38 protein-coding genes, 1 tRNA gene and 1 pseudogene (1 of these 40 running past the window's edge) are annotated in these 41,511 nt (G+C 57.8%); 14 read left to right on the top strand and 26 right to left on the bottom strand.

The annotated features are described in order from the left end of the window. Positions 1 to 30 precede the first annotated feature (30 nt). The 3 genes and pseudogenes from HMPREF2751_RS10635 to HMPREF2751_RS06370 form a co-directional block, all read right to left on the bottom strand. Positions 31 to 186 (bottom strand): annotated as a pseudogene (locus HMPREF2751_RS10635) (DedA family protein); the annotation flags it as partial. Positions 187 to 269: 83 nt separating this feature from the next. Beyond that, positions 270 to 887 (bottom strand): trimeric intracellular cation channel family protein, encoded by a 618-nt coding sequence (locus tag HMPREF2751_RS06375; RefSeq protein WP_016421558.1) that lies wholly within the window; start codon positions 885 to 887, stop codon positions 270 to 272. Between the two features lie 99 nt (positions 888 to 986). Further along, complete coding sequence (locus HMPREF2751_RS06370; RefSeq protein ID WP_049171725.1) at positions 987 to 1,835, bottom strand: nitrilase-related carbon-nitrogen hydrolase; 849 nt, start codon at positions 1,833 to 1,835, stop codon at positions 987 to 989. Between the two features lie 143 nt (positions 1,836 to 1,978). Here HMPREF2751_RS06370 and HMPREF2751_RS06365 point away from each other — a divergent pair, with 143 nt between their 5' ends. Beyond that, a complete protein-coding gene (locus HMPREF2751_RS06365; protein WP_049189443.1) occupies positions 1,979 to 2,296 on the top strand; it encodes a hypothetical protein in 318 nt (105 codons plus the stop codon). Further along, a complete protein-coding gene (locus HMPREF2751_RS06360) occupies positions 2,284 to 3,846 on the top strand; it encodes an alpha/beta hydrolase (protein WP_070595705.1) in 1,563 nt (520 codons plus the stop codon). The genes HMPREF2751_RS06365 and HMPREF2751_RS06360 overlap by 13 nt, the downstream gene beginning before the upstream one ends. A 107-nt stretch (positions 3,847 to 3,953) precedes the next feature. On the opposite strand, the gene HMPREF2751_RS06355 is transcribed toward HMPREF2751_RS06360, so the two are convergent. The 4 genes from HMPREF2751_RS06355 to dnaK are packed head-to-tail and all read right to left on the bottom strand — an operon-like array spanning position 3,954 to position 8,051. Further along, positions 3,954 to 4,364, bottom strand: a complete 411-nt coding sequence (locus HMPREF2751_RS06355; protein ID WP_070595704.1) for a heat shock protein transcriptional repressor HspR — start codon at positions 4,362 to 4,364, stop codon at positions 3,954 to 3,956. Further along, positions 4,364 to 5,560, bottom strand: coding sequence for a molecular chaperone DnaJ (gene dnaJ, locus HMPREF2751_RS06350; protein ID WP_070595703.1), 1,197 nt, complete (start codon positions 5,558 to 5,560; stop codon positions 4,364 to 4,366). Before dnaJ ends, HMPREF2751_RS06355 begins: the two co-directional genes overlap by 1 nt. A 59-nt stretch (positions 5,561 to 5,619) precedes the next feature. Beyond that, positions 5,620 to 6,207 carry a nucleotide exchange factor GrpE gene (gene grpE / locus HMPREF2751_RS06345; protein ID WP_038626795.1) on the bottom strand — a complete coding sequence of 196 codons (588 nt, stop codon included), beginning with the start codon at positions 6,205 to 6,207 and terminating at the stop codon, positions 5,620 to 5,622. Between the two features lie 2 nt (positions 6,208 to 6,209). Next, complete coding sequence (dnaK, locus tag HMPREF2751_RS06340) at positions 6,210 to 8,051, bottom strand: molecular chaperone DnaK (protein WP_048734453.1); 1,842 nt, start codon at positions 8,049 to 8,051, stop codon at positions 6,210 to 6,212. A gap of 518 nt (positions 8,052 to 8,569) precedes the next feature. Here dnaK and HMPREF2751_RS06335 point away from each other — a divergent pair. Next, the gene (locus HMPREF2751_RS06335; protein WP_049171733.1) at positions 8,570 to 9,301 is read left to right on the top strand and encodes a YcnI family protein; all 732 of its coding nucleotides are present in this window, start codon (positions 8,570 to 8,572) and stop codon (positions 9,299 to 9,301) included. Between the two features lie 277 nt (positions 9,302 to 9,578). Here HMPREF2751_RS06335 and HMPREF2751_RS06330 read toward each other — a convergent pair whose 3' ends face one another. Further along, positions 9,579 to 10,343: a cyclase family protein gene (locus HMPREF2751_RS06330; protein ID WP_049171735.1), complete on the bottom strand. Its 765-nt coding sequence runs from the start codon at positions 10,341 to 10,343 to the stop codon at positions 9,579 to 9,581. 246 nt (positions 10,344 to 10,589) lie between these two features. On the opposite strand from HMPREF2751_RS06330, the gene HMPREF2751_RS06325 reads away from it, so the two are divergent. Then, the gene (locus HMPREF2751_RS06325; protein WP_070595702.1) at positions 10,590 to 11,366 is read left to right on the top strand and encodes an enoyl-CoA hydratase; all 777 of its coding nucleotides are present in this window, start codon (positions 10,590 to 10,592) and stop codon (positions 11,364 to 11,366) included. 132 nt (positions 11,367 to 11,498) lie between these two features. Here HMPREF2751_RS06325 and HMPREF2751_RS06320 read toward each other — a convergent pair whose 3' ends face one another. Next, the gene (locus HMPREF2751_RS06320; protein ID WP_224784014.1) at positions 11,499 to 12,104 is read right to left on the bottom strand and encodes a YdcF family protein; all 606 of its coding nucleotides are present in this window, start codon (positions 12,102 to 12,104) and stop codon (positions 11,499 to 11,501) included. Positions 12,105 to 12,893: 789 nt separating this feature from the next. Here HMPREF2751_RS06320 and HMPREF2751_RS06315 point away from each other — a divergent pair. From HMPREF2751_RS06315 to HMPREF2751_RS06305, 3 genes are all read left to right on the top strand, one after another. Further along, a complete protein-coding gene (locus HMPREF2751_RS06315) occupies positions 12,894 to 16,280 on the top strand; it encodes a (Fe-S)-binding protein (RefSeq protein ID WP_070595701.1) in 3,387 nt (1,128 codons plus the stop codon). 249 nt (positions 16,281 to 16,529) lie between these two features. Further along, positions 16,530 to 17,636: a histidine kinase gene (locus HMPREF2751_RS06310; RefSeq protein WP_246815107.1), complete on the top strand. Its 1,107-nt coding sequence runs from the start codon at positions 16,530 to 16,532 to the stop codon at positions 17,634 to 17,636. Positions 17,637 to 17,769: 133 nt separating this feature from the next. After that, positions 17,770 to 18,423, top strand: a complete 654-nt coding sequence (locus HMPREF2751_RS06305) for a response regulator transcription factor (protein WP_070595700.1) — start codon at positions 17,770 to 17,772, stop codon at positions 18,421 to 18,423. A gap of 108 nt (positions 18,424 to 18,531) precedes the next feature. Here the strand turns inward: HMPREF2751_RS06305 and HMPREF2751_RS06300 are convergent, their stop codons facing one another. From HMPREF2751_RS06300 to HMPREF2751_RS06290, 3 genes are read right to left on the bottom strand one after another with little or no spacing between them, the layout of a single operon-like run. Then, positions 18,532 to 19,131 carry a hypothetical protein gene (locus tag HMPREF2751_RS06300; RefSeq protein ID WP_038626812.1) on the bottom strand — a complete coding sequence of 200 codons (600 nt, stop codon included), beginning with the start codon at positions 19,129 to 19,131 and terminating at the stop codon, positions 18,532 to 18,534. Positions 19,132 to 19,139: 8 nt separating this feature from the next. After that, positions 19,140 to 19,814, bottom strand: a complete 675-nt coding sequence (locus tag HMPREF2751_RS06295; RefSeq protein WP_070595699.1) for a hypothetical protein — start codon at positions 19,812 to 19,814, stop codon at positions 19,140 to 19,142. Between the two features lie 45 nt (positions 19,815 to 19,859). Beyond that, positions 19,860 to 20,453 (bottom strand): hypothetical protein, encoded by a 594-nt coding sequence (locus HMPREF2751_RS06290; RefSeq protein ID WP_016421574.1) that lies wholly within the window; start codon positions 20,451 to 20,453, stop codon positions 19,860 to 19,862. Positions 20,454 to 20,971: 518 nt separating this feature from the next. On the opposite strand from HMPREF2751_RS06290, the gene HMPREF2751_RS06285 reads away from it, so the two are divergent. Beyond that, positions 20,972 to 21,163: a hypothetical protein gene (locus HMPREF2751_RS06285; RefSeq protein ID WP_049191052.1), complete on the top strand. Its 192-nt coding sequence runs from the start codon at positions 20,972 to 20,974 to the stop codon at positions 21,161 to 21,163. Positions 21,164 to 21,213: 50 nt separating this feature from the next. Here the strand turns inward: HMPREF2751_RS06285 and HMPREF2751_RS06280 are convergent, their stop codons facing one another. Together HMPREF2751_RS06280 and HMPREF2751_RS06275 are read right to left on the bottom strand one after the other, a co-directional pair. Then, a complete protein-coding gene (locus HMPREF2751_RS06280) occupies positions 21,214 to 21,981 on the bottom strand; it encodes an FMN reductase (RefSeq protein ID WP_049171746.1) in 768 nt (255 codons plus the stop codon). Then, on the bottom strand, positions 21,981 to 23,102 hold the full coding sequence (locus HMPREF2751_RS06275) for a CE1758 family FMN-dependent luciferase-like monooxygenase (protein ID WP_070595698.1): 1,122 nt from the start codon (positions 23,100 to 23,102) through the stop codon (positions 21,981 to 21,983). The genes HMPREF2751_RS06280 and HMPREF2751_RS06275 overlap by 1 nt, the downstream gene beginning before the upstream one ends. A gap of 303 nt (positions 23,103 to 23,405) precedes the next feature. Here HMPREF2751_RS06275 and HMPREF2751_RS06270 point away from each other — a divergent pair, with 303 nt between their 5' ends. From HMPREF2751_RS06270 to HMPREF2751_RS06260, 3 genes are all read left to right on the top strand, one after another. Further along, a complete protein-coding gene (locus HMPREF2751_RS06270; protein WP_070595697.1) occupies positions 23,406 to 23,942 on the top strand; it encodes a YceI family protein in 537 nt (178 codons plus the stop codon). 148 nt (positions 23,943 to 24,090) lie between these two features. Continuing rightward, positions 24,091 to 25,461, top strand: a complete 1,371-nt coding sequence (locus HMPREF2751_RS06265) for a pyridoxal phosphate-dependent aminotransferase (RefSeq protein ID WP_370449407.1) — start codon at positions 24,091 to 24,093, stop codon at positions 25,459 to 25,461. Between the two features lie 544 nt (positions 25,462 to 26,005). Next, the gene (locus HMPREF2751_RS06260; protein ID WP_070595696.1) at positions 26,006 to 27,436 is read left to right on the top strand and encodes a YibE/F family protein; all 1,431 of its coding nucleotides are present in this window, start codon (positions 26,006 to 26,008) and stop codon (positions 27,434 to 27,436) included. Here the strand turns inward: HMPREF2751_RS06260 and HMPREF2751_RS06255 are convergent. Together HMPREF2751_RS06255 and dcd are read right to left on the bottom strand one after the other, a co-directional pair. Next, positions 27,433 to 28,815 carry a UDP-glucose dehydrogenase family protein gene (locus tag HMPREF2751_RS06255; RefSeq protein ID WP_070595695.1) on the bottom strand — a complete coding sequence of 461 codons (1,383 nt, stop codon included), beginning with the start codon at positions 28,813 to 28,815 and terminating at the stop codon, positions 27,433 to 27,435. The two genes, HMPREF2751_RS06260 and HMPREF2751_RS06255, sit on opposite strands and share 4 nt — an antisense overlap. Positions 28,816 to 29,016: 201 nt before the next feature. Beyond that, positions 29,017 to 29,598: a dCTP deaminase gene (gene dcd / locus HMPREF2751_RS06250; protein ID WP_038626826.1), complete on the bottom strand. Its 582-nt coding sequence runs from the start codon at positions 29,596 to 29,598 to the stop codon at positions 29,017 to 29,019. A gap of 207 nt (positions 29,599 to 29,805) precedes the next feature. On the opposite strand from dcd, the gene HMPREF2751_RS06245 reads away from it, so the two are divergent. Continuing rightward, positions 29,806 to 29,879, top strand: a tRNA-Gly gene (locus HMPREF2751_RS06245). A gap of 149 nt (positions 29,880 to 30,028) precedes the next feature. Here the strand turns inward: HMPREF2751_RS06245 and HMPREF2751_RS06240 are convergent. From HMPREF2751_RS06240 to HMPREF2751_RS06195, 10 genes are all read right to left on the bottom strand, one after another. Further along, complete coding sequence (locus tag HMPREF2751_RS06240) at positions 30,029 to 31,420, bottom strand: ABC transporter ATP-binding protein (protein WP_070595694.1); 1,392 nt, start codon at positions 31,418 to 31,420, stop codon at positions 30,029 to 30,031. Next, positions 31,417 to 32,103, bottom strand: a complete 687-nt coding sequence (locus HMPREF2751_RS06235; protein ID WP_070437217.1) for an energy-coupling factor transporter transmembrane component T family protein — start codon at positions 32,101 to 32,103, stop codon at positions 31,417 to 31,419. Before HMPREF2751_RS06235 ends, HMPREF2751_RS06240 begins: the two co-directional genes overlap by 4 nt. Further along, complete coding sequence (locus HMPREF2751_RS06230; RefSeq protein ID WP_256375137.1) at positions 32,096 to 32,569, bottom strand: MptD family putative ECF transporter S component; 474 nt, start codon at positions 32,567 to 32,569, stop codon at positions 32,096 to 32,098. Before HMPREF2751_RS06230 ends, HMPREF2751_RS06235 begins: the two co-directional genes overlap by 8 nt. A 158-nt stretch (positions 32,570 to 32,727) precedes the next feature. Further along, positions 32,728 to 34,476, bottom strand: coding sequence for an ABC transporter ATP-binding protein (locus HMPREF2751_RS06225; RefSeq protein ID WP_070595693.1), 1,749 nt, complete (start codon positions 34,474 to 34,476; stop codon positions 32,728 to 32,730). Then, a complete protein-coding gene (locus HMPREF2751_RS06220) occupies positions 34,473 to 36,260 on the bottom strand; it encodes an ABC transporter ATP-binding protein (RefSeq protein WP_070595712.1) in 1,788 nt (595 codons plus the stop codon). Before HMPREF2751_RS06220 ends, HMPREF2751_RS06225 begins: the two co-directional genes overlap by 4 nt. 84 nt (positions 36,261 to 36,344) lie before the next feature. Beyond that, entirely contained in the window at positions 36,345 to 36,812 is a 468-nt protein-coding gene (locus HMPREF2751_RS10925) for a recombinase zinc ribbon domain-containing protein (protein WP_224433374.1), read from the bottom strand. A gap of 15 nt (positions 36,813 to 36,827) precedes the next feature. Continuing rightward, positions 36,828 to 37,217 (bottom strand): recombinase family protein, encoded by a 390-nt coding sequence (locus HMPREF2751_RS10915; RefSeq protein ID WP_070429408.1) that lies wholly within the window; start codon positions 37,215 to 37,217, stop codon positions 36,828 to 36,830. Positions 37,218 to 37,308: 91 nt separating this feature from the next. Next, a complete protein-coding gene (locus tag HMPREF2751_RS06205; protein ID WP_070595692.1) occupies positions 37,309 to 37,974 on the bottom strand; it encodes a response regulator transcription factor in 666 nt (221 codons plus the stop codon). After that, complete coding sequence (locus tag HMPREF2751_RS06200) at positions 37,971 to 39,140, bottom strand: sensor histidine kinase (protein ID WP_049171757.1); 1,170 nt, start codon at positions 39,138 to 39,140, stop codon at positions 37,971 to 37,973. Before HMPREF2751_RS06200 ends, HMPREF2751_RS06205 begins: the two co-directional genes overlap by 4 nt. 56 nt (positions 39,141 to 39,196) lie before the next feature. Then, the gene (locus HMPREF2751_RS06195; protein ID WP_083295732.1) at positions 39,197 to 40,528 is read right to left on the bottom strand and encodes an MFS transporter; all 1,332 of its coding nucleotides are present in this window, start codon (positions 40,526 to 40,528) and stop codon (positions 39,197 to 39,199) included. 185 nt (positions 40,529 to 40,713) lie between these two features. Here HMPREF2751_RS06195 and HMPREF2751_RS06190 point away from each other — a divergent pair, with 185 nt between their 5' ends. Both HMPREF2751_RS06190 and HMPREF2751_RS06185 read left to right on the top strand, forming a co-directional pair. Beyond that, on the top strand, positions 40,714 to 41,193 hold the full coding sequence (locus HMPREF2751_RS06190) for a universal stress protein (RefSeq protein WP_005510532.1): 480 nt from the start codon (positions 40,714 to 40,716) through the stop codon (positions 41,191 to 41,193). A gap of 195 nt (positions 41,194 to 41,388) precedes the next feature. Further along, a protein-coding gene (locus HMPREF2751_RS06185; protein WP_005510537.1) for a DUF2613 domain-containing protein crosses the window boundary here: on the top strand, positions 41,389 to 41,511 show its 5' portion. 72 nt of this gene lie beyond the right edge of the window; the window shows 123 of its 195 coding nt (coding positions 1–123); it begins with the start codon at positions 41,389 to 41,391; its stop codon lies beyond the right edge, outside the window.

Here is a 41,511-nt window from a genome sequence, read left to right as displayed (position 1 = left end):
CGGAAAAGACACACTTTTCTTTACTTAACCCGCAGTGACCAACAGCGAGTCACCGGGCAGAAAAGGAAAGAGCACACCGGACTCAATGAAGATGATGAGTCCAAGCCCCGCAAGCACCCAAGGGCCAAACCCCTGGAGTAGAGCTTCGGGGTCTCCGATACCGGAGAGGAATCCAGAAAAATCCATAACGGCAATCTTTTCAGCAACAACTATCGATTCTGCTGAGCTAATTAGAGTATTTTGCTGAGAGTTTTTCTGGGTACTGTGTTTTAATCGCGCCCCTGATAGTCAAATACCGGCAGCGACCAGCCACGCCAAAGCGCCGCTAGTCGAATGAACAGTGCGGACAGCACCGCACAGATGATGTTGATGTTCTCGTGCAGGCCAACCATGTCGAGCACGTAGTAAAGCGTCGCCGCGACGACTGCGATGGAGGCATAGAGCTCCTTTTGAAACACCAGCGGGACGCGGTCACACATCAGGTCGCGGAGCACACCTCCAAACGCACCGGTAAGAACGGCGCCGACAATAGCGATGATGACGCCGTGCCCCATTTCCATGGCCACGCGGGCACCAATGATGGAAAACGCCGACAAACCGATTGCGTCAGCGACCAAGAACACGACCCGGAAGTGCTTCATCAGGAAGTCGGCCAACAGCACCGTGATCAGTGCTGCACCGACAATAACCAGCAAATATTGTGGGCTTGCAACCCACACCAACGGATAGTGACCGAGAATGACATCGCGCAGGGTACCGCCGCCGATAGCAGTCATGCACGCAATTGTTGAAACTCCAAAGAGATCCATGCGCATTCGACCGGCCGCTAGTGCGCCGGTGACGCCTTCGGCCGTAATTCCGATGACCCAGAGGATGTGGAGCAGCATGATAAGAAATATAAAGGACTTCGCCCGAATCGGTAGAACTATAGGCTAATATCCCGCAATCTTCGCCCCCTCGACTCGGCCCGCTTCATTGCTTCCCGGCTAGCCCTGATCGCGAATTTCCAGCACCGGAATCGAGCGACGAATCCGCTCCACCTCCGCTATATCCACATCGGCCACAAGCAACTGCGGGCCGTAGCCCGCCGAGGCAATAACTCCGCCGTCCGCATTGACCAACATGGAATGCCCCGCGCCGGTCGGCCCCTCATCCTTCCCCGCGGCCTTCGCCCCACCAGGCCGGGCCGCATCGACTGCCGCAATCACACAAGTGCTATCCAGTGCGCGTGCCGACACCAGCGTCTGCCACTGCCTTACCTTGCCCGGGCCATCATTCCACGATGCAGGCAGCGCGATGACCTCTGCGCCCAGGTTGGCCAGTTGAATGAATTGCTCCGGGAACCTGATGTCAAAGCATGTCGCAAGACCGAGGGCGACCGACGATCCGTCGGCAAGCGGGACATCACAGACCACGTGCGCGTTGCCCGGCGCGACAGTATCCGATTCGCGAAACCCAAAAGCGTCGAAGAGGTGGAGTTTGTCGTAGAACTCGACACCGGGGCCGTCCTCATCACGCCAAGCCAGAAGCAGCGAATTGAAGACGCGGTGCATCGTCTTACCGTCGCGCTCCACTTCATCTGCCGGCCGGAACATGCCGACCACCACGCTGATTCCGGCATCGTGAGCGGCCTGCGAGACCTCCGCTACGAACCTATCGCTGCTGGACTCCGCCACGACATCCAGGCGACCGGAATTGAACGCCTTCATCGTGGCTTCGGGGAAAACCACCAAATCGGCGTTGTCCTGTGCTGCCCGCGCGATAGTCACCTTCACCGCGTTCAGATTCTCTTCAACCGACGCTGACAATTCCAACTGAGCCAGTGCAATACGCATGCCTAAATGTTACCGACTACCCCGGATTGACCGCCCTGAAGTTATCCACAGCGCGGCTTCCTGCGTTGCTTCCGCTCAGAGTTATCCACAGTTCGCTGAAGATGGTCTTCCGCTGCCTTACTCCACCCAGCAGAATCAAAAACATGGCCGAACACATCACAGTCAACCCAGCTCAACTATCCGCCTTAAGTCGTTCCTACCAGCAGATTTCCACTCGTATTGATGCTCTTTCCACCATCGTCGCAGCTGCCCCAGGAAGCGCCGGGCTCACCTCTGCCCTGCCCGGTTCACGGATTGTCCCCGCGGTCTCCACTACTTGTGGGAAGTGGTCGGAATCATTGCTTGCCGCGTGCACAAACATCGACGTTATTGCGCAGGCTGCCGATGCCCTCGCTGTCAGCGCTCTCGCGCACGAGCATGACCAGTCCGCCGCCTTGGAAAAGCTGTCATGGTCACGGTAGGCGAAGCGCTGCTGTGGCGTGTGGATTCGCTGGAGACGCTTGCCCGGGCACTGCGTTCCGGGGCGCGCGCCCTCGCCGATTCCGCCGACAGTTCCCAGGCCGCACTCAACGCGCTTTCAGAGGATGACTTCGCCGGCGACAACCGCAGCGCCGCTGAGGCTTCTGTCACCCACAGCTCCACGCGTCTGCGCCGGAGCAGCGTCGCGCTCGAACGTCTCGCCGCCTGCTGCAGCGATACCGCCGCCATGCTTAACGACGTCATCCGCGAACTTACCGACGCGGTAAACCAGGCAACCAACCTGGGGTTTCAGGTGAATCTGGTTTCTGGTGCGGTGACTCCGCCGGAGGGCATGCTGTCTACGATTGCGCGCAGCCTCGTTCATCCCAAAATTCCTTCCGGGCCTTTCACCATGGCCGAATGGCGTGCAACCTCGCAGCTTCGGATTCAGTCGGCCTTGGCTGAACTCAACCGACTCGATGAGAAGGCGGCGGGCGCAATCTCAGCTCTTTCACCACTGGTGGCAAGCGGAGCTAGTGGCTCGGGTAGATTGCAGCCATCGCAGGCTGGTCGTGGTACTGGCACCACTAGCGACAAAGAGATTGACGGTGGTTGGGACTTGGAAGTTGGGAGCGGATGGGCTGGGGCGTATTCGAGTAGCCCGCTATCAGAGATAGATGCCGCCATGTCCGCTCGCGCCAGGGCTTTGGGGCTGCCTCCTGGACAACTATTGGAGTCCTCGCCTGGACATTCTGCGATTGCGTTCGGTGACGTTGAGCGAGCATCGACTGTGATCACTCTCGTCCCCGGTACCAGCTCTAGCGCGGAGGACGCTAGCAAGCAGTTCGAGCGTGTAGCCGCGACCTTCCACGCCGCCGGTGGAGATCCGGAGGATGTGGCGGTGGTGTTGTTTTCCTATGACGCGCCACCCAACCTCCGTGAGGCCATACGCACCGAGTATCACAATTTTGCTGCAGAGCGGCTGCAGCACTTGCAAGCCGGTTTGATTGAGCGTTCCGGTGGTGTCGATAGCGGTGACACTGCAATTGCCGGTGGCGCTACCGCCCATGCCCAGTTTCCTACTCAGCGGCACGTTGTCGCCGGCTATAGCTATGGGGCGACGGTGGTCTCGCAGGCATCCCTTGGTAGTGGCCTCTATGCGGATAGGGTGCTGCTCATAGCTCCGCCAGGTGTTGGCCCTGGACTGGAGCGTGCAAACGACATGAAACTGCTCAAGCCGGACGGTACAGCCCGACCCGAATATGAAAATAGCCACCGTGTGGCGGTGGCGACGTCCCCGATGGACCCCATTCGTATTCCTGCCGAACTGGGGATTCATGGGAAAAACCCGGCGGATAAAGACTTCGGCGCGTACACACTCAACCTGAGTGAGCGTGGCCTGTCCATGCGAGACTTGGCCGAATTCATGGTCACTCCCGTGCAGGATATTCCTCAAAAGTATCGGCACGTTCAGGGCAACCCACACATCGAACACTACTTTGACGATGAAGTTTTCACTCGCGAGACCAACCGGTGGCTAACTGATAGCTGACCGGCGTCTCAGATCAACAGTTGCTTATCCGCGGCCCAAATTAACAAGCCAAGAGAAAACGGACTAACCAGCCGACGCTGCTTAGTCCGTTCAATCACCCGTGTGGGTTATCCTTCCCTGCCACGGCCACCTCTGCGCCCGCGCCGCGGGCGCGGCTCCCACATCACCACGGCCGTAGAGCGTGGGACGTGAACCAGTTCGCCACGCGAGCGGCGAGCCTGTGCCTTTGCCTGGTAGAGCTGCTCTCTCAGTTCTGCATTTTCCTGCTCAAGCGAATCCACCCGCTCAGTCAGGTCGATGATGGCCTTAATACCGGCCAAGTTGACGCCGTCTTCCTGACTCAGACGCTGAATCTCACGCAGCAGCGCCACATCGCGTTTGGTGTAGCGCCGACCTCCGCCGGAGGTGCGCTGCGGAGTTACTAACCCGAGTCGGTCATAATTACGCAGCGTCTGCGCATGCATGCCGGCGAGATTCGCGGCTACGGATATGACATAGACCTCAGTGTTGTCGGACATTATTTCGCACCTGCCCAACCCTCACGAGGATTGAACCCGCTAGCACGCTCCGCTTCGACGTAGGAGCGCAATGCCGAAGTGGCATTGTCATCCAAATTGGTCGGTACCTTCACGCGCACGGTCACTAGCAAATCCCCCGGAGTGCCATTGCGCTTTGGGATACCCCGACCGCGCACACGCAGTGTTCGGCCATCGGCTGTGCCAGCCGGCACACGCACACGAATCTTGTCACCCAACGTCGGCACAGTAATGGTGCCGCCGAGTGCGAGTTCGCCGAAGCTCACCGGCACCGTGACCTCAAGGTCATTGCCGCTGCGGGTGAAGACTTCATCCGGGCGAACATGAACGGTGACAAAGAGGTCACCGGCCGGACGCCCCCGCAGTCCCGCTTCACCTTGGCCAGCAAGACGAACCTTCTGGCCGTCCACCACACCTGCGGGGACGCGAACGGTGATGGTACGACGGCGGGTGGTCACACCGGTGCCGTTACACTGCGAGCAGGGATTCTCAATGCGAGTGCCCTGGCCACCACAATCCGCACACGGGCTGGAGAAGCCGAAGGCCCCCTTTTGCTCCTTGACATACCCCGAACCGTGACAGGTGGTACACGTCACCGGCGAGGTTCCCGGCGCTGCACCCGAACCATTGCAGTTCGTGCATGGCGACGGGTTGGTGAGCTGCAGCGGGATAGTGACACCTTGGGCGGCCTCGCGGAAATCGAGCGTAATCTCTGTCTCCACATCCGCACCACGGCGGGCCTTCTGCCGCCCGGCAGCACCAGCGCCACCATTGCGGTTTACGAAGCCGCCCAGGAAATCACCTAGGCCACCTGCACCACCAGCATTGCCACCGAATCCGGCACCTCCGCCGAAGAGATCCGACACGTCGAAGTCGAATCCACGTCCACCGGCAGCACCGGCTCCGCCAGCACCTGCGGCACCGGGGAATCGGAAACCACCTGCGAGCGCTGCACGCAGCTCATCGTATTCGCGGCGCTTGTCCTCGTCACCGACCACCGAGTATGCCTCGGAGATTCGCTTGAACTTATCTTCAGCAACCTTGTTGCCCGGGTTCTTATCCGGGTGGTTCTCCCGGGCTAACTTGCGGTAGGCCTTTTTAATCTCGTCGAGTGACGCAGACTTAGAGACGCCCAAGTCAGCGTAATAGTCCTTATCTGCCCATTCCCGTTGAGTCATGGTGCATCTCCTCCTTTCAAAAAACTAATTCAAAGAAATCTGCGTCACTTGTGTCTCCGCTACTGCGGATCGCCGATGATTACCATCGCCGTACGGATGACACGGTCATTAATGCGGTAGCCCTTGCGCAGCACATTGGCTAGAACCTTGTCATCCCCTTCGGAGAGATCCTGGACAGCCTCGTGGATGTCCGGGTCGAATTCCTCTCCTGCAGCACCAAACTCCTCAACACCCTGTGCGGTCAGCACGCCGCGGAACTTATCCGCGAAAGCCTTCAGCGGGGTGCCGTCTGCCAAGTCGCCGTGCTCTTCAGCCCGGTCGAGGTCATCAGCCAAAACCAGCAGTTCTCCAGCCAGCTTTGCCTTTGCCTGTACGCGCTCGGCCTCACGGTCTCGGTCAACTCGACGACGGTAGTTTGCGAACTCCGCCGACAGGCGCTGCAGGTCCTCCGTACGCTCATCCAACTCACGCTGGATGGCTGCAACTGGGTCTGCAGCTTCCTCCGCGGCGGTGTCGCCGGCGGCATTTTCGGTCGCCGGCTCCACGTCGTCGTCAAGCTTGGCCTGCTCGAAGACCTCGTTGACCTGATCGGCCAGGTTGGCCGGCTCCTCCGGGGTGGGCTGGTTTCCCTGATCCTGGTCAGTCATTCTTACTTGTCCTTCTCATCCTCGTCGACGACCTCAGCGTCAACGACGTTGTCGTCAGCGTCAGCGGCCTCAGCGCCCTCGGCTGCGGTTGCACCCTCAGCTGCCTGAGCCTCGTAGATAGCCTTACCCATCTCCTGGCTCTCAGTGGACAGCTTCTCGACGGCGGACTTGATGGCCTCGATGTCGGAGCCCTTCAGAGCCTCGTCGACTTCCTTGGCCGCCTCTTCAACGCGGTCGCGGATGTCCTGGGAGACCTTGTCCTCGTTCTCCGATGCGAACTTGCGGGTCTGGTAAGCCATGGACTCAGCCGAGTTGCGGACTTCCTGCTCCTCGCGGCGCTTCTTGTCCTCGTCAGCATGCTTCTCAGCGTCCTTGATCATCTGGTCGATCTCCTCCTTGGAGAGGCCGGAGCCGTCCTGGATGGTAATCGTGTTTTCCTTACCAGTGCCCTTGTCCTTAGCGGTGACGTGGACAATGCCGTTGGCGTCGATGTCGAAGGTGACCTCAATCTGCGGGACACCACGCGGCGCCGGAGCGATTCCGCCCAGCTCGAAAGAGCCCAGCAGCTTGTTGGCAGCAGCCATCTCACGCTCACCCTGGAAGACCTGAATCTGAACGCTCGGCTGGTTGTCTTCAGCAGTGGTGAAGGTCTCCGAACGCTTGGTCGGGATAGTGGTGTTGCGTTCGATCAGCTTGGTCATGACACCGCCCTTGGTCTCAATACCCAGCGACAGCGGGGTGACGTCGAGCAGCAGCACGTCCTTGACCTCACCGCGCAGAACGCCGGCCTGCAGAGCAGCACCAACTGCGACAACCTCGTCCGGGTTAACGCCCTTGTTCGGCTCACGACCACCGGTCAGTTCCTTGACCAGCTCGGAGACTGCCGGCATACGGGTGGAACCACCGACCAGCACGACGTGGTCAATGTCGGAAACCGAAACATCAGCGTCAGCAATGACCTGCTGGAACGGCTTACGAGTGCGGTCAAGCAAATCAGAGGTGATGCGCTGGAACTCAGTACGGGACAGGGTCTCGTCCAGGAACAGCGGGTTCTTGTCAGCATCAACGGTGATGTACGGCAGGTTGATAGATGCCTGCTGCGAGGAGGACAGCTCAATCTTGGCCTTCTCAGCAGCCTCACGCAGACGCTGCAGAGCCATCTTGTCCTTGGTCAGGTCAATGCCGTTGCTGGACTGGAACTTCTCAACCAACCAGTCAACGATGCGCTGATCCCAGTCATCGCCACCGAGCTTGTTGTCACCAGCAGTTGCGCGAACCTCAACAACACCGTCGCCGATCTCCAGCAGGGAGACGTCGAAGGTACCGCCACCGAGGTCGAAGACCAGAATGGTCTGCTCCTTGTCGGACTTCTCCAGACCGTAAGCAAGTGCAGCAGCAGTCGGCTCATTGACAATGCGCAGGACGTTCAGGCCAGCAATCTGACCCGCTTCCTTGGTTGCCTGACGCTCAGCGTCGTTGAAGTAAGCCGGAACGGTAATAACCGCATCAGTGACGTCGTCACCCAGGTAAGACTCAGCGTCGCGCTTCAGCTTCATCAGCGTACGAGCGGAAATCTCCTGCGGAGTGTACTTCTTGTCATCAATCTCGATGCTCCAGTCAGTACCCATGTGGCGCTTGACCGAACGAATAGTGCGATCAACGTTAGTGACAGCCTGGTTCTTAGCGGACTGGCCAACCAGGACCTCACCATTCTTTGCAAATGCAACCACCGACGGAGTGGTGCGCGAACCCTCAGCGTTCGCAATCACCTGAGCCTCGCCGCCCTCGAGGACGGAGACACAGGAGTTCGTCGTACCCAAGTCAATACCAACAGCGCGTCCCATGATGAACACCTTTCTAGAAGAGTAAAAGAATTGCCCTTAAGTCTTACGCGCTCAAGTCTGCATTGCCGTAGAAAATCTGTCAAGCAAACTTGAGTGTGTCCGACTCAATGTTTGTCATGCTATGCAACGGACTATGGGACAAAGTTATTCCAACCCGACTCAACTTTTCTAAAAAAACCGTCATCACCGCAGGTCACCGCGATAAAAGATTTTTACAAGACTATGCTCTAAAGCCACTCACGGTAGCCGACAGCGCAATTTTCTATACAGAATCCTGCCTCTGGACTCCAGGGGGACAAAGAATTTCCTAGCACTAGCCCTGGGAACTTTCCTGCACAGCGAACCGACTAATCCCCTGACGTGTTTTGCAGCCACCGGCTCATCAACAGGCCATGCCCTTGTTACCCCATGGCCTGACACCGAATCAGCTCTGGCGGCTCCACTAATACATGTCTAAATTCTCCCCATTTACGGGGCGATTGAGCCAAGAATTCATCCCACTTATTTAGGAGTTTTTCGTGCCTCAGAATGCACAGCGACACCATTTCCCCTTTTTCCGTGGGCTCGCAGTAGCGTCGGCAAGCGCCGCACTAACCCTCGCCTTCCCTGCCATTGCATCCGCACATGTGCATGCAACCCCGTCGTCTGCCCCGATTGGCGGCTACGCGGATCTGGCTTTCGGGGTCGGCCATGGCTGCGACGGTTCGCCGACGACGAAGGTCGAGTTCACCATCCCGGAGGAGTTCGAAAAGGTTACGCCGAACGTGAACGCGAACTGGGATGTCACCAAGGAGTCGACCGGCTCTGGCAAGAATGAAAAGGTGCAGAAGGTCATCTACACCGCAAAGACTCCACTGCCGTCGGACCTGAAGGATTCTCTGACGCTCAGCGTGAAGGTGGCTGATGACGCAAAGCCGTCGACAGTTGAGGTGCCGACGCTGCAAACCTGTGAAAAGGGTTCGATGAACTGGGCTGAAAAGGACCACGATAGTGACTACCCGGTTCCAACTGTGGAGCTGATTGAGAAGTCGGAAGACAATGAACATAGCCACGGCCACGACCACAGCCACAACCATGGCACCAGCGAGACAAACCACGGCGATAGCCGCTCAGACGACGTGGAGCATTCCGCAGCTGCTACCAGCGAGGATTCGAGCAGCACGCTTGGCGGCTGGGGCCTGGGGCTCGGCCTCGTGGGCGCGCTGACCGGTATTGCCGCATTGGTAGTTTCACTGCGTAAGCGAGGTTAAGACCACAGGCGGATTGCCACTCGGGAATCCGCCTTCACCGCGGCACTGCCGCCCATGCCTTCACAGAGCTCACCCCATGCGAGCACATAGAGCCGGCCGATCTTGACAATGCACGCCGGAGGATAATCCGTGCTGTCGGCTCGTCGTTTCGGTCGACGCAGTGAACGGACAATGCAAAGCTCTCAAACAATGACGGCTGAATCACGCATCTAGGCTCGGATTGAGTTAGGCGAAGCTTTATGGCGTATTCGAAAACCGTTCGAAGGCAGTGGGAGGATTACACTGGCAAAACAGCAAAAACTCGAGCTGGGAACCCCGTCCCATCCTTTGGCTTCGGCCAGGAGGCAACCACGAGAGCCCCCGTTTCCGGCACCTGGTCGAGCCCAGCCAGAAGTTCAATCTGCCATCGGTCACGCCCTAATAGATAGAGTTCCGTCGGCAAGCTGCCACCATGAGCCACGATGCCGGGGTCCGTATCAGTGGTCTCGTGCCCAATCGCCACAACGCCACGGTTGTCTATCAACCATTCGACAACCTCAACGTTCCATCCTGGGTAGTGAGTCACGCCCTCTTCATCCGCATTGGCCATTGCCTCAGCGTCAGGCCACCGCTTTGACCAGTCACTGCGAAATGCGACAAATGCACCGCCCGGAATCAAACCATTGCGTTCCTCCCACGCCTCGACATCAGCAATCGAAGGGGAGAAATCATTATCCCGAGCGACTTCAGCAGTGAAATCTAGGACGACCAAAGGCAGGATCATCTGCTCGACGCCAATATTGTCAAGAGTTCTCGTCTCTTGGACGAAATGCACAGGCGGATCCACATGCGTACCCCACTGGCCAACAAACTGATACTGGTCGATTTCAAATCCATGCTCAGCAACGGTGAAAAGCCGTGTTCGCTGTTCGTCGGGAAGCGCAGGGAATTTCGGCTGACCGGCGTGAAACGCGTGAGTCAAGTCAACATAGGTGTGGTTTTCCCGAAGCTTGCGAGCAATGTCCCATAGTTCGTGCGTGTTTGCGGTGTTCTTGTTCGACATAAAGCGAAGTATATAGACAAAGCTGTCTAGTTAGCCAATATGGCCACCGGCACATCGAGCACTAAAAGATACCAACTCGCCCCACCCTGCACCTATCAGCTCAAACAGCCTGACGACACCCGCTACCGCAGGTACCCTCGCATACAGGAAAGACTTTTCAAGCCGCAGCCACGTTCTTCAGATTTTGGAATTGCGGGCTACATACACAACTTTCACCAAACTCAAGCCATCCCAAAGGAGTATCTAATGACCACCTACGAAAATATCCTTACCGAAACCCGAGGTCGCGTCGGCATTATCACCCTGAACCGCCCGAAGGCACTGAACGCCCTCAATCACAAGACCATGGAAGAGATCGGCGCAGCAGCCACCGCTTTCGACAACGATGCAGGCATTGGCGCGATCATCATCACCGGCTCCGAGAAGGCGTTTGCCGCAGGTGCAGACATTAAGGAGATGGCGGACAAGTCCGGAACCGAGATGTACATCTCCGATTGGTTCGCACGTTGGGATGTCCTGACTTCCGTCCGCACTCCAGTTATCGCCGCCGTCAACGGCTACGCACTGGGCGGTGGCTGCGAGGTCGCCATGATGGCGGACTTCATCATCGCTGGCGCTAAAGCCAAGTTCGGCCAGCCTGAGGTCAACCTCGGCATCTCTCCGGGTATGGGCGGCTCGCAGCGCCTGACCCGCGCAATTGGCAAGGCTAAGGCAATGGAGATGTGTCTCACCGGCCGTATGATGGGCGCCGAAGAAGCCGAGTGCGCAGGTCTGGTCGCCCGCGTCGTCGAGCCGGAGGCGCTTCTCGACGAGGCCTTGAAGGTCGCCGACACCATTGCGTCGAAGTCGCTGGTTGCCACTACCCAGATTAAGGAACAGATTAACCAGGCCTACGAAATGACGCTGTCGCAGGGACTGCTCTTTGAGCGTCGCACCTTCCACTCCCTATTCTCCTCCAATGACCAGAAGGAAGGCATGGCCGCGTTCTCCGAGAAGCGCAAGGCGAACTTCACTAATTCCTAGGATCTCCAGGCGATTATCCGCCTGAAGAAAAGCGAGAGACCCATCCTCTCGAGGGAACCTCTCGCTTTTCTGCCTCAATAGGCCAGTCGATTATGACCGCCCCGCTAGCCGCTGGCCGTATACGGCTAGTGGCTAGTTCACAGTCGACGGGACGGCCAGCCACAGCGCCGAGTCGTCGGCAGCAGAATAGGTGTCGCGTGCGCGCGGTGTGTGCGTTGGAGAAGTCACAATGACAGCGGCACGAACGCCACTGGTTCCCGATTCCGCAAGGTATGCAGTGCCAGCCGCATTTTCAACAGTGGAGTCTGAGTTTGTTTCCATCGTGATTCGCCGCTTCCATACCCCCATAGCTGCAAGCGCATCACGCATGTACTCAGCCTCAGTCTGGCAATCCGGCTGAGTACGACCACCCGTGACGATGACCGGATTAAGAGGATGACGCAGCGCCAGCGAACGTGCAGTTTCCAATCGGGACGTCAAGACAGCAGGAGCACTGCAGTCGGGATTGAGACGGGCTCCGAGCACAATAATCGGCACCTGAGGATCAAGTAGCGCAGTCTCCGCAGCTGCACGTCCGACCGGGGAAACCACCACTGGAGTCATAAGCGAGCTATTGAACGCCTTGACTGCGACCGCACTGACCGGATTGGCGTTTGCCACTGCGCCCGAGCTAAAGACCGCACTCGCAGTAAGAATAAGGCCGGCTCCAGCCATAGCGATTGCACGGAAAGATCGCACTATTAAAGTCCCTCTCAAGAAAAAGTGGCACTGAGAAATCCATACCCCACTGCCATTTAGAATCAGACGGATAAATCTGCAGTATCACGCTGCTAATACTAGGTAATACACAGAATGGCGCCTACATAAGAATTGCGCCGGGGGTGGCCAGGCAACTCTCCTCACCACCGAATTGGCACGCCGATTACCAGGCAAATTGCGGACATAGAGGCTTTTAAATCCACTTGGGATTCATAAAAGTCAGTTACATTTAATGACTTTTTCGTTAATTGTCAGCAAATCCCGGGCCCAATAGCGAACTATCCACCAAAACACAGGTACAGAAGTAACTATTGTTATTTGTGTTAAGAATGTAACGCATGTGAATACATGTCTGCTTCAATCAGTTTTCAAAGACCAACACGCCACCGACCCCCTCCCCGCCTCGCAACACAGCTCCGCCCCTGCGCTTCGGCGCTACCCCCGCAATGCGTCCGCAGAACATCGAGTCGACAACACTCGACAACTGCCCACACGCAACACCGCCACCACTTCCGCCCATAAAAGCGTGACGACGAAAGTGCCTCGCACCGTCGTCAAGCGAAGACGTTGCCCCTCGAATCCCTCTCGAATAAAACAACGATTTTTTTGCGTAATTCGCCAAATAACCGCTGGTTACACCGTGTATCGATGAATTCAGCACCATTTTGGACATTAGTTAGGTAAGCGTCCGCGGCTCGTGATAGAACTCACAAGAGAACTATTTTCACTCAGCCATCACCCTGGCTGAGCCAGCCTAGAAGGAACATTATGAGCGTGCTCAACCTCGCCGCGGCGACGGCTGACACGGCGATTCCGGAATCTACCGGATTCACCGTCGCAGTCGGCGTTATTGGCGTCCTGTTGTCCCTGCCCTGCTGGTTCATCTTTATCAAGGGATTCACCCATATGGTGAAGACCATCATGGTGGGCCAAAAGACATACGGTCACACCGGTGAATGGGGAACCCGTATTTGGACCATGATCCGAGAGATCGTCGGTCACACCAAGATGGCCAAGAAACCCGGCGTTGCTGTGGCTCACTGGTTCGTCATGGTGGGCTTCCTCCTCGGCTCCCTGGTGTGGTTCGAGGCGTACATTCAGACCTTCTGGCCAGCCGGTGGTTGGCCAATCCTCAGGAATCTGACCACCTGGCACTTCATCGACGAACTGCTCGGCCTGGGCACCACCCTGGGCATCCTGACACTGATCCTCGTCCGCCAGACCAACCTCGGCAAGGAGCGCCTGAGCCGCTTCTACGGCTCCAACGCTGGTGCTGCTTATTTCGTCGAGGCTGTCGTCCTCATCGAGGGCCTCGGCATGATGTTCGTCAAGGCAGCCAAGCTGGCTACCTACGGCGACCACGGTCACACTGGCGCCGAGGTCTGGAACTGGGCGAACTTCGTCACCGGTGGTATCGCACAGATTCTGCCGGCCTCCGAAGTCATGGTGTCCATCTTCGCGCTGATTAAGCTACTGTCCGGTATGGTCTGGCTCTTCGTTGTTGGCCGCAACCTGACTTGGGGTGTCGCATGGCACCGCTTCCTGGCATTCGCCAACATCCTGCTCAAGCGCAACGCTGATGGCTACAACGCCCTCGCTGGCGCTAAGCCGATGACCTCTAACGGCGAGATTTTGAACCTGGAAGAGGCTGACCCAGAAGTTGACTCCATGGGTACCGGTGTGGTCACCGACCACTCCTGGAAGGCTCTGCTGGACTTCACCTCTTGTACTGAGTGTGGTCGCTGCCAGGAGCAGTGCCCGGCATGGAACACTTCCAAGCCACTGTCCCCGAAGCTGCTGGTTAACCAGCTGCGTGACCACGCTTACGCTTCTGCCCCGTACCTGCTGGCTGGCGAGACCATCGAAACCGCTCGCGAGGGCGAAGGCGCTGGCGCAGCACTCCTGACCAAGCCGCTGGTTGGCGACGGCGATGAGGGCATCATCGACCAGGACGTCCTGTGGTCCTGCACCAACTGTGGTGCCTGTGTTGAGCAGTGCCCGGTTGACATTGAGCACATCGACCACATCGTCGATATGCGCCGCTACCAGGTTCTGGTTGAGTCGGACTTCCCGACCGAGCTGGCTGGCCTGTTCAAGAACCTCGAGACCAAGGGCAACCCGTGGGGCCAGAACGCTTCCACTCGTGCCGACTGGATTAACGAGGTCCGCAAGGAAGGCATCGTCGTCCCGATTTGGGGCGAAGATGTCGAGAGCTTCGACGACACCGAGTACCTGTTCTGGGTCGGTTGTGCCGGTGCTTACGACGACAATGCGAAGAAGACCACCAAGGCTGTTGCAGAAATGCTTTACACCGCCGGTGTGAAGTACGCTGTGCTCTCCCAGGCTGAGGGCTGTACTGGTGATTCCGCTCGCCGCGCTGGTAACGAGTTCCTCTTCCAGATGCTGGCTGAGCAGAACATCGAACAGCTCGATGAGGTCTTCGACGGTGTCCCGCCGAAGCAGCGCAAGATTGTCGTCACCTGTGCGCACTGCTTCAACACCTTCAAGAACGAGTACCCAGAGCTGGGCGGACAGTACGAAGTTGTCCACCACACCCAGCTGCTAAATAAACTGGTTCGCGCTAACCGCCTCCAGCCGGTTGCTTCCGGCCAAGGCCGCCAGGTCACCTACCACGACCCATGCTTCCTGGGTCGCCACAACAAGGTCTTCGAGGCTCCGCGTGAGCTGATTGGTGCATCCGGCGCTAACCTCGTCGAGATGCCGCGTAACAAGAACACCGGCTTCTGCTGTGGTGCAGGTGGCGCGCGCATGTGGATGGAAGAGACCATCGGCCAGCGCATCAACGTCAACCGCACCGAAGAGGCTGTCGGCACTGGCGCTGAGGCAATTGCCATCGGCTGCCCGTTCTGTAAGACGATGATGAATGACGGTGTCAACAACGTCATCGAGGACGACGAGAAGAAGCCGGAAGTCCTGGACATCGCCCAGATGCTCCGCGACTCTGTGAAGGTCGACGGCGAGCTGCCACAGGCACGTGAGCCGGAGTGGATTGAGCAGCCAGAGCGTGGCTGGGTCGATCCGAAGAAGGCTGAAGAGGAAGAGCGCCTGCGCCTCGAGGAGGAGGAAGCAAAGCGCAAGAAGGCTGAGGCTGCCGAGAAGAAGAAGGCAGAAAAGACTGCCGCTGCCGGCGCTGGTGCCGCAGCTGCTGGTGCTGCTGCAGGCGCTGCTGCCAAGGGTGGCGCTCCGAAGCCAGGCGGCGCTAAGGGCGGCGCACCGACTCCAGGTGGTGCCAAGAAGGGCGCTCCAGCTCCGGGTGGCGCTCCGAAGCCAGGCGGCGCTAAGGGCGGCGCACCGACCCCGGGCGGTGCCAAGAAGGGCGCTCCAGCTCCAGGTGGTGCTCCAAAGCCAGGTGGCGCTCCGAAGCCAGGCGGCGCTAAGGCCGGCGCACCGACCCCGGGTGGCGCCAAGAAGGGCGCTCCAGCTCCAGGTGGCGCACCGAAACCAGGCGGGGCTAAGGCCGGCGCACCAGTTCCGGGTGGCGCTCCAAAGCCAGGCGGCGCAAAGGCCGGTGCACCGGTTCCAGGTGGTGCCAAGAAGGGCGCTCCAGTTCCGGGTAGCGCCAAGGCTGCTAAGCCGGCCGCGCAGGCAGAGCCAGCAGCTGCGGAAACCGAAGCTCCGGCTGAGACCCCGAAGGCAACCAAGGGCGCTCCGATTCCGGGTGGCGCACGCAAGGGCGCACCTGTCCCAGGTGGCGCTAAGAAGGCAGCTCCAGCCGCCAAGCCGAAGGCCGAGGAAACCGCTCCTGCCGAGGACACCGCTGCTGAGGTTACGGCCACCGAGTCCGAGCAGCCAGCAGCTGAGCAGCCGAAGACCGCATCCGGTGCCCCGGTTCCGGGTGGCGCACGCAAGGGCGCTCCGATTCCAGGTGGCGCGCGCAAGGCAAAGCCGGCCGCTAGCGCCCCTGCCCCGGCAGCCGAGGAAACCGAGGCTCAGGAAGCATCTGCCCAGCCAGAGGCGGAGCAGGCTCCGGAACAGCCAGAGGTTACCGAAGAGCGGGCGACGGAAGAAGCCACCTCCACCGAGCAGGCCGCTGAGGCCCCAGCCGAGGAGACGCAGGCACCGTCGGCAAGCGCTAAGAACCTTCCGCGCAACCAGCACGGAGTTCCGCTGCCAGGATCGGCGCGACGTAAGTAACGCTCGCTAAGTAAGCCAAAATCCGCCCGAGAGGTTATTCTTCCCGGGCGGATTTTTTGTGCTTTACGACGACCCCTGCGCCACGGCATTAATCATGCAAATGGCACTCTCAACCGCACTGACAATATATTGATTACTGCATCCCGTTAGAGATGACCGCGTTGTGGTGTGGAAAGAGGTCTTGGCGTAGTGATTAAGAAATCGCTGTCACAGATAAGAGACTTTCTGAGGACTCCGGGGTCAGTGGAGATGGTCATTGCGCTGATCCTCACTGCTCTCGATGCGCTAATTCTCCGCGAGAGCAACTCTGATCTATTGTTGCCAACCATTATCGGTGGCCTTCAGGTCATTCTTGTTGCAGTGGCGACGTATTTGCCGCTCTTTGCCATGGTGGTTGTCCCAGCGAATTTCTTGGCGTTGACTTTCCTTCCTACAGAGCAGGCTCCAATGCAGATTTTCTGCGCGCTTCTCATCGTGGAAGTGATGCGTGCTAACAACAACAAGATGCCGGCGAGAATCACTGCGTTGCTCTTGTTGGTAATTTCAAACTACGACGTAAACACAAATACGTTCGCGCGCGACCACGTCGCGACCTTTGTGACAACGCTGCTTTTTGTAATTGCCTACGCCATCGGCATGATGCGCAGTCGCTACAAAGAGCAACGCCGGCAGGCAACGATTGAATCTAACCGCGCCCTGGAAGAACAACGCCTTGAGTTGGCGACCGTACTGCATGACTCCACCGCCAAGTCCTTTACTCGCGTAACCATGTTGGCGCAGGCGCTCGCCATCGAGCGAGAAGGGACAGATGAAAAGCTTGAAGAGTCCCTGGAGGACATCGCAGAAACCTCCCGAGAAGGTCTGCTACAGCTTCGCCAGTTGCTTTCACTGCTGAAATCCGCTGACGAAGAAAGCTCTTTGACCTCGGCTATTGGCCAAGATGAGCGAGTTCCTAGCATGAACAGGGTGCTCCAACAGGCCAAGGATGAACTGCAGGAAGCTGGGTTTAACGTTTCACTGGCCACGAGGATTGAAACCGAGCCCTCTTTGACGCAGATTTCAGAAGTTATCTCGCCGGCGCTGTCGGAGTTCTGCACGAATATTCAGAAGTACGGCGAGCCGCAAACGAACGTCCACATTCTGGCGCTGGGCAATGAGGAGGATGGCTTCACGCTCGACATCAGCAATCAGATATCGAAGGTGCTACCGCATTTTCTGCCGCGGGCGATGCTCTCGAGCGGTTTGGGGCTTTCCTCACTGCATCGGCGAGTGCGACCGTGGGACGGTTCCATCACATCAGAACGAGAAGGAAATGTGTGGAATACCAAACTCCACATGCCACCTACCAATCAGTAAGTTACGCTAGCGTAAGATTGGTGTAGTAACCGCCTGTGACGAAGATATCTCTCGAAACGTCCTGGTTAGCGTAGTAATATCGCACAATGACAGATATTGTTCGGTTTTTATAAATTCTATGAAAGGTTCGCGGATGTCTGACATCAAGGTTCTCATTGTCGATGACGACCCACTCGTACTCTCGACGCTGCGAACTTACTTCAAGAAGGCACCGCACATTACCGTGGTCGATGAAGCCAGCGATGGCCACGAGGCCCTCAATATCATTGCCCGCGGTGGCATTGACGTAGTTTTGACCGATATTCATATGCCCAACATGGACGGCGTTGAGCTGCTCGAGCGCATTAAGAAGGTGGAGAATCCACCGAAATTCATCGCTATCACCTCATTCGATACCGATGAAACAATGCTGAAAATCTTGAGCCTCGGCGGAAACGGCTACATTCTCAAAACCGCCCGCCCCGAATCCGTCATTGGCACCGTTGAAGATGTCTTCCAGGGCGGCACCGTCATCTCCCCGATTTCTGCGACTCGGCTGATTAAAACGCTGCCGTCCCGCAACATTTCCTCGTACAAGATCACTCATGCCGAGCGAGAGGTTCTCGGCCTAATCTGTCGCGGTAAGTCGAACCACGACATCGCCAAGGAACTCGGCAAGTCGCCCGGCACCATCAAGAAGCACCTCTCCAGCATGTTCAATAAGTTCGGGGCTACCTCACGCCTGGACTTGGCTCTGAAAGCAATAGATGCGGGCTTCCACCCGCCGGCATCCGCTGCCGCGCAGTAGCAAAACAGCGCAGTAACAAAAAGACGGAGTAGCAAAAAAAGGGGCCTATTCACTTTCGTGAATAGGCCCCCTTTTACCCGTGCTGAGTGTGGAGAGAGAACTGTGTAACTACTGAATGGTCACCTCGACATGTCGCTCACGCGGAGCCACGCCGAAGTAGCTGCGCCCAATGGGCTGCCACGTCTTCGAGTTGGCGTTGCAGCGGACAGTCTGCCCGGCGAACTCGTCAACCAGGAATCCCCAGCTCAGACGACCAGTTTCGCCCTTGCGTACTTCGTATGGTCCGATCTTCTGCCCGAGGCTCCAAACCATCTCTCGGGAGTATTCCCAGGAGTACTTGCGGTTGAGCTCCTTGCTGACCTTCACGCTGACAGAGATATTGGTCCACCACTTCTTGGTCTTGGACTCCTTAATGGTCTGCGTCAGCGGAATCGGCTCATCACCGATGTCATTCTTCGTAGAAACAACGCCCTCAACGTCGTAGCGAGAGCCGGTGATTTCCACAAACTCAGCCACCGAACCCGGAGCTTCACAAGTGGTTCCCGGTGCCGGACCGCGGTCAACTGCCGCTGGCTTGGGCACTGGTACCCACTCCTCCGGCGCGAACGGTTCACCAGCTCCTGGATTCGGGGCGGCCACTGCTGTCGGAGCGCCGAGTCCGAGCGCAAAGACCGTCGTCAAGCACATGGCGACAACACGCTTTTTCATAACTGCTCCTAGTCGTTAATCGTGGCGGATGCCGGGCCGCCGTCACCGGAGTTGCCGCTGACAGGCGCCCACTGCTGACGGTGCTCGCCCTCCTTGGTGGTCTTGTGCCAGACCACGAAGCGAGTCGACGGCCCCTTGCCGTTGTACTCACCGAAGTAGGGCTCACCGCGCCACAGGCCGGTCTTCTGGTCACAGGTGCGAACACGGCCAATGAAGGACTTCATGTGCACGCCGTAGTCTGCGCGAACAGTCTCACCGGGGTTGACGGTCACCGGGCCCAGCTTGTCGCCAACCGACCACTGACTGACCTCGACGATGCCGTACTTGTTCTTCACCCCGTGGAGGAACACGTCCCACATATTTCCGGAGCTCATGGCCTTCACAGACTCGTTGACTCCCTCTGTCACCTCGAGGGTGTACTGAATAGGGCGGTCAGTGCGGTTGGTGAATGAGTTAGTGCCGTTGTAGCGGTCCCATTCGTCGGTAATCCACTGCTCCCAGGGGTGACGCTTGGCATCCTTGACCGGGTCACACTTATCCGTGTTGGTGAAACCGGTATGGTGCTCATCTTGGTCAGGGGTCTGGGTCAGCGGGGTCGCCGCGACCTGTCCAACGATGCCTGGCGCAAGAAGACTTGCACCCATCACCGCGCAGGCCAGGGCCTTCTTTTTCACGCTCAACATGGAGAAACTTCCTTCTACTTCGAGGCTTTAGGGGCTCTGGCCGCCTTAAACGGCGTACTCCTTGACCTGCGGAGCAGCACCGTCGACGGAGCGATCAGCTTCGTTGGCGCGCATGGAAACGCGAATGTGACGCTCCTTCGGGATGGTGCCCCAGTACGGACGACCCGCGTCAATCCACTTTCCGCCCTTACAGGTCAGGTGAGTACCTTCGAAGGACTGATTCAGGAAGCCATACTCCAGAACACCGGTGTAGCCAGGCTTGACTGGGTACGGGCCGAGGGTCTGGCCAACTTCCCAGGTCTGAGTGGACTGGTAGCCGGCGCTAAAGGTGACATGGAAGAGCTTGAGCAGGTCGAAGTCGACCGAACCGCCGACGTTCCAGGACTTGGTCTTGCCCTCCTTCAGGGTCTGGGTCAGCGGCAGGTCGGTGTCGCCGTAGTTAGCGACAGTCGCAGTACCTTCGACCTCGAACTTCGAGCCGGTGATCTTCAGGGACTGGCCGGACTGGCCTTCAACGGAGCAGGTGCCACCGACGGTGCCCGGGGTAGGGGCTGGGGCAGCTTCCGCCATCGGGGCGACAGCCAGCGAGGACATGGTAACCAGGGCTGCAATGGAGCCGGAGAGCAGGGTCTTCTTCACGGCGAAATCCTTTCAGGATGTGACGAGCAACTCGTAAGGAAATACTTGAACTGACACCTGCAAAGGTAAGTCGAAATTCAGCGTTTTGTAATGGAAAATTTTCGACTGACTTTACGACGGCCGCAGCGATTATCCACATAGTAAAAATGGAATCCCACCGATTTCTGTCACGCGAAAATACGACATCTAATTGACCCTGACCAGTAATTATGGGCGCAACAATAAGATTTCGTCGATCAATTTAAACGCATTAGAACTACGCCTTTTGAACCAATTCAAAAATGCCTCGGTCGGCCACTTGGTACTAGACAATCAACATTTCGGCCACTAGCCCACCTACATAAAGACACCAGAGAGTAGCCGAATGGCCACCCCCAGGCGCGGGCAGGTAGAGAGACCTCCACACTTCACACTCTTGATTAAATAGTTATGATTTCTTTATTAATCACTGGCGAAGTCCGGCAGTCCACAAAGCCCTGACACTTTGCCGAGGCAGATATCTTTCGGAGTACTACCTAATGTTTCGACGCACTTCCGTTCTTGCTACCACCATTGCATCCGCAGCACTTTCCCTGAGCGCGCTGACCGGCGCTCCGGCCGCTACCGCAGCACCGACAGCTACAACCAGCAGCGACGACCTGCAGGTTAAGGAATACGCTCTTTCCGATACCTTCTCTTGCGACTACTACAACCTCCCGTGGTGCCGCTAAAGAGCGCTGACCCCCTACCCCTCCTCTGCCGCCCCTTCACGTGAGCGCGGCTACTTCGCGGTGCCGTCGAGCCCCTCTAGCAGTGTGGCAAAATCCGTGACATTAGTATCCACCCGCGTGTTTGTACTGCGTCGCTGGTTCGGCTCGCCAACACCCCGATTCCCCTCGCTGGCCCCGCCCGCTGAATGCTCCGCACCCTTTTCTTCAGCTTCGTTCCCAAAATCTGGACCAAAACCGACTACGGCCGAGCGAACACCGACAAGGTACTCGGCAAGCTCACGAGCTGCACGCACCACGCGATTATTCATCTCCGCGCCGGACACTCCGCCGGCGCCATTTCCGGCACCATCGCCAGCACCAAAGTCCTCAGTGGCTGCAAATACAGCAGTCGGCATAACCGTGCCGCGCAGGTAGCTAAACAGCGGACGCATCGCATACTCCAGCACCAACGAATGTCGTGCTGTGCCAGCCGTCGCAGCAATAATGACCGGCATGGAAGTCAGCGCATCCTTATCCAGGGCGTCGAAAAACATCTTGAACAACCCAGAGTAGGACGCTGCGAACACCGGGGTCGCGGCAATCAATCCATCAGCACCGCTGACAGTATCGAGGGCGGCGCGCAATTTTTCGTCGTAAAGCCCTGTGGACATCACAGTGCCGAGGCTGACAGCGAGTTCGCGCAGCTCGACGTACTCAACTTGGACCCCCTCGCCACGCTTGGAGACCTGCGCCTCGACGGCCTCCGCGATGCGGTCGGCAAGGATGCGCGTGGTTGATGGATCGGAAACACCGGCACTTACGACGACGAGCTTTTTCACTACTGATTCCTTTCAGCCGGGCGGACGAGAAGGTGCGGGGAATCTGCGCCCTCGGCAACCAGCGAGGCATGCGTCGGCGGGTCGGAAGGCACGTGCGCCGGACGGCGGCGCTCGAACTCTTCACGCAGGACCGGAACGATTTCGGTTCCCAGGATTTCAACCTGCTCCAACGCCATTTCCAGCGGCAGGCCGGCGTGATCGATAAGGAAGAGCTGACGCTGGTAGTCGCCAACGGCGTCTGCATAGCCCAGGTAACGTTCGATGATTTGCTCAGGCGTGCCGACGGTCAGTGGAGTGATGTTCTCGAATTCTTCCAGAGATGGCCCATGTCCATAGACCGGGGCATTGTCGAAGTATGGGCGGAAAATCTCCTTGGCCTTCTTCTCCGTCTCAGCGGCGAAGACCTGACCGCCAAGCCCGACGATTGCCTGATCAGCAGCACCATGACCGTAGTGCTCATAGCGCTGGCGGTAGAGATTGACCATGGCTGTGGTGTGCTCGATATTCCAGAAAATGTGATTATGGAAGAAGCCGTCCCCATAGAAGGCGGCCTGCTCAGCAATCTCAGTGGAGCGGATTGAGCCGTGCCACACGAAAGGTGCTACACCGTCGAGCGGGCGCGGTGTGGACGTAAATGACTGCAGCGGAGTGCGGAATTGACCTTGCCAATCCACATTCTCCTCACGCCAAAGGGTGCGCAGCAGGTGATAGTTCTCGATGGCCAGCGGAATTCCCTTGCGAATATCCTTGCCAAACCACGGATAAACCGGCCCGGTGTTGCCGCGGCCCATCATCAGATCAATGCGGCCTTCGGAAAGGTGCTGGAGGTAGGCGTAATCCTCGGCGATGCGCACGGGGTCGGTGGTGGTAATCAGCGTTGTCGAGGTCGACAGAATCAGATTTTCGGTCTGCGCTGCGAGGTTTGCCAGCAGAATCGGCGGGTTCGCCGGGGCCACAAACGGTGGATTGTGGTGCTGGCCGGTAGAAAAGACATCGAGGCCAACCTCTTCAGCCTTCTTCGCTAGCGCGACAGTTGCCTTAATTCGCTCATGTTCAGTAGGGATTTGTCCGGTCGTGGGATCTTTTGTGACGTCGCCAATTGTAAAAACTCCGAATTGCATAATTCTCAATCCTAAATAGCGGTTGTTGACATGTCAACGCCTGTTATGCTGGGCATAAGCACTTAAAACGACTCCATATGAACCGCCTCCAACCAAAGGAGCCTCGCCCAGCCATGACAAAACCCCGAACCGATCGCCCGACCGGATGTGCGCTTCTAAAAAATATTCGGCATTTTCTTTGAAATTTGTTGACACATCATCACATCTAGAGTTATCGTTGACACGTCAACACCGGAAGTTGGTTCCGGCGGACAAAAATACTTCGAAACATTCGAGATACTTTTAACTTTTAGGAGATTCACTATGGCTCTTCAGTCTGGCAACTACGTTCTTGATGCACAGCACTCCACCGTTGGATTCACCGTTCGTCACGCAATGATCACTAAGGTCCACGGTCAGTTCACTGAGTTTGAGTCCGTTATTAATTTTGATGCCGACAAGCCGGAGAATTCCACGGCAAAGGCGACCATTCAGGCGAACTCCATCAACACCAACAATGAAGAGCGCGACAACCACCTGCGCTCGAAGGACTTCTTCGGCACCGACGAAAACCCAACCTTCGAATTCGTTTCCACCGCTATCGAGCTCCAGAGCGAAGAAAAGGCCACCGTTACCGGCGACCTGACCATCAACGGCATCATCAAGCCGGTCACCCTGGATGTCGACATTTTCGGCTCCGCTGAAGACCCATGGGGGCAGACTCGCGTTGGCTTCGAGGCAGCCACCAAGATTGACCGCACCGATTTCGGCATCGATTACAACGCTCCTATTAAGACTGGCGGCCTGCTCCTTGGCAACGAGATTTCCCTGCAGATCGACGGCTCCGCAGTTAAGCAGTAACTAGCAGCCAGAACCCCAGCTGCCCGCAACCCAGTAAAGCGTCCTGCATCCTCATGCAGGGCGCTTTTGCGCAATTAATGTGCAATTAATCTGCCCCCGCTGTGAGAAAAGCATGGTGCGGGAGCAAAAAAGTGGCATGCTTAGACAGGTGAGTTCCAGTAAAGACACTTCCCAGGGCACCGAAACCACCAACGAGACAACGCAGGACGCTCAGGCTGCGCAGGCCGCTCAGGCCGAGCAGTCCCGTGCTGCCCGTGTTGCCGCCCGTCGTGGAAACATCAGGGCACCTCGCCGCACTCCACTGAAGACACTGGACCAATCCTCCAAGCTGCAGAACGTCCTCTACGACATTCGCGGTCCGGTGACTACTCTCGCCGAGCAGATGGAGGCCGACGGCCACCGCATCATGATGCTCAACACTGGCAATCCGGCGAAGTTCGGCTTTGATGCACCTGACACCATCGTGCAGGACATGGTCCGCGCCCTCCCCCACGCACAGGGCTACTCCGAGTCCAAGGGTATTTACTCCGCACGCCGTGCCGTCGTCACGCGCTATGAGATGGACCCGGACTTCCCCCGTTTCGACGTCAACGACGTCTGGCTGGGCAACGGCGTCTCCGAGCTGATTTCCATCACCACGCAGGCGCTGCTCAACGAGGGCGATGAGGTCCTCATTCCAGCTCCGGATTACCCGCTCTGGACTGCAGCAACCACCCTCGCCGGCGGCAAGGCCGTCCACTACACGTGCGATGAGGAGAATAACTGGGCCCCGGATGTCGAAGACATTCGCTCGAAGGTGACGGATCGCACGAAGGCTATTGTCATCATCAACCCGAACAATCCGACCGGCGCGGTCTACACACGCCAGACGCTCGAAGCCATCGTCGATATCGCTCGTGAGCACTCACTCCTGCTGCTTTCCGACGAAATCTACGACCGCATCCTCTACGACGATGCAGAGCACATTTCCACTGCCTCCTTGGCCCCGGATTTGCTCTGTATCACCTTCAACGGCTTGTCCAAGACCTACCGTGTGGCCGGTTACCGCGCGGGCTGGATGGTGCTGACTGGCCCGAAGCGCCACGCAGAGGGCTTTATCGAGGGCATCAACTTGCTGGCCAGCACCCGTCTATGCCCGAATGTCCCTGCTCAACACGGCATTCAGGTGGCACTCGGCGGCTACCAGTCCATCGAGGACTTGATCTTGCCAGGCGGTCGCCTGCTGGAGCAGCGCAATGTCGCCTACGAGGGACTGACCTCAATTCCGGGCGTAAGCTGCGTGAAGCCGATGGGAGCAATGTACGCATTCCCGAAGCTGGATCCGAACGTCTACGAAATTCACGATGACGAGAAGCTGATGCTCGACATCCTGCGTGAAGAGAAGATCCTGATGGTCGGCGGCTCTGGCTTCAACTACCCGACGCCGGATCACTTCCGAATTGTCACCCTGCCGTGGGCACGCGACCTGAAGGAAGCTATCGAGCGCCTAGGCAACTTCCTGGTCAGCTACAAGCAATAGCAGTACTTAAGGTTGCGCACGCTACTGGTTCTACCCTTCTCACATATCGATGCGCTATTCACTTATGGACACACTGGAGCGCATCGATGAGTGAGTATTGCATCGATAGGTGGGCCATAGCGCTGATGACCACGGCCCGGCGCGCCGGAATGGCGGTACGCCTTCCGGTGCTGGTGCAGCGATTAGGTTATTAAGGGTGGGCAGGCATTCAAAAGATTCAATGAACTCTGACAACCAGCAACCTTTTCGCGTTGCTCCGGGTTCCGACATAGGTGCGCATCTCGACGTACTGAAGAACTCGAACAGCGGCTCCCCTACCGGCCGGTTCCGGGCTGTCAATACCGCGAATCAACCCAACTCTGCAACCTCGGCTGCCCCAGCACGACATGCAGAACCAGCCGCACATTCAAAACCAGCACCGGTACGGCAAAACGAACCTGCACAAGCCAAACCAAAACCAACGAAACCGCGGCACAACCCCACAAGAGCACGTCGCTTACTGGCCACAGTTCTCACAGTTGCCGGCATTGTCGCTTTCCTCGCAGTGATTGGTCTCTGGCCATCGGGTGAAGCTCCGAGCCCAGGGCCGGGATTCCTGCAGTCACAGACGTCAGCTGCAGAGACGGTTAAGGGAACCGTCGTAAAGCAGAGCGTCGGCACGTGCAATTCGCCTGACAACGGACGCGTCTTCGACGACCAGCCGCGTCCAGGGCTGACGGCTTCGCTCAACGACCCCGCGGCGCCGAAGTGCCAGCTCTCGGTCATTGAGCTGACCTCAGGCCCAGACGAGGGCAAGAAGACGCTTCTGGAGGCATCCGGCCTTCCCGGCGAAATTGAGCTGGAGGAGGGCGACAAGGTCGTCCTGGCAATTCACCGTCCAAACGCGGCCGGTACCGGAGCTGTCGACAATGGTGCCGTGCCGGATCCGGGGTTGATGACACCGGCTCCCGGCGTTGTTCCCGCGCCTGCCCCTGAGGGCGCAGAGGGTGAGCCTGCTCCTGATGCAGAGGCTCCGGCACCAGCTCCAGCCCCGGAGCAGCAACCAGCACCTGAATCCGACGCAGAGGCCCCCGCTGCCCCCGAAGCTCCTGCTCCCGCGGCCGACACTAATGTCGTCGACCTCGCACCTCATCAGGTTGTCGACACCGCTAGCATCGCCAACACCTACACCTTCCTGGACATGGATCGCACCACGACCATCTGGATGTGGCTCGGCGCGGCAGTACTTCTCATCATCCTCGTCGGCATGACTCGCGGGGTCTTGAGCCTCATTGGTCTTGGCATCACGCTGGCCGCAGTGATGGGATTCCTGGTTCCGGCACTGCTACGCGGTGGCGATCCTGTGGCCTTAGCCATCACGGCGGGCGCGGCGATCCTCTTCCCGGTGCTCTTCCTCGTACATGGCATCAATTGGAAGTCAGCTTCCGCACTGGCGGGAACACTCACCACGATGGTACTGGCGGCGGGCCTGGCCAACCTCGCTATCTCCACGTCGCAGCTACGTGGTCTCGGCAACGAGGACAACCTGCTCATTCAGCTTTACCTGCCTGACGTCTCCGTCACAGGTCTGCTTCTGGCGGGATTCATCATCGGCGCGTTGGGCGTGCTTAACGACGTCACCATCGCCCAGGCATCGACCGTCCAGGAGCTTTACGAAGCAGCTCCGCGGTCGCGCCCTATGGAGGTCTTCCGCTCGGCAATGCGCGTCGGTCGCGATCACATCGCGTCGATGGTCTACACACTGGTACTGGCGTACCTCGGCACCGCACTGCCGCTATCGATTTTGTTAAGCGTCTCCGACCGGCCGCTGATGCAGTCGTTGACCTCCGATGTCGTGGCCACAGAGCTGCTGCGTTCCACCATCGGTGCGGTGGCTTTGGTACTCGCAGTGCCGATTACCACCCTCATCGCCGCCTATACCGTGGCCCCGGAGGGTATGAAGTTTCCGAAGCGCTCGAGGGCAGCTAGCATTTAGCCGCGGCCGAGGCAGGTGACATCCCAGCCTGCGGCACGCCACTGATCTGCTGGCAGGCAGTTGCGGCCGTCGAGCACCGCTGCGCGCTTGACCAGCTTCTTCGCAGCCACCGGGTCGATGTCGCGGAACTGCTGCCACTCGGTGGCGACGACAACCATCTCCGAGCCTTCCAGAGCTGCTTCGATGCTCGGTGCATACTCCAAGGTCGGGAAATTCTTCTTGGCGTTCTCCATGGCCTGCGGGTCATAAACAATCACCGAAGCGCCCGCCAGAGACAGCGAACCGGCAATCGACAGCGCCGGGGAGTCACGCACATCGTCAGAGTTCGGCTTGAAAGCCGCACCCAGCACGGTCACGGTGTGGCCGAGCAGCGAGCCGCCGAAGCTACCACGCACCAGGTCAACGGTCTTTTCACGGCGACGCATGTTAATCGCATCGACCTCACGCAGGAAGGTCAGCGCCTGGTCAACGCCCAGCTCACCGGCGCGGGCCATGAATGCGCGGATATCCTTCGGCAGGCAACCGCCGCCGAAGCCCAGACCCGCGTTGAGGAAGCGGCGGCCAATTCGGGCATCCATACCGATGGCGTCGGCAAGCGTAGTGATATCCGCACCTGTGACCTCACAGATTTCAGAGACCGCGTTGATGAAGGAAATCTTGGTGGCGAGGAATGCATTCGCCGACACCTTCACCAGCTCTGCGGTGGCGGTGTCCGCGACGATAAACGGCGTCTCACGCTCAAAGATAGGGCCGAAGCACTCGCGCAGGCTGTCCTCAGCGATTGACTCGACCTCCTGACCAGCACCATTGAGGATCATGCCCGGCTTCTGGGTGCCCAGCACCACACGGTCCGGCTCCAGGGTGTCCTTTACCGCGAAGCCCTCGCGCAGGAACTCCGGGTTCCAGGCGATCTCGAGGCTGGTGTTCTTCAACTGCTCATCACCGGCTGCGGCGCGCTCACCGATCATCTTCGCAGCCAGCTCCTGCAGGCGCGGTGCGGTACCGACGGGCACAGTGGACTTACCAAACACTAAATGCTTGCCGACGACGCGCTTAGCCAATTCGGTAATAGCTGCGTCCACATAGCGAACATCGGCGGCGTACGAGCCCTTAACCTGCGGAGTTCCGACACCTACGAAGTGGACGTTCGCAAATTCAACGGCTTCGTCGTAGTTAGTGGTGAAACGTAGTCGCCCCGACTCAACGTGCTTCTTTAGCAGTTCGGGCAAGCCAGGCTCAAAGAAAGGAACTTGACCTGCGGACAATGCCTCAATCTTGGCGGGATCAACATCTACGCCGAGAACCTCGTGGCCTAACTCCGCCATTGCCGCGGCATGAGTGGCGCCAAGGTAACCCGTACCAATAACCGTAATACGCATAAGGGCTATTATTTATCGAAAGATAAAAGGCCCTCAAGCCGATTTAACCCTTAAATGGTGTGAACTAAAGGCCCATATTTAGGCTTTTCACCTGCGGAAACTCTTTATTGAACAATTGTTTCCATTTCTTCACCGAGAATTCACTCGGGGCTATTCACAATTCATTTATATTCCGAGTTCATATCCCGAGTTTCAGGTGCCTTATTCCTCATCACGGAAGTTCAGGTACGCACGCGACGGCGTCGGGCCGCGCTGCCCCTGATACTTCGAACCGAGCTTGCCGGAACCGTAAGGCACTTCTGCCGGCGAGGACATCTTGAACAGTGCCAGCTGGCCGACCTTCATATTTGGCCACAGTGCGATAGGCAAGTTCGCCACATTGGATAGCTCCAGCGTGATGTGACCTGAAAACCCTGGATCAATAAAGCCGGCGGTCGAGTGCGTTGCCAGGCCCAGACGCCCCAGCGAAGACTTACCTTCCAGGCGGCCTGCCAAGTTCGGAGGAATAGTGAAGTACTCCAGGGTCGATGCCAGGACGAACTCGCCCGGGTGAAGAATGAAGGGCTGCCCTTCTGGAACCTCGTGCGGGGACGTCAGTTCTTCCTGCGGCAACTTCGGATCGATGTGCGTGTACTGCGAGTTGTTAAAAACTCGGAAGAACTTGTCCAGACGCACGTCGATGGACGAAGGCTGAATCATCTTCGGGTCAAAAGGATCAATGCCGAGATGGCCGGAGCCTTCGGCATCGATAGCGGCACGAATATCACGATCTGAGAGCAACACATAGACCAGCTTAACCGCTCTGTAATGCACAGCGTGCGCGGGTTGCAGGATATGCCCGCGATAAATTCAGCGGAGCTGCTGCCAACCAATTTTTTCGACGCGAATCGAGAGTGCTACATTGAAGTTACAGAGGGCGACTGATTTCCTGCATGCCACACCTACTGTGCCAATCCCGTGGCGTGCTTTTAATCATTCCGCCTACTGTGTGCCGATGTAGTTCAATGGTAGAACTCCTGCTTCCCAAGCAGGCGGCGCGGGTTCGATTCCCGTCATCGGCTCCACTTAGACGTCGAAAATGATAAGTAGGCGTTTGCGTTAGCGAGTATGCCCCAAGGGGGTCAAGAAAATCGCTTGCGTTAGCGAGTGTATAGCGCGTTAACTCTGACCTGTAGAAACACTTTCCTCTCTTTCGGCTGAGTGAGCGTTTGCGTTAGCAGGCGTTGATTTGGTCGAGGTGGATAGCGTGGTCGGCGACCTCGGTAACGAGTTCAGCATCGTGGGTGATGACGATGACGACGGCACCAGTGTCAGCGAGTTTACGCATTACTCGGGAAATCGCGACAAGGTGTTTGTAGCCAACACCGGACGTGGGCTCGTCGAAGATGTAAACTTTCTTGTTCGCAGCAAGCGCTGTAGCAATAACCAGACGTTGACGTTGCCCGCCAGAGAGTGCTTGCGGATGATCAGCCTCGTGGTCGGCAAGGTCGAGTTCTTCAAGGATCGCGTGGGCATCGATGTGTTGCTTTTCGGCTTTGGTCGTGCCGAGCGTGACTTCGTCGATGACGGTATCTGAGAACAACTGTCGGGTAGGGTCTTGCATCACAAGGTAGGCGTCGCGGCTGGTGAATTTTTGTCCGCCGAGTGTGATGGATGCATGTTTGGCTTTTTCTAGTCCGCAAACAATGCGTGCCAGTGTTGATTTGCCTGACCCGCACGGGCCGAGGAGTGCCGTGATTTTCCCTGCCGGAAACAACACGTGGTTAATATTGAGGACTGTGTTTCCGTGGCGGTAGGCAAAGGCGAGGTTGTCGATTGTGAGCCCTTCACCTTCTGGTTCGGGCAGGCTCGGCATGGATACGGGCACTAGGGATCGCAGCCCAAGCTGTTTGCGCTCCTCATCCGAGGTAGCGTAGAACTCTTCGCCGGTTGCGGTGAGGACAATCTTGCCTTTGTCGAAGCAGTAGACACGGTCGACGATCCCGGAAAGGAAACTTAGCCGGTGTTCAGCAATGATGATGGTGTGTCCATCGGCTTTGAGCCTGGCGATGAGTGTGGCGAGTTGGTCGATAACGTCAGCGGACAAGTTCGCGGTTGGCTCGTCAAAGACGATCAGCGACGTGTTGTTGCACATGACGACGGAGCAGGCCACGCGTTGCATCTGTCCGCCTGATAGTTGTGTGACGCGGGATTCCAGCAGGTCGGCGATACCTAACTCGGCTGCGACCTCGTCAATGCGGGCACAGATCTCCTGCGGGTCGCGGCCGAGATTTTCTGGGCCGAAGGCGAGTTCTTGGCGCACGTGGGTGGTGTAGAACTGGGTGCGCGGGTTTTGAAACACTGTCGAACAGTGGTGGGCAAGGCGTGGCAGGTCTGTTTGTGCCACGTCAATGTCGTCGACTGTGACGTTTCCGGTAAGGTCGCCGTCGTGGAAGTGCGGGATGAGCCCGTTAAATAGCCGTAGTGCGGTGGTTTTTCCTGACCCGGATGCGCCACACAGCAAGGTGACGGTTCCGGGTGTGATGGTGATGGTTGCGTCGTTGATTGAGGGGTGGTCTGCTCCTCGATAGGTGAAGGTGACCCTAGTTGCTTGGGCTATTGTCATAGGACGATTCTCCATATCGCGAAGCCGATAACGATGAGCAGAATGACTGCGTCGACCACTCGGAATTTCACGACTGTGACTGAGGTGGGCTTTGCGGTTCCGCCCAGTCCGCGCACGAGGGCGGCCGATGCCAGTTCGTCCCCGCTGCGTACCACGGTCGATAGCAGAGGGATTGTGAAGTATTGCGCCGCACGCAGTGAGAGCACGGACATGCCGCGTAGTTTCATGGCATCTGAGATCGCTTTAACTTCGTGGCCGATCACGGGCAGCACACGTAACGCGACTGAGATCGGGATCGTGAAACAGGTCGGGATTCGTGAGCTGGCGAGTGCTTTTTGCAAGGTGGCGGGTCGGATTACGCCGATCGCGTAGGCTCCCATTCCTGCGCTGACGCTGAATCGCCACATCCACTGCAGAAACAGCACGAGGAACGCGCTGGCTGTTGATTTCCAGACCAGGGGTATCACGAAGACGAGTGTGCCGAGAGCCGCAAACGTGGCCAGGTAGACGGCCACCCAGCTCGGGCGCACGAGCGTGTTGGGGTTGATCGTAGCGCTCGTCAGCATCACGGCGGCGAATCCGCCCAGAGTACACACGAACCACGGCGAGTAGGCACTGTAGATCGTGGTGGAGACGATGACGAGCGCTGCGATAATGGTGCGCGGGTCGGGAAGTTTAGACAAGACCGGCCCGTTCAAAGTGTTTGCGCGCGACCCTGGTTCCCAACAGACCAGCAAGCCAGCCCACGATGAGCATCACGCCGAAGAAGCCCAGCAGAATCGGAATCGTGACGACCTGTGCCATCTTGGCGGCATACTCGGCACCCATTTGTTCGGCGATCTGCGACATATATGCGTCTTGGTTCATAAATAGCGGAATCCACGGGGAAACATAGATCGGCAGAATAAACAGTGCATATGCCAGCGGGACACGAACTTTCACGCTCTTCGGCCCCTTGGTGATCACCAAGTCAGCGAGCAGGCCGAACACAGCGGCGATCGCAATTCCTCCCACCCAGTGGCCGGTCACGAAGAAGAGGATTTCGATGATAATCAGCATGATTGTCAACGCCCCCCATCTTCGGAGTGCGGGCAGTAAACAGCGCAAAGACGATGCCGTTAACGAGGATAGAAAGCAAGAAGCCGGCATACATGGCAGCCGGAATGAACCCGAGCATTCCGAATGCAAACACGATGACGAACATCAAGGCAGTGAAGACGCCGATATTGATGAAGTCGCGCGCGTTGAGGCGCGAGGATGTGGGTGTGGACATAGTTTTTCCTTTTATGTGCTGATATGCGCTGTGTTTAGACGAGTTGCCATCCGCCTGCGTTGATGCGCTCTTGCCAGAAATCGCGGTATTGACCCGGCTGGTTGACCAGCTCGTCGTGGCACCCGCGCTGGGCGATACGCCCACCGTGGGAGAGCACAATAATTTGGTCAGCTTGTCGAATGGTTTCAAGTTTGTGGGCGATCACGATCAGCGTGGAGTGCTTGCGTAGCTCATTCATCGCCGCAACAATATTGGCTTCATTTTCCGCGTCCAATGCGCTGGTGGCCTCATCGAAAAGCACGATCGGGGCCTTCTTCACCAAGGCGCGAGCGATAGAGACGCGTTGCCGTTCCCCACCTGACAGTGCACGCCCGCCAGAACCCGCCAATGAATTCCAGCCATCTGGGAGGCGGTTGACGATTTCCGTCACGCCCGACAGGTCAGCGGCCCACCTGATTTCTTCATCGGTGGCTTCTGGGTTGCCAAGGCGAATGTTGGCTTCGAGAGTGTCGTTGAATAAGTAGACGTCTTGGAAGACAAGAGACACCTGGCGCATCAAATCTTCGGTGGTCTGCTCGCGCACGTCCACTCCGCCAACGCGCACGCTGCCGGACTGCACATCCCAGAAACGTGCAACCAACCGGGCGATCGTCGTCTTCCCGCACCCAGATGGACCAACCAGGGCACACATGCCACCTTGCGGGACATGGAAGGAAATATCACGGAGAACCGGGGTGTCCGGATCGTAGCCGAAGGTGACGTCCTCGAAACGAACATCACCAGGGGCGTTTATCGGTGTAGAGGCATCGGGTTCGGACAGTTCGGGGGCATCCATGACCTTGTCGACGTGGTTCATCTGCTGGCGGCGTTCTTCCAGCCCGGTCATGCAGCCACCGATGTCTTGGAGCATGGTGGTGAACCGCAGGCACATGCCGATTGTGACCACGGCGTTCAGCGCATTCATTTGCCCGCCGAGGGCGAGTTGGGCGGTCAGCCAGATCATCACCACAATGAGCGCTTGAACGAACATCCCATTAATCAGGCTCGCTAGTGTTTCGATCCACAATGCTTTGCGACCCTTGCGGTCAGCCTGTTTGAATGCCCGATCAAGGGCCGGGTAGTCGTCGGCGACATGGCAGGAGCGCAGCGCGCCTTGGCAGGTGGCGAATTCGACCATGCGAGCCGCCAGCTCCGATTCGGCTGGTTCGGAAACCTTCTTGCCCTTATCGAGAAGCACACGGGAAATATGGAGGAAGGCAAGCATGATCGGGAACGCGATCGTCAAGGTCAGTCCCAGCCGCCAATCCCAGAACCAGGTTCCCACAGTGATCACCAGCACGGCCGAGAGTTTTTGGACGAGAGAGAAAATGAAATGTGCCGCCGACTCGCCCAAGTTCATCATTTCCTGGGTGACCATGCGCGACAGCCGTCCAGAGCTACCCGAATCGAACACTCCCAACGGTAGGCGGGCTACTTTGTTACCTACTGCCTGGTGGACGTCGTGAATGAATCCAAGCGCGCCGATATAGCCGGTGCGCATGCCATAAAACTCCGTGCCCACGCCCAGCACCGCGAACACCGCCAAGGCGATGAGCCAGCCCCAAAACGACAGCCCCCACACCGGCATTCCGGTCGCCAAGGCGCTTGCTGCAGGGAGTAGCGCGAGCAGGGCAAAGCCGTGACACAGTCCTGAGACCGCACCCCACGCTTGACCAACCGAAAGGTCTCGCCACGAGGCGGGTTCCATCAAACGCTTAAAGCGTGGCAGCAATAGTTGATTCATCGTGTCATCTCCTCGCATGCACCTTGGGCAAGAAGTGCCTGATAGTGCGCATTACCCAACAACTCGTCGTGTTTACCGACCACAGCAATGCCCCCGCGTTCCATGACGACAATCTGATCCGCGCCCCTGATCGAGGCCAGTCGGTGGGCGATCACAATCACGGTTCTGCCTTTGGCAAGAGTCGAGAGAGCTTGTTGGATTTTCGATTCCGATTCCGGGTCCGCCATCGCCGTCGCCTCGTCCAGCACCAACACTGGGGCATCAACCATGAGCGCCCGGGCGATCGCGATACGGGCTGCCTGCCCGCCCGAAACGTGGGTGTCCTCCCCCAACACAGTGTCGTAACCATCTGGCAGGCTCATGATGAACTCGTCGATCTGCGCTGCTCTCGCCGCCTGCCGCACCTGATCCAAGGTTGCGTCTCGCGCGCCCAGGGCAATGTTGTTGTGGATGGTGTCGCGAATAAGCTGTGCATCTTGCAGGACGAATGCGACCGTCGAATACAACACATCCTGGGAAATGCTCTTTAGATCAACCCCGCCGATGGTGATCGTGCCAGCGTCCGGGTCATCAAAGCGGGCCATCAAACTCGCCAACGTCGACTTCCCCGCACCCGACGGGCCAACCAGCGCGGTCACCGTGCCTGCCGGAATGCTCAGGCTCACCTCGTCTAATGCCTGGGTGTCGTCATAGGCATACGACACACCCCGAATCTCGATATCATGACCGTGTGGTGTCTGTGGCGCATCGGGCTGACTCAACGCCGGTAGCTCCATGACATTCACCAGCCGTACTGCCGCTGAACCTGCGAGCTGATAAGACCAGGCGATGGTTGCGACTGCCATCAACGCTCCCGGCAGCACCAAGGCAATCAACGTCGTCGCTATCACCTCGTAGATGCTCACCCAACCGGCGTTCATCATCAACGCGCCACCGCCAAGGTTCACGATCAACAACACCGGGATCGACACCCACGAAAATGAGGCGGCCGACATCGACACCAGCGGCATACACCACGCCCGGTAGAGCTTAGAAAACTCGTTAGCTGCATCTAAATAGGCTTTATGTGCTTGGCCAACCTTGCCGAACGCTTTCACCACTGAGATACCGGCAACGAACTCGGCCATCGTTGCCGAAACCTGAGCAAGCTTGGTGTCCATTTCCGCGGTCTTCTCATTCATCCCACGCATCGACATGCCATACATGCCCACATAAACCGGAATCGTCGCAATCGACAGCAGAGCGAGCCGCCAATCCACCACGAACGCATAGGCCAACAAGGCGAGCGGGGAGACGATTGCGTTCAGTTTCTCGATCGGCCCGTGTGCGATCACTGTGTGCACCGTGGCCGTATCATCCTGAATGGTCTTGCGGATCTTCCCTTCGCCCTCGCGGGTAAACCACGACAGCGGAGCAGTCGACATTCGGGCGGCAATTTGCCGACGCATCTGATTACGCAACGACAGGTCAATAAAATGCGTCACGCCCAACGCAACAAAATACAAAGTCAACCGCGCCATGTAAGCAGAAACAAGGAGCATCACGATCCAGTTCACCCGCGCCGGGTCCACCCGGTCTTGCATCAGCGCAGCTCCCAGCTCCACCAAAGCCACATAGGGTGCGATAGCCAACACCCCAGAGGCGAACGTTAAGGCCTGCGCGATAAACAGTTTGCCTTTCACCGGCTGCGATAGCTGACGGATCGCGTTCTGGCCAGCGACTGATTTTTCCTTCGCCGACCCATACTCGCCTTCAACAACCCGATCCGTTGCACTTTCGTTCACGTAAGCACCATCCTTCTTAGTCATGCCTAACCTTACTATATTTCTGGGAGGTGTGTCTACTGTGCACGTCAACTGATACGAACATCACCCTTTCAGGGCAATCCTCACCTGTTCACCGGTGCGGAACACGAACCGGATCGCGTCCTCGGTGACAATGGCGTGGTCGATAAGTGCGCTCCATTGTGCGGGGTGAAACTCGCTCACAGGTTCCCCTGTCAGATCATTCAGGGTTGTGGTGATGGCGGCGTGCTTGGCGGTGTTCGCTGCGATATCTTTTTCCAGGCTTGTTCTACGTGCGAGCGTCTTACGGTAGGTAGTATCGAGTTCGGCGTACGCGGATTGGCAGGCGTCCTGGTCGAGCGCACACCGCTGGTTTTCCGCAATCAGCGCTTCGATCTGCTCGTCTTTCACCGTCGCGCTGCTGCAGGGATGTTCGTCTGTGTATTTATGGTTGCATTGCCAAACTGCGTCTTTGCATTTCGTGTTCGACGCCCACGTTTTACGCCCATACCACGCCCCACACCGAGCACATTCCAGCCGGGTGGAGAACAACCCGACTTTCGCTGACTATATGTTGCCATGCCTGGTGGCGAGTTCGTATTGCATCTGATCCCAGATACGCGGTTCGGTAATCGGCTCATGATTACCTGATACATAGTATTGGGGTACTTCGCCTTCGTTGACCTTCATCTTCTTAGTAAGGAAATCGGTGGTGAACGTCTTTTGCAGCAGGGCGTCGTCCTTGTATTTTTCGTTGGACAGGATGGAGCACACTGTCGAGGTTGACCACACTTCTTTCCCGCGCGGGGTGAGAATCTTGCGGGCAGCGAGCTCGGTTTTAATCTCACTGATCGCTATCCCATCAAGGAACAGCTGGTAGATCAACCGCACGGTCGGAGCCTGCGTCTCGTCGATGACGAGGCTTCCACCCTCGCCTTTCTTATATCCGAGTAGCACCAATTACCCATAATCCCCACGCCGACTCCCGTTTCGAAGGAGTCGGCGCGGGGGCTTTTGCGTGGGTATGGAGCTGATTCAGGGGCGCAACCTAAGCCGACGGCGACGACGACGGCGACGGCGACGGTGCAGTGTATCTCAGCCACCGCAACACTGCTTTAACACGACGGTTGCTATCCTCCGGCTGGAAGCCGAGCTTTAAAAACACATTCGCCACATGCTTACTCACTGCACCAGCGGTCAGCACCAGGCGCTTTTCCATTTCCTTATTACTAAGCCCCTGCGCCATCAGGTCGAGCACTTCGCGCTCGCGCGGGGTCAGCGCGGCGATGCCGTCCTGCTTTGCAGTAAGCAGCGTTGCGACCACTTCAGGGTCAACCACGGTACCACCACCACGCACTTCTTCCAGTGCTGCGACGAAGTGGTCGACATCCGAGACGCGTTCCTTAAGCAGGTACCCAAAGCCACCATGCTGCAGCAGGCGATCCAGATAACTGGCCGCTACGTATTGACTGAGCACCACAACCGGCTGGTCGGGGTTGTCCTTGCGAAGTGTGGAAACCGCGAGCAGTCCGTCGTCACGCATGTTCGGCGGCATCCGGACATCGGTGACGATGACATCGAACGCCTGCTCTTCGGCGGTGGCGAGCAGCTGATCTGCATCGCCGACGGCGACAACCTCGTGCCCCAGCGCCCGCAGCAGGCCGGTCAGCCCCTCGCGCAAGAGTACGGAGTCCTCTGCCAGCAGTACTTTCATCGCGTCCTTCCTTGGCGAATCGGCAGTTCCAGCAGCAATTGGGCTCCACCGTCGGCGTTGGTGAGTTCCACGGTTCCACCGAGCGCCGCCGCCCGTTCGCGCAGGCCCGCAATGCCGGTTCCACTGTCATGCTTTACGACGTCTACAGCGTCCGCACTCGATGGTTTTTCCAGGCCTTCGCCATTGTCGTGCACAGTGACCGTAAGCGTACCCAGATGGGACACGAGCGCCTTCTTCGGAGCCTGAACCGCGAGAGTGATATCAGCTCGATCGGCATGGCCATGCTTGGTGGCGTTGGTCAGCCCCTCCGCTGCGCAGTGGTAAGCGAGCAGCGCTGTGGTTTCATCAATCGGGCCGAAGTCGGAGACACCGTCCTCACGAACAGAAACCTCCATGCCAGAGTGCGCTGCCAATTCCTCTACTGCTGCGACTAGGCCATTTTCGAAAAGCACTGGCGGGGCAATGCCAAGCACCACGGAGCGCAGCTGCGCAAGAGCCTGCGTTGCATTGCGGTCGGCGGCGGAGAGTGCCTCGGCTACCTTTTCCTCAGTCTTACCCATGCGAGCAGCGGCAATGTTGAGTTTCAAGGCGGTCAGGTGCTGCTGCGGACCGTCGTGAAGCTCGCGCTCAATGCGACGGCGCTCGCCTGAGAAGGAGTCAATGAGCACATCGCGGGACTGGCTGACTTCCTCGCTGGATGGTGCGAGGATGACGCGGGAGAGCCAAATGGACAGCAGGCCGGCACCGAGGTTGATGGCGATGGTCAGCACCAAAAAGACGATGGCGAAAACCCAGGCAACACCGATTTTCTGTGTGGGGTCTGTCAGAGTCCAGCTGAAAAACTCCACTTCATCAACCAGGAATGGTGCGCCAAAAAGTACACCAACAGTGAACCCGCCGCCGACCCACGCTATGAAGGTGACAAAGCCAATGGCCAACTGGACAAGCAGGTTGACGAAGTTGCGGATGTCGAACCAGCGATTGGTCACGCGGTTGGCGATTGGGGTGCCGGACCACGATGCTGCCCAGCGGGAGAGCCAATCGGCACCGCGGCCAATGAGCGGAATCCAGGGCAGAAGAAAAGCGGAGACAATCAATCCCGGAATGAACAGCAGTCCGAGAATAAAACTCCAGGCCAGCGCGATTAAATTCGTTTTCTTTGTCATAGGTTCAAAGCTAAGTTGGCCCGTGTCCAAATACAGTGGAGCTAACTCCCCTAAATTCAGTCGAGCTGAATACGTCCCGGCTTCTTTTCGCCGATACCTCGATCGGCCAGTTCGTCATCAATGTACGTTGGCCGACCGACAATCAACCCAAGCACTGCTAGCACCACCGTGGTGCCAAGCAGCACGACCAGAATCGGCGTCCACGCTTCCGTCGTTCCAGCGGCCACACCCACCAGGAATGGCCCGACTGCGGAGAAAATGTAGCCGATTGGCTGCACGAAGCCGGACAGTCGCGCGGTCAGCTCATGGCTGCGCGTGCGGCCCGGAATCAGCGCGATGGCCATGGGGAAACAAAAACCACCTACACCCAGCAGGAATGCAGCGCCAATGGCGTACCCCACACCAGTTTCCGCCGCTCCCCGCTGGTCGATCAGAATCATCAACGCATACCCGAGGAAGAAAAGGCAGCCGAGACCAAAGGCGACGTAGGACATGGTGCGGAGCCGTGTAATCAGCGGCGGCATCAGCAGTCCGCCGATGATGCCCAACCCTTGAACAATCATGGACGCTGCAGTGGCTATGTTTACGCTGATGCCTGCGTCGATAAGCATTTTCGGCATCCAGCCCATGAGCACGTAGGCGTTCATCGACTGCACGCCGAAGAAAACTGCCAGCGCAATGGCTGTCGGTGACTTCCAGATTGGTGTGCTTGCCGAGGCACTGACCGGCGCCTTCGGGTAGTCGAATCCGATGCGTGCACACAGCGGCAACCACACGACGAGCTGCACCAGGGCGGTGATTGCCCATGCGGCAAGCGCCCAGCGCCACATTTCGATACCACCTGCAGATGTCTCGGGAGAATCGCTAATCAAAAATGCCGTCGCCGGCCCCAGTCCACCGCCGAGGGCAAGCATGCTGGAGTACAGCATCATCAGCACGACCGTTTGGCGACCGCCGTGCACCTTAATCCACGCAGGTAGCAGCACATTTCCCAGTGCAATGCCCGCAACCGACAACGCGGTAAACAACAGGAATAGCCAGATGCTGCTCACCCACGGGCGCACCGCAAGGCCGACGAATAGCAACGTCGCAGACAGTGTAAGCGCGCCGCTTAAGCCCATCCGCTTGCCGACGGACACCGCGGACAACCCAATCGCGAAAAACGCGAGCCCCGGAATGGCCGTAATCAGACCACCAAAGGCGGAGGATGCGCCGAGGTCGGAGAGGAGCTGATCGAGCACCGGACCAATCGACGCAATACTCGGGCGCAAGTTCAGCGCCGCAACGATTACGGCGATAACAAGAACGGGAACGCTGAGCGCGATGACATTCTTCGAGGCCCCAGAAGCTTTTGGTTGAGGTTGCCCTGGATTTTGTTCTGCTGCCATAACAATGGACGTTACCGCTTCCTGTTAATGACTCTCTAGCTGATTCAAGCCGCTCGTTCGGAGTAGCTTTAAAGATTGACGTACTCGATGTCGCTGTTGTCCTATCCTGGATTACAGCGACATCTCTTTTTCTGTATCTATTGACAGTTTTTCGGCTATCTCTGACGTAAGGATTGAACTCGAAAATGGTTGAACCGATTTCTGATTCCATGCTCATTGCCTACGACGGCTCCGACGAAGCCAAGCGGGCGCTGGCCTACGCCGGAAAACTGCTGCGCGTTAAGAAGGCCTACATTCTGACGGCCTGGGAGCCTCTACAGCGTGCTGCAGCACGCACTGCTGGCGCCTCTGGCATGATGCAGCCCGACTGGGACGCCACTACTGAAGACGGCGATCCCGCTCACGACGAGGCCGTCCGTATTTGCCGTGAGGGTGTGCAGATTGCCGCTGAGGCCGGCTTCGTCGCGGAGCCCTACTTGGTAGAGACTGAAACTACTATCTGGTCGGCCATCGTCGATGCAGCTCACGACCTCGATGCGGGCGTGATTATCTCCGGCACTCGCGGTGTGACTGGCTTGCGTGGTCTGTTTACCGCCTCGACCTCTGACGCGTTGCTGAAGAATGCTGGCCGCCCGGTCCTCGTCGTTCCCGGGGAAAAGGAATAATTTCTAGAAAATTTTTAAAAACTTACTTAGCTGATAGAAAATGGGTTAATCTCTCAACTAAGAAACTCAATGACCGCTGAAACCACCCAAAATTCAAGGCAGGGAGAGATTCCCAGCTGTTTCACTGGTTTACAGATGTCACAGAGTGTAGTTTTATAAACAGTATTGACTTAATGCACACGAGGAGTCCTCAACATGGCATACGAAACTGATTCCGAGCAGCGTCGTAGCGTTGGCCCTGCCCTGGCCTCGGCGCTCATTGGCGCCCTTCTCGGTGGTGCCGCTATCTTCGGCATCGGCCAGGCTCTGACCGAAGAC

Source organism: Corynebacterium sp. HMSC063G05 (genome assembly GCF_001810555.1).
GTDB classification, from domain to species: Bacteria; Actinomycetota; Actinomycetes; order Mycobacteriales; family Mycobacteriaceae; genus Corynebacterium; species Corynebacterium jeikeium_D.
Note: the sequence above shows the minus strand (reverse complement) of the source record. Positions and strands in the feature narration are given on the sequence as shown.

Coding starts and splice junctions, on each gene's coding strand:
- HMPREF2751_RS06305 (WP_070595700.1), top strand. CDS start 17,770: ATGTCTGACATCAAGGTTCTCATTGTCGATGACGACCCACTCGTACTC.
- HMPREF2751_RS06285 (WP_049191052.1), top strand. CDS start 20,972: ATGTTTCGACGCACTTCCGTTCTTGCTACCACCATTGCATCCGCAGCA.
- HMPREF2751_RS06370 (WP_049171725.1), bottom strand. CDS start 1,835: ATGCGTATTGCACTGGCTCAGTTGGAATTGTCAGCGTCGGTTGAAGAG.
- HMPREF2751_RS06365 (WP_049189443.1), top strand. CDS start 1,979: ATGGCCGAACACATCACAGTCAACCCAGCTCAACTATCCGCCTTAAGT.
- HMPREF2751_RS06360 (WP_070595705.1), top strand. CDS start 2,284: ATGGTCACGGTAGGCGAAGCGCTGCTGTGGCGTGTGGATTCGCTGGAG.
- grpE (WP_038626795.1), bottom strand. CDS start 6,207: ATGACTGACCAGGATCAGGGAAACCAGCCCACCCCGGAGGAGCCGGCC.
- HMPREF2751_RS06225 (WP_070595693.1), bottom strand. CDS start 34,476: ATGAATCAACTATTGCTGCCACGCTTTAAGCGTTTGATGGAACCCGCC.
- HMPREF2751_RS06300 (WP_038626812.1), bottom strand. CDS start 19,131: ATGAAAAAGCGTGTTGTCGCCATGTGCTTGACGACGGTCTTTGCGCTC.
- HMPREF2751_RS06330 (WP_049171735.1), bottom strand. CDS start 10,343: ATGTCGAACAAGAACACCGCAAACACGCACGAACTATGGGACATTGCT.
- dnaK (WP_048734453.1), bottom strand. CDS start 8,051: ATGGGACGCGCTGTTGGTATTGACTTGGGTACGACGAACTCCTGTGTC.
- HMPREF2751_RS06230 (WP_256375137.1), bottom strand. CDS start 32,569: ATGCCGGCTTCTTGCTTTCTATCCTCGTTAACGGCATCGTCTTTGCGC.
- HMPREF2751_RS06315 (WP_070595701.1), top strand. CDS start 12,894: ATGAGCGTGCTCAACCTCGCCGCGGCGACGGCTGACACGGCGATTCCG.
- HMPREF2751_RS06195 (WP_083295732.1), bottom strand. CDS start 40,528: ATGGCAGCAGAACAAAATCCAGGGCAACCTCAACCAAAAGCTTCTGGG.
- HMPREF2751_RS06200 (WP_049171757.1), bottom strand. CDS start 39,140: ATGACAAAGAAAACGAATTTAATCGCGCTGGCCTGGAGTTTTATTCTC.
- HMPREF2751_RS06270 (WP_070595697.1), top strand. CDS start 23,406: ATGGCTCTTCAGTCTGGCAACTACGTTCTTGATGCACAGCACTCCACC.
- HMPREF2751_RS06375 (WP_016421558.1), bottom strand. CDS start 887: ATGCTGCTCCACATCCTCTGGGTCATCGGAATTACGGCCGAAGGCGTC.
- HMPREF2751_RS06310 (WP_246815107.1), top strand. CDS start 16,530: ATGGTCATTGCGCTGATCCTCACTGCTCTCGATGCGCTAATTCTCCGC.
- HMPREF2751_RS06240 (WP_070595694.1), bottom strand. CDS start 31,420: ATGACAATAGCCCAAGCAACTAGGGTCACCTTCACCTATCGAGGAGCA.
- HMPREF2751_RS06295 (WP_070595699.1), bottom strand. CDS start 19,814: ATGTTGAGCGTGAAAAAGAAGGCCCTGGCCTGCGCGGTGATGGGTGCA.
- HMPREF2751_RS06190 (WP_005510532.1), top strand. CDS start 40,714: ATGGTTGAACCGATTTCTGATTCCATGCTCATTGCCTACGACGGCTCC.
- HMPREF2751_RS06355 (WP_070595704.1), bottom strand. CDS start 4,364: ATGTCCGACAACACTGAGGTCTATGTCATATCCGTAGCCGCGAATCTC.
- HMPREF2751_RS06325 (WP_070595702.1), top strand. CDS start 10,590: ATGACCACCTACGAAAATATCCTTACCGAAACCCGAGGTCGCGTCGGC.
- HMPREF2751_RS06255 (WP_070595695.1), bottom strand. CDS start 28,815: ATGCGTATTACGGTTATTGGTACGGGTTACCTTGGCGCCACTCATGCC.
- HMPREF2751_RS06275 (WP_070595698.1), bottom strand. CDS start 23,102: ATGCAATTCGGAGTTTTTACAATTGGCGACGTCACAAAAGATCCCACG.
- dnaJ (WP_070595703.1), bottom strand. CDS start 5,560: ATGACTCAACGGGAATGGGCAGATAAGGACTATTACGCTGACTTGGGC.
- HMPREF2751_RS06205 (WP_070595692.1), bottom strand. CDS start 37,974: ATGAAAGTACTGCTGGCAGAGGACTCCGTACTCTTGCGCGAGGGGCTG.